This window comes from Vibrio sp. YT-16, assembly GCF_033337405.1.
Taxonomy (GTDB): Bacteria; Pseudomonadota; Gammaproteobacteria; order Enterobacterales; family Vibrionaceae; genus Vibrio; species Vibrio alginolyticus.
In genome coordinates this window covers 1-57,671 of sequence record NZ_JAWOQQ010000012.1, presented here as the reverse complement: position 1 = coordinate 57,671, position 57,671 = coordinate 1, and the positions used below count along the sequence as shown (strand labels likewise).

The 57,671-nt window shown below is 39.2% G+C and carries 52 protein-coding genes; 32 read left to right on the top strand and 20 right to left on the bottom strand.

Annotated features, from left to right (window positions below; translation table 11 throughout):
• Positions 1-61: 61 nt before the first annotated feature.
• Both R7F07_RS17945 and R7F07_RS17940 read right to left on the bottom strand, forming a co-directional pair.
• Positions 62-403, bottom strand: a complete 342-nt coding sequence (locus R7F07_RS17945; protein ID WP_042776211.1) for a hypothetical protein — start codon at positions 401-403, stop codon at positions 62-64.
• The gene (locus tag R7F07_RS17940; RefSeq protein WP_077202323.1) at positions 400-1,551 is read right to left on the bottom strand and encodes a DGQHR domain-containing protein; all 1,152 of its coding nucleotides are present in this window, start codon (positions 1,549-1,551) and stop codon (positions 400-402) included. Before R7F07_RS17940 ends, R7F07_RS17945 begins: the two co-directional genes overlap by 4 nt.
• A gap of 147 nt (positions 1,552-1,698) precedes the next feature.
• On the opposite strand from R7F07_RS17940, the gene R7F07_RS17935 reads away from it, so the two are divergent.
• The gene (locus R7F07_RS17935; protein WP_139351517.1) at positions 1,699-5,406 is read left to right on the top strand and encodes a hypothetical protein; all 3,708 of its coding nucleotides are present in this window, start codon (positions 1,699-1,701) and stop codon (positions 5,404-5,406) included.
• A gap of 7 nt (positions 5,407-5,413) precedes the next feature.
• A complete protein-coding gene (locus tag R7F07_RS17930) occupies positions 5,414-5,884 on the top strand; it encodes a hypothetical protein (protein WP_025633942.1) in 471 nt (156 codons plus the stop codon).
• A gap of 243 nt (positions 5,885-6,127) precedes the next feature.
• Here the strand turns inward: R7F07_RS17930 and R7F07_RS17925 are convergent, their stop codons facing one another.
• Entirely contained in the window at positions 6,128-6,823 is a 696-nt protein-coding gene (locus R7F07_RS17925; RefSeq protein ID WP_025633943.1) for a hypothetical protein, read from the bottom strand.
• A gap of 210 nt (positions 6,824-7,033) precedes the next feature.
• Between R7F07_RS17925 and R7F07_RS17920 the strand changes: the two genes are divergently transcribed.
• From R7F07_RS17920 to R7F07_RS17910, 3 genes are all read left to right on the top strand, one after another.
• Positions 7,034-7,669 (top strand): hypothetical protein, encoded by a 636-nt coding sequence (locus tag R7F07_RS17920; RefSeq protein WP_025633944.1) that lies wholly within the window; start codon positions 7,034-7,036, stop codon positions 7,667-7,669.
• A 155-nt stretch (positions 7,670-7,824) separates the two neighbouring features.
• A complete protein-coding gene (locus R7F07_RS17915; protein WP_025633946.1) occupies positions 7,825-8,943 on the top strand; it encodes an AAA family ATPase in 1,119 nt (372 codons plus the stop codon).
• 2 nt (positions 8,944-8,945) lie between these two features.
• Positions 8,946-9,839 (top strand): DUF4435 domain-containing protein, encoded by an 894-nt coding sequence (locus tag R7F07_RS17910; RefSeq protein WP_025633948.1) that lies wholly within the window; start codon positions 8,946-8,948, stop codon positions 9,837-9,839.
• A 62-nt stretch (positions 9,840-9,901) separates the two neighbouring features.
• Here R7F07_RS17910 and R7F07_RS17905 read toward each other — a convergent pair whose 3' ends face one another.
• From R7F07_RS17905 to R7F07_RS17895, 3 genes are all read right to left on the bottom strand, one after another.
• Entirely contained in the window at positions 9,902-11,173 is a 1,272-nt protein-coding gene (locus tag R7F07_RS17905; RefSeq protein WP_025633950.1) for a phospholipase D family protein, read from the bottom strand.
• A 352-nt stretch (positions 11,174-11,525) separates the two neighbouring features.
• Positions 11,526-12,572 carry a ParB N-terminal domain-containing protein gene (locus R7F07_RS17900; RefSeq protein ID WP_025633951.1) on the bottom strand — a complete coding sequence of 349 codons (1,047 nt, stop codon included), beginning with the start codon at positions 12,570-12,572 and terminating at the stop codon, positions 11,526-11,528.
• A 10-nt stretch (positions 12,573-12,582) separates the two neighbouring features.
• Positions 12,583-13,827: a ParA family protein gene (locus tag R7F07_RS17895; RefSeq protein ID WP_025633952.1), complete on the bottom strand. Its 1,245-nt coding sequence runs from the start codon at positions 13,825-13,827 to the stop codon at positions 12,583-12,585.
• A 254-nt stretch (positions 13,828-14,081) separates the two neighbouring features.
• Between R7F07_RS17895 and R7F07_RS17890 the strand changes: the two genes are divergently transcribed.
• Both R7F07_RS17890 and R7F07_RS17885 read left to right on the top strand, forming a co-directional pair.
• A complete protein-coding gene (locus tag R7F07_RS17890; protein ID WP_025633953.1) occupies positions 14,082-14,375 on the top strand; it encodes a hypothetical protein in 294 nt (97 codons plus the stop codon).
• Between the two features lie 296 nt (positions 14,376-14,671).
• Positions 14,672-14,923, top strand: coding sequence for a hypothetical protein (locus R7F07_RS17885; protein WP_025633956.1), 252 nt, complete (start codon positions 14,672-14,674; stop codon positions 14,921-14,923).
• A 281-nt stretch (positions 14,924-15,204) separates the two neighbouring features.
• On the opposite strand, the gene R7F07_RS17880 is transcribed toward R7F07_RS17885, so the two are convergent.
• A complete protein-coding gene (locus R7F07_RS17880) occupies positions 15,205-15,885 on the bottom strand; it encodes a hypothetical protein (protein WP_025633958.1) in 681 nt (226 codons plus the stop codon).
• Positions 15,886-16,074: 189 nt separating this feature from the next.
• Between R7F07_RS17880 and R7F07_RS17875 the strand changes: the two genes are divergently transcribed.
• The 10 genes from R7F07_RS17875 to R7F07_RS17830 all read left to right on the top strand — a co-directional run bounded on the left by R7F07_RS17875 (position 16,075) and on the right by R7F07_RS17830 (position 27,508).
• A complete protein-coding gene (locus R7F07_RS17875) occupies positions 16,075-18,936 on the top strand; it encodes a hypothetical protein (RefSeq protein ID WP_203347290.1) in 2,862 nt (953 codons plus the stop codon).
• A gap of 44 nt (positions 18,937-18,980) precedes the next feature.
• Positions 18,981-19,301: a hypothetical protein gene (locus R7F07_RS17870; protein WP_025633960.1), complete on the top strand. Its 321-nt coding sequence runs from the start codon at positions 18,981-18,983 to the stop codon at positions 19,299-19,301.
• A complete protein-coding gene (locus R7F07_RS17865) occupies positions 19,294-19,743 on the top strand; it encodes a hypothetical protein (RefSeq protein WP_025633962.1) in 450 nt (149 codons plus the stop codon). The genes R7F07_RS17870 and R7F07_RS17865 overlap by 8 nt, the downstream gene beginning before the upstream one ends.
• Positions 19,692-20,567, top strand: a complete 876-nt coding sequence (locus R7F07_RS17860; protein ID WP_138058891.1) for a hypothetical protein — start codon at positions 19,692-19,694, stop codon at positions 20,565-20,567. Before R7F07_RS17865 ends, R7F07_RS17860 begins: the two co-directional genes overlap by 52 nt.
• A 366-nt stretch (positions 20,568-20,933) precedes the next feature.
• Positions 20,934-21,932 (top strand): recombinase RecA, encoded by a 999-nt coding sequence (gene recA, locus R7F07_RS17855; RefSeq protein ID WP_044129452.1) that lies wholly within the window; start codon positions 20,934-20,936, stop codon positions 21,930-21,932.
• Between the two features lie 40 nt (positions 21,933-21,972).
• Positions 21,973-22,524 (top strand): hypothetical protein, encoded by a 552-nt coding sequence (locus R7F07_RS17850; protein ID WP_025633965.1) that lies wholly within the window; start codon positions 21,973-21,975, stop codon positions 22,522-22,524.
• Positions 22,525-22,660: 136 nt separating this feature from the next.
• On the top strand, positions 22,661-23,563 hold the full coding sequence (locus tag R7F07_RS17845; protein ID WP_025633967.1) for a hypothetical protein: 903 nt from the start codon (positions 22,661-22,663) through the stop codon (positions 23,561-23,563).
• A gap of 11 nt (positions 23,564-23,574) precedes the next feature.
• A complete protein-coding gene (locus R7F07_RS17840; protein WP_077202322.1) occupies positions 23,575-25,047 on the top strand; it encodes a S8 family peptidase in 1,473 nt (490 codons plus the stop codon).
• A gap of 121 nt (positions 25,048-25,168) precedes the next feature.
• Positions 25,169-26,674 carry a 3'-5' exonuclease gene (locus R7F07_RS17835; protein WP_025633969.1) on the top strand — a complete coding sequence of 502 codons (1,506 nt, stop codon included), beginning with the start codon at positions 25,169-25,171 and terminating at the stop codon, positions 26,672-26,674.
• A gap of 36 nt (positions 26,675-26,710) precedes the next feature.
• Positions 26,711-27,508 carry a hypothetical protein gene (locus R7F07_RS17830; RefSeq protein WP_025633971.1) on the top strand — a complete coding sequence of 266 codons (798 nt, stop codon included), beginning with the start codon at positions 26,711-26,713 and terminating at the stop codon, positions 27,506-27,508.
• 214 nt (positions 27,509-27,722) lie between these two features.
• Here the strand turns inward: R7F07_RS17830 and R7F07_RS17825 are convergent, their stop codons facing one another.
• On the bottom strand, positions 27,723-27,977 hold the full coding sequence (locus R7F07_RS17825; RefSeq protein WP_203347291.1) for a hypothetical protein: 255 nt from the start codon (positions 27,975-27,977) through the stop codon (positions 27,723-27,725).
• Between the two features lie 474 nt (positions 27,978-28,451).
• Here R7F07_RS17825 and R7F07_RS17820 point away from each other — a divergent pair, with 474 nt between their 5' ends.
• Positions 28,452-29,702, top strand: a complete 1,251-nt coding sequence (locus tag R7F07_RS17820; protein WP_025633975.1) for a hypothetical protein — start codon at positions 28,452-28,454, stop codon at positions 29,700-29,702.
• 107 nt (positions 29,703-29,809) lie between these two features.
• On the opposite strand, the gene R7F07_RS17815 is transcribed toward R7F07_RS17820, so the two are convergent.
• The gene (locus R7F07_RS17815) at positions 29,810-31,099 is read right to left on the bottom strand and encodes a hypothetical protein (protein WP_025633977.1); all 1,290 of its coding nucleotides are present in this window, start codon (positions 31,097-31,099) and stop codon (positions 29,810-29,812) included.
• A complete protein-coding gene (locus R7F07_RS17810) occupies positions 31,089-31,793 on the bottom strand; it encodes a S24 family peptidase (RefSeq protein WP_054574980.1) in 705 nt (234 codons plus the stop codon). Before R7F07_RS17810 ends, R7F07_RS17815 begins: the two co-directional genes overlap by 11 nt.
• 669 nt (positions 31,794-32,462) lie before the next feature.
• Here R7F07_RS17810 and R7F07_RS17805 point away from each other — a divergent pair.
• The 3 genes from R7F07_RS17805 (at position 32,463) to R7F07_RS17795 (ending at position 34,936) form a co-directional block, all read left to right on the top strand.
• Positions 32,463-33,395 (top strand): hypothetical protein, encoded by a 933-nt coding sequence (locus tag R7F07_RS17805; protein WP_025633980.1) that lies wholly within the window; start codon positions 32,463-32,465, stop codon positions 33,393-33,395.
• Positions 33,385-33,816, top strand: a complete 432-nt coding sequence (locus R7F07_RS17800; protein ID WP_025633982.1) for a hypothetical protein — start codon at positions 33,385-33,387, stop codon at positions 33,814-33,816. Before R7F07_RS17805 ends, R7F07_RS17800 begins: the two co-directional genes overlap by 11 nt.
• A 235-nt stretch (positions 33,817-34,051) precedes the next feature.
• Positions 34,052-34,936, top strand: a complete 885-nt coding sequence (locus R7F07_RS17795; protein ID WP_025633983.1) for a hypothetical protein — start codon at positions 34,052-34,054, stop codon at positions 34,934-34,936.
• A gap of 635 nt (positions 34,937-35,571) precedes the next feature.
• Here the strand turns inward: R7F07_RS17795 and R7F07_RS17790 are convergent.
• The 4 genes from R7F07_RS17790 to R7F07_RS17775 form a co-directional block, all read right to left on the bottom strand.
• On the bottom strand, positions 35,572-35,883 hold the full coding sequence (locus R7F07_RS17790) for a hypothetical protein (protein WP_025633984.1): 312 nt from the start codon (positions 35,881-35,883) through the stop codon (positions 35,572-35,574).
• 74 nt (positions 35,884-35,957) lie between these two features.
• Positions 35,958-36,479, bottom strand: coding sequence for a hypothetical protein (locus tag R7F07_RS17785; protein ID WP_025633985.1), 522 nt, complete (start codon positions 36,477-36,479; stop codon positions 35,958-35,960).
• Positions 36,480-36,494: 15 nt separating this feature from the next.
• A complete protein-coding gene (locus tag R7F07_RS17780; RefSeq protein ID WP_025633988.1) occupies positions 36,495-39,110 on the bottom strand; it encodes a DNA topoisomerase in 2,616 nt (871 codons plus the stop codon).
• 2 nt (positions 39,111-39,112) lie between these two features.
• Positions 39,113-39,718 carry a transglycosylase SLT domain-containing protein gene (locus R7F07_RS17775; protein WP_025633990.1) on the bottom strand — a complete coding sequence of 202 codons (606 nt, stop codon included), beginning with the start codon at positions 39,716-39,718 and terminating at the stop codon, positions 39,113-39,115.
• A 118-nt stretch (positions 39,719-39,836) separates the two neighbouring features.
• Here R7F07_RS17775 and R7F07_RS17770 point away from each other — a divergent pair, with 118 nt between their 5' ends.
• Entirely contained in the window at positions 39,837-42,080 is a 2,244-nt protein-coding gene (locus R7F07_RS17770; RefSeq protein WP_025633991.1) for an ATP-dependent helicase, read from the top strand.
• A 199-nt stretch (positions 42,081-42,279) separates the two neighbouring features.
• On the opposite strand, the gene R7F07_RS17765 is transcribed toward R7F07_RS17770, so the two are convergent.
• From R7F07_RS17765 to R7F07_RS17740, 6 genes are read right to left on the bottom strand one after another with little or no spacing between them, the layout of a single operon-like run.
• Positions 42,280-43,056 (bottom strand): TfoX/Sxy family DNA transformation protein, encoded by a 777-nt coding sequence (locus tag R7F07_RS17765; protein ID WP_025633992.1) that lies wholly within the window; start codon positions 43,054-43,056, stop codon positions 42,280-42,282.
• 6 nt (positions 43,057-43,062) lie between these two features.
• Complete coding sequence (locus R7F07_RS17760; protein WP_025633994.1) at positions 43,063-43,941, bottom strand: hypothetical protein; 879 nt, start codon at positions 43,939-43,941, stop codon at positions 43,063-43,065.
• A complete protein-coding gene (locus R7F07_RS17755) occupies positions 43,938-44,558 on the bottom strand; it encodes a DotI/IcmL/TraM family protein (RefSeq protein WP_025633995.1) in 621 nt (206 codons plus the stop codon). Before R7F07_RS17755 ends, R7F07_RS17760 begins: the two co-directional genes overlap by 4 nt.
• Positions 44,555-45,244, bottom strand: coding sequence for a DotI/IcmL family type IV secretion protein (locus R7F07_RS17750; protein ID WP_025633997.1), 690 nt, complete (start codon positions 45,242-45,244; stop codon positions 44,555-44,557). Before R7F07_RS17750 ends, R7F07_RS17755 begins: the two co-directional genes overlap by 4 nt.
• Before the next feature lie 9 nt (positions 45,245-45,253).
• The gene (locus tag R7F07_RS17745) at positions 45,254-45,631 is read right to left on the bottom strand and encodes a hypothetical protein (protein ID WP_025633999.1); all 378 of its coding nucleotides are present in this window, start codon (positions 45,629-45,631) and stop codon (positions 45,254-45,256) included.
• Positions 45,632-45,636: 5 nt separating this feature from the next.
• Positions 45,637-45,999, bottom strand: a complete 363-nt coding sequence (locus tag R7F07_RS17740; protein ID WP_025634000.1) for a hypothetical protein — start codon at positions 45,997-45,999, stop codon at positions 45,637-45,639.
• 708 nt (positions 46,000-46,707) lie between these two features.
• On the opposite strand from R7F07_RS17740, the gene R7F07_RS17735 reads away from it, so the two are divergent.
• From R7F07_RS17735 to R7F07_RS17690, 10 genes are all read left to right on the top strand, one after another.
• On the top strand, positions 46,708-48,330 hold the full coding sequence (locus tag R7F07_RS17735) for a hypothetical protein (RefSeq protein WP_025634005.1): 1,623 nt from the start codon (positions 46,708-46,710) through the stop codon (positions 48,328-48,330).
• Position 48,331: 1 nt separating this feature from the next.
• Positions 48,332-51,046: a type IV secretion system DNA-binding domain-containing protein gene (locus R7F07_RS17730; RefSeq protein WP_025634006.1), complete on the top strand. Its 2,715-nt coding sequence runs from the start codon at positions 48,332-48,334 to the stop codon at positions 51,044-51,046.
• A gap of 59 nt (positions 51,047-51,105) precedes the next feature.
• On the top strand, positions 51,106-52,182 hold the full coding sequence (locus R7F07_RS17725; RefSeq protein ID WP_025634007.1) for a DotH/IcmK family type IV secretion protein: 1,077 nt from the start codon (positions 51,106-51,108) through the stop codon (positions 52,180-52,182).
• 12 nt (positions 52,183-52,194) lie between these two features.
• Positions 52,195-53,835 carry a DotG/IcmE/VirB10 family protein gene (locus R7F07_RS17720; RefSeq protein ID WP_203347292.1) on the top strand — a complete coding sequence of 547 codons (1,641 nt, stop codon included), beginning with the start codon at positions 52,195-52,197 and terminating at the stop codon, positions 53,833-53,835.
• Positions 53,836-53,887: 52 nt separating this feature from the next.
• Positions 53,888-55,243, top strand: a complete 1,356-nt coding sequence (locus R7F07_RS17715) for a hypothetical protein (protein WP_025767068.1) — start codon at positions 53,888-53,890, stop codon at positions 55,241-55,243.
• Positions 55,240-55,647 carry a hypothetical protein gene (locus R7F07_RS17710; protein WP_025634011.1) on the top strand — a complete coding sequence of 136 codons (408 nt, stop codon included), beginning with the start codon at positions 55,240-55,242 and terminating at the stop codon, positions 55,645-55,647. The genes R7F07_RS17715 and R7F07_RS17710 overlap by 4 nt, the downstream gene beginning before the upstream one ends.
• 2 nt (positions 55,648-55,649) lie before the next feature.
• Complete coding sequence (locus tag R7F07_RS17705) at positions 55,650-56,036, top strand: hypothetical protein (protein WP_025634012.1); 387 nt, start codon at positions 55,650-55,652, stop codon at positions 56,034-56,036.
• Between the two features lie 75 nt (positions 56,037-56,111).
• Positions 56,112-56,519 carry a hypothetical protein gene (locus R7F07_RS17700; protein ID WP_025767067.1) on the top strand — a complete coding sequence of 136 codons (408 nt, stop codon included), beginning with the start codon at positions 56,112-56,114 and terminating at the stop codon, positions 56,517-56,519.
• Positions 56,520-56,870: 351 nt separating this feature from the next.
• Positions 56,871-57,386 (top strand): SMI1/KNR4 family protein, encoded by a 516-nt coding sequence (locus tag R7F07_RS17695; RefSeq protein ID WP_203347280.1) that lies wholly within the window; start codon positions 56,871-56,873, stop codon positions 57,384-57,386.
• A 34-nt stretch (positions 57,387-57,420) separates the two neighbouring features.
• Positions 57,421-57,671: transposase (locus R7F07_RS17690; RefSeq protein ID WP_206937370.1), on the top strand; the 251-nt coding region annotated here is incomplete at its 3' end.

Here is a 57,671-nt window from a genome sequence, read left to right as displayed (position 1 = left end):
ACAATCAACTTTAGTTTTCGAACTAAGGAAATTGGTTCACGGTTTCTTTTAAGGGTTGTACTCAACTTTCACCATAATTTGATTTGTTGGTGAAGGCGATACGGTACCGACAGTAGTGCTCTGCAAACTCGAAATCATCTTCATCAAAGATTGTGCTTTCGTTACACCATAACTTTTTATGTTCGTCACGTATCCTTACCGATTCAATGTGAATTTCAAATTTACATTGGACATCATTTAAGTAAGCAGATATGTGCTTTCCTAACAGTGGTTCTATGCTGTATATGTTGTACTCATTAACACCTTCCTTAATTGCTCGAGATAGACCCATTCTCGCCATTGTCATCGCATTAGGGCATCGATGTGCTTTCAGGTCTAAGTCATTACTCTCTGGTGACTTCATACTTCTTCTCCCACTGAGGGTAGTTCTAGTTCTTTACAAATAGCAGTAGCACAGCTTCTCTCTGAGCTGCGGATCATTCTGTATTTAATACTTCCATTTCTTGAAATAGATTTCTGTACTACATTATTCTCTAGCCAAAAGTCATGTGTAATATCTTTCACAGGCAATCGAACTATCCCATCTAGTACTGACCAATCAATGGGGGCTTTATGCATTCGAGACAAATGCTCTTCAAAGATAGATCGAATTACTATCGCAGTCCCTTTCCAAAATATACTTTTCGTGTACATAACATTTGGCCCTGAGTCTGAAAGAAACCTCATAGGTATAAGAGAAAAAAACTTGGTGAGGAATGGAGTTGTTAAGCGAATTATTTCAGCTTCGGTATCGCTTGAACCTTCAAGCAATTTGTTCATTTTTACAGGAGTTGTACCTAATGCGGTACAAATGAAATCGCCTAACTGCTTCAAGTCCATTAACTGGGATTTCTTGGGTTTTCCTGTGGTACTTATAAACCGCTTTAGTGAATGACCATCAACTAATACATTATCGAGTATCTGGTCCCTAATTAATCTGGAAAAGCTTTGCGAGCTGTCAAAGAATAAGTTTTGTGCTGATGTTGGTTTACGAAGGTGTAAGTGGTAGTCAGAAAATACCTGTCTAATCTTTTGAGTGACTGGCTCTAAGGTGTCCGTGTTTGTAACAATGAATTTAACTCCCAGCGTATGGTACTGAGTAGGACTAGCATTCGTAACTCTGTCCTTAAACAAATTCAAACGGTTCTGACCATCACATACAAGACGGTCAGATGAACTTTCTAATGTGGCTGTGACGACTTCTTTGTTACCAATAGATATTTCCTCATGGAGTTTTAATGAAGAAACAAAGACAGTAATGCTAGGGAGTACTGTATCCTCCCTATTGTCGAAATACTTAATCAAACCTTGTGCACGACCTTTCTCAAGGTCTCTCTGTCTTTTTTGATACTCATTTAAACTATCTGAGCTCTCTTCTTCAGTGAAGTTCTCAGCAAATTCTTTGCCTGTTATTACCCCCTCAAATACAGAAATGCCATTCGTGCAAATACCCTCGTTAGCTCTGAAGAGTACTAATTGAAGGTCTTGTTCAGAATAAATTGGTGTGTACATGTCTTGACCCGATGACTAAAAGAATAGAAGTAAAATACCATATAAATACACCTCCTTCAATATATGTGCACAAAAAAGTGCACTAAGTATATTTAAGTCTATAAAGTGTGTTTAAATATGGTATTATATAGTTGTCGGTCTTTAGTAATGGTTCAGCCAATGGTTAATATTTTTGAAACAACAAACCTAATAGAAAACGAATTGGTGGCTTTGCACGAGAGTGTTAGCTTCAAGTTCAATGCGGTTGTAGAAGAGTTTATAACGATTTTGCGATCTAGTGATTCGCTAGTGTTTGTTCCTTGCAGTATGGGTAAAGACTCCAGCACAGTTTTGAATGCTGCTTCTGAAGCTTATCGAGTTTGTATTCAAAATGGTTGGATCGAAAAAACTCGCCCCTTAATTGTTTCAACGGTTGACACTCTTTCGGAATCACTTCCAATGGTTATGTACACCAGGTGGGTTAAATCTAAGTTTATTGACTATGCAAAAGATAACGATATTAACGTTTACTACGATATTGTCACTCCGTCATTTCATGAAGAGTACGCGAACAAATACCTGACTAGTAATAAGCTAATACCAAATGCACAACGTAATAGTGACTGCAGCTCTATTCTCAAAATTGTTCCTAGCGAAAGATATTTAAAAAACCTATTGGACCGCTTTAAATCAGACGAAGAACTACAGCAATACACCCGTTTTGATGTGATTTGCGCTACAGGGCAAAGAAACAACGAGAGTACAAAGCGAAAAGGTAATATGGTTATTCAGGGAACCAGTGATAAGTCTATAAGTGATTTATTGAAAGAGATGAAAGAGTCTGACTTAAATACAGGCTACCCACTGTTTCTATACGCTCCAATACGTGACTGGTCTACCCAAGAGGTTTTCACTTCCTTAGAACTTTCTGGAGCTAAGCCTCTTACTCGTAGTTTAGCTGGGCTCCCTCCCCTTCCCGGCTTCCTTTCTGATTTCGCCCTGCTTTTGGCCATTTATGGGAATGCTTCTTCTGATGTCTGTGAGATTGCAGTAGGACAAAAGAATTCAAATGGTTGCAATGGATCTAGTCGATTTGGATGCACACTATGCACAATGGTTCAACACGATAAAACCCAAAACTCACTAGCTAAACATACTCGATGGAAAGTGTTTTTACAGGAAGAGGTTCTGCGCATTAGAGATTTCATGTTTCAGCTGAGTTGCAATATGGATGCGAGAATGATGCATGCCAAAGCTATCGATTTTGCAGCATATCAACGAGTAGCATTTCAGCCGAACGTTCTAAAAGTAAAGTATTTAGAAAAGTTGGTTAGGTATTTTGCTCAAATTTCAATTGAGTCATCTAAAAAAGCTGAAGAGTTCAAACGACTATATAAAAGTGGGTACGTCGACCAACATGAAGGCGTTATAGACATCAAAAATGATAGAAGCTTGAACGCTAAAGCCAGAAGAGCATTTCTTGATATGTACATTCAAGAGGCCCAGAAACCCTTAATAAACATTTTTTCTGAAAAGCATGCTGCTTATCTTTCGTTTAGATGGAGTCTAGATGGAGTAAATGCCCTTCCCTATAGACCTTTGGTTATCTGGAATGAACTTTTGAGAGGTAATGGCTGGATTCCTTATCCTAAAAGTAATGCAGAGTACGAATCTATTCATGGAAAAATCAGCATTAACTCATCGAAATTACCTGAAGCCGTATTAATGAAAACTCTTAATGTTGACAATGACCCAGTGCGGTTTATTGATAATCATAAGTCCTTTCTTAGCTACTGGGAGCGTCCAATAGATGCGAGCGATTTGAATGAAAGCGATTTTAACTGCACCACGAAGATCCTCCCTAAAACACAGTTACCTGTAAAAGTGAGTATTGCTCATAATTTAAAGCTGGAACCAATCAGCCAGGACACTTCTCGATCTAAACATTGTGATCTCTTAGGAAGGATTTCAGTGATGGTCAATGCTGAGAGAGTTGAACTCTTTGATTTGATTTCAAGTAACTCTGATAAGGTAATCAAGTTGGAGTGTAATGGACGTAAAGCTTCTAGTGCATTTTCAGAGTACTTTAAAACTAGTCTACTTAAGGGTTATGCAAACAAAAAAGCACTAAATTGGTATAACGAAATTGATGAGCAAATTAGTAGCATTGAATTTAGTTCTATCCAAGAAGCTACGAAAGTGATTTATGCATCCTTTAGTTCTATGTTTGGCGGTGGAAAGATAAACACCAAGCTTTCTATACCCTATCTATCGCATGTTACTGATATCCAATACCAGGAAAAGGCTCGAAAAGTTAAACCTTCATTAGATTTCACAAAACGTGTAGCAAAAATTAGATCAGGTAAACTTACTAAGGGAACAACAAGACTCTCTTTCTATAATCTTGAAACAAATCCAAGACTTCACTATGCGCATGCAGATAATCATAGAGTGCTTCACCCTGACATCGATCTCTTGGGCGAAGAAGTTAAAGATGTTTTTACACCAGCACATTATATTGACCCTAATGCCGCTCTAGGCGACAAGTTAAATATTGTAGTTAATGAAAGAACTCTCAGTCAGTGGCACTTAACCCAACCTTACGAAAGAATTAAAGCTGAACATGATCTTGCACTCATTCAGAACATAAGAAGACGTAGATTGTCTCTCTCTAATAGAAAACAATCAGTACGGTCCACGCAATTAGGAGCTGTGGCACGTTCTATGGTAGAGACAGGGGCCGTTAGGATATCGTTAAAGTACTACCCGACATTCCTCGACATAGCCAAGAGAACAGAGTTACTGTCAGAACTTGGTTGTTTCGACTACCAAGACATGAATGCATCAGAACTAAAACAATTGCCTTTTATGGTTTCTATGCAAAAGCATAGGATCGATAAAGCTAAGCTATTACTTCATGTTCGGGAGCGTAGAAACGCAATAAGACACAAAATAAAGCTGCAACTGTCTAGGCCGTTGGAAGGCTGTGAGAGTAGATTAAGGAATCACTGTGATAGATTGAAGAAATACCTGGCTCGATTTGGTGAATCAACTGTCAAGCTAAACAATCCCACACTATTCTTGACCGATAATCAGCCTCAGATTCATCGAACATTAAAGTGCTGGTCTTTATTAAGCTCAGACTCGTTCAAATCGATTGAAGAGTTCTACAAAAGTTCTCTCTCTACTAACCAACTAACAGAACTGAATGCTAAGCCATCTATTAAGAAGGAAATTACACACTTTACAATCGAACAGCTAAACTCAGTTGTTTCAGTACTAGAGCAATCTATTGCGATGAACTGGGCACTTAAAGGAGTGTATTCAAATGCCATTAATAGTATTGATAGTGAAACAGTTTCAAAAATCGCTAAGGTATCTAAAGACCTATCTAACTTGAAATTTGACGATGTTTTTAAGTATAAAAGTTCAGAGGAATATCTTTGTCTAAAAACTGAATTGAGAAATCTGAATGCAGCTCTATACACGCGACTAAGTAATATCGAAACACCAGCCTCAAATGTGATTAACTTAGACAAACAAGATTTTCTAGCTTCATTTAACCCAAGCGTAGAAAACTACTTAACTCGGTTGGGAGAATATGAGTCAAACCTATCTGAGGCTCTTATCACCCTCGAGTGGTTTAAAGCTCAAATTGAAGATATAAAGAGATTTTCTCTTCGTGAAACAATATCAAAGTTTTCACTCGAACAGCGTCTATCTCTATCAACGGATTTATGTACAATGCCAGTAAATACGAATGTTACAATTTCTCCTGATCGAGTCGATAGTAATATGCATACGACAAAAGTAACTAAACGTTCTACAAGAAATGTAACGCCAAAACCCTTACTCGAATCACTATTAAATCTATAAAACAATTATGTTTACTTATGACTATAAAAACGATTTATCTCTCTTAGCTGAAGCGTTTAAACAGAGTGAAAGCACAATAAAACTGTGGCAGAAATCAAAGCCGAAACAGGCTTTCATGTTGGATAATGCATTCAACTACTGTAATGATTACGATGAACTAAAGCTATTTGTCAACAGGCTGGTGGAATTGGAAACCATAAAAGAGGTTAACGCCGAACTAGGATTGCCTAGTGCTCCAGATCGACTTGTAGATGAAGGCTTCTCTAAGTCTGCCTATTGGAAGTGGTTTAAGGAAAACAGGCACTTGTATGTTGCGATGGTTATGGGGTATTCAGAGTTTAAGGTTCAGAACCTAGTAACCAATACTAACCAGGATTTGATAGCCAAGATACTAACTAACCTAAGTAAAAAGGAGCTGGTATCGCTCTACACCTCTGACCCAGATAGTTTAATTAAGTTAATCAATACGCTTAAGTGATGTGAATTTTTGGGGTGATATACAGTGTATATTCTAATGGGACCAGTATTGATGTCACATTGTAAATATACACTGTATATTTTAAAGGGAGCTATTTGTTAAAATAGTATACAGTGTATATTACTCAGATATCCATCTGGCATAGTGTTCCAGAACTCTTGATTAACTATTAATCAACATGGTTGTTCAAAAAAAAGTATTAGAATATACAATGTATATTCTTAATCTAAAGTGTTTTAAATACTACAATTTTTCAGAATCAAGCGCGTAAGTACCCATCATAGTTGCATCAGCCGAACTGTTTTTCATACTTATGAAAACCACGGACTTACTTTTATCGAATTGGTCATTCGTGCACCCAATTAGACAACGACCCACTTTATGTGGTTTTGTTAATTTGTATATTCCAATGCCGATAGCATTGATTGCTCTAGCGAAACTCTTAGATAGTCCTGCCATAATCAACTTGTTGGCCATTTCGGACAGCTCCTGAGCATATGAATCTGTCATGTTTTCTGCCTTTATCTTTATCATTGAGCTCGAACCAAGCCACCAGTTGTTGTAAGCACCAGACTTACCTTGTGCGAGGACAATGTCTTCGATTGTGTACTCAATACCGAAAATGGTGAGTATGATACAACCACGAATGGCAAAATTGAGTTTACGTGGAATGTCATCCATATAGGTATCTGCTATTGCACCTCCTAGGCCGTTTTCTTTGGGCCAATTTACATTTGACACTAGCCAGTTAGAAACTTCATGTGACCCCTTCCTGCCAGCAAGTACAACCAATTTTGCTGGCTCCTTGTGACAAGCGTTGTAGCAACGGACTCCATCATAAGGTTGACCATGGGTGATACAATGGGATTGTTCTATGAAATTGATATTAGTTAAGCCATCGAGATTAAATTCAAATGCGTTTGAATGAATGGTAGCCACAAAATACTCCTTAGAAAAAGCTCACTTGCCGATACGAATTAATGAATACAGATAAATACTTTCGGAATAACTAATAGTTCATAAGTAAACAGAATGTAAGGTGAGCCTAAGAAAAAAGAATCTAAGTTTGAGCTCTGTTGATACAAGAATGATCTAAGCTTGTTTAGATGAATTAACAAAATAATAGTAAAATTAAGATAAGGGAGATCCATGGAAGGATTGGGTATTATTGTCTTTAACGGTATAGGGATGCTTCTGTGTTTCTCTATTGGTTCTTTCGTTGCGTACTTTGGTTATAAAATTTTCAAAAGAGGCGCCTCGTTAAAGGAAGAGGAGCAACTAATCGAATGGAACAATCTCAAGGTTTCATCAAAAGGTGGAGGAGCAATAGTTACATCATGTTCAGCAATTTGGGCAATTGTGGGCTTATATGTTAGCCCTGGCATTTCAAATACTCCAAATGGGCCGGATTATACATCAATTCATAATAAACAGAATATAGAACTTAAGGTTGCAAGTGCGTACGTTGATGACCCTGAATCTATATTGGATAACCCTGAAGAGTTAAAAAAGTATTTTTCCGAGAGTTTGTCATCAAGAGACTATGACGTTGGAATTATTCACGTGAATGGCCGAATTGGAAGGTTGGATTCAGACTCAACAAACTACTTGGTTGATAGTTCAGGAAATACGACCTTAACAGCTGAGGCAGAAGGGGAGTTTGGTAAAGTACTAGTTTTATTCAGACCAAAAGTTAATGAAAAAAATCAATTGATATTTGATGCAGATGCTTTGGTTAAGAATGTGGATATAAATCGTCTAGATAAAGTAAAGAGTTCAGACTAATAAATCTTTACTATTCAAGCTACGTTGGTCTTTGGTCATTACCCATAAATCACTGAATAACCCACAGAAACAGAAATACCCAGAATCAATATGCACTTTACGACATTACCTCTAATGGTACAATGCGACATAATTTTCAATAAAAATACTACAAAATGTTCCTAAGAATAGAAAAAATTACAGTTAAGAATCTGTTTGGTTTTTTAAACTATGACATTGAACTTCCAGAGTCCGATCATGTGGTTATTACAGGCCCCAATGGCTATGGTAAGACTATGCTTCTCAAATTGATTCATAATGCTATCTCAAATAACTACAAAGAATTATCTAAAATAAGTTTTGATACATTCGAACTGAAAACCAATCTTGGTCTTGTCCGTTACTTCAACTCAGAATCTGGTATGCAGATCGAGTCATTTCTTAATGACGCAAAAAAGATCATCATTCCTTCAACCCAAAACTTGTCTGAAGAAAAGGTATTTGATTACAGAAAAGCTTTTTCTATTCTTATCCATTCTGTACATCTGAATGACGAAACTGAAGCATATAGCATCATTACAAAGCAAAGAGCGTTTCTAGAAGATAAAATGAAGTTTGCGCTAAGTAAATTGCACAAGCTTGACCAGTTGGTTTATGACTTATTTTCATGCATTTCAATAGAATCACACGAAGTTCAAAATAACGCATTACCGTACATGCAGAAAGAGAGGATAGTTGGCCTACAAGACCTGTTAGCACCTTACACTCGTTTCGGATTGCTACCAAAGTCGAGTAAGTATCTCGAATTGAATGACTTAAACCTTGTATCAGACTACACCATTAACTTGAGTGATAAATTGGATGAAATATTCTATGAAGAATCTTTGCATGAAGACTTTGTAGGACGTTTGAGCGAGTTCTCGAAGCTAATTGAGAAGAAAAAGTTTTCATTTAAAACTATAGCAGTTAACCCGGAATACGGCTTCGCATTCTTCAATCATGTTGGTGCTAATATACCTTTAGAAAAGTTGTCTTCAGGCGAGAAGAACCAAGTATCTATTTTCTTTGATCTAATTTTCAAAGCAGAAAATGGTGCAATCATTTTGATAGACGAACCTGAGGTATCTCTACACATTTCATGGCAGAAAGACCTCCTTAATGAGTTCTCTCAAATATCAAAGTTTAATCACTACTCACAGCTTATAGTAACAACGCATTCACCGGATGTGATTGGTGATGAATGGGAAAGTTCAATTGACCTCTTTGACAAGCATGTGATTGCAAAGAGTAACTAGTTATGTCGAGTTTAAGAGATGCTACCAGAGAACGTAGCGATGAAACTAAATTTAGCGCTCTGCTTTTACAGGTCCAAACTGACCACGTAGGCAATAGGATTATATTTGTTGTTGAAGGCGACTCCGATATTACTCTGTTTAACATGGTGTTGAGAAATACAGAGTTCTTTTACTGCACTCCAGCAAGTGGAAAGGCGGATGTCATAGAAGCTGTTGATAGGCTGAGGACTCGTATTTCTAATCAAGTTTACGGTATAGTCGATGCAGACTTCGACCACGTACTAGAAAAGACTTACAACGATACATTTATGACGGACGTGCATGATGCAGAAATTATGATGCTTCATGATGAATTTATCACAGATTTTATAACTGAACATACACAAAATCATATTCTGGGTCCGATGCAGATCGATGAAGTTGGTCAGAGATTAATGAGTAATCTGATGAGCGTCTGTAATGAAATCGGTCTTGTAAAACTCGCTTGTAGGTTGCTGAATTTGAATGTGAGATTCAAAGGTATGAACTACTTTACTAGCGAAGCTGTGACGGTTAACGATTTTAATGTGTCAATAAACATTCAAATCTTAATCGAAGCTGCAATCAGAAGAAGTCCGAGAGTAGAACAAACTCATTGTATCGACATATACAATAAATACGTAGAGTTAAATCAAGCTGGTTATTGTATATATCAGACCGCGAATGGGCATGACTTTTGCCAGTTGCTGGCTCAAGTGTTTAAGCAACCATTATCATCAGATAGAAATGTAACTGTCAAAGGGGTAGAGAAGTATCTTCGAAGCAAATATACAAAGGAGAACTTTGAGCGGACTAATTTATATGAGCAAATGATTAGACTTATTGAGACCGATGCAGAGGTAGAAGAAGTAGCGTAGTTTTTAGGATATCATATTGCCTCATTTCAACAGAAGTGAGGCGTCAATAACTATAACTTTCGTTACTCACTTACTTGAACAACTTTGTTGCCGAAGTATCTTAGTACTTTAGTTGTCCTACCGTTGATGACTGGCAAATCTTCTTTGTTAATCCATCCAATTAGCTCCTGAACATTAGATTTTCCGAATTGGTTCAACTTATACTCACTATCGTATATGCAGTTTGCCATACGTGTTACAGGGTCTCCAGTGCCGTATAGTAGGTATATCAGAGTCTTTTTTACCCTCTGTTCTTCATTACTTCCCATAAAGCTCTCCTTTAATGTATTGAGGCCACCTTTGTAGAAGCGAAACCGGTCATGGAAAGAGTGCAGAACGCAAAGTGCCTCAACTATATCAATCATTGAAGCTGATATGATTGCTTCCTTTGAACCGAGGACTTTTTTTATAAGGGGATAATTATGCGGAACAATGCGATCCTCAAAATGTTCCCATTTTGTATTCATCCATTCATTAATAAGTTTTGCCGTTTTAGACCGTTGTTGTTCATCCCATCCAAGAGGTTGGTGCTTCCAAGTGTCTTGAGTGGCATAGAAGTCGCGAACAAAGCTGAAGAATGAGTCAATTTCTAATCTTAATGGTATTAAGTCACCGTTAACTTTTCTATCGAAGGTTTTGTAGATTTCTACTATTCGATTAAAAGCACTAACTGATTCTTGATATGAACGCTGGTATGTATCTTGGAAAATAGACTTCTGTGATGCTTTCTTTTTACCGCGATTGATGTTCGAGAAGTTCACATCCCCCATGGTGTCGATGACATCGTGTTCCATGTCATTTAATAGTTTATTTGCATGATAGTACTTGTTATAGATACTCCGATAGCATTTGACTGCATCTCTATTGAGCACTTTTGCGTCACGCCAGTATTCACTGAATAACTCTTGCAGTTCTATAAATCTATGATCTTCCGGGTGGATGCCAATCATAACTTCTTGATTAGAATATATGGCGGATCGAGTTAGATTCGCTGAACCCAACAAGATGGACTTATCACCAAAAATGTAAAGCTTAGGATGGAATGAGTTGGTCGTGAAGAACCTAGCTTCAACCTTATTATTGTTTAGTAATCTATCTAGTGCAGATGGTGAGGTTGGAAAACCAAGTCGCACAATGATTTTTAAATTACATCCTTTTCCAAGGACCTCATCTATAACATCAAACTCTGTGAAAAAAGCTGAAGCAATGAATAAGTCCATTCCATCTTCTATATGATCTGTGATGCCATGTTTAATGAAATCATTTTTTGAAGTTCGATTAGTATACAAGTCCATTGGTTTGCTCTCATCACTCTCTTAAAATAGTACAAGCCATTGAGGTTGATAAAAGAGTAACTTATATCAGTAAAAGGATACACTGGCCTAAAGAATTCTGTGGCTACAAGCTTATTTTCGCAAGTTTGGAGTTGATCAAGTAAAGATATTAGGGGAGGGGGAGTTGTATATTTTCTGGTTTGAAAAAAAGAACCCCCTCCTACGCAAAAGCGTAAGAGGGGGACAGAGATAAACGCTTGGGGGCAATTTAACTCCGAAGCGAATTATATACAGGTTTACAGCTTAGTTCAAAGAAAATGACACTATAAACAGTTAAATGCCCAATTTTTCAGCATGATAGATAAACGCCACACTATATGGATAATCCCCAATCTCCTAAAAGCTGATCAAGCTGCTGCTTTTGCTCATCGCTTATATTTTTAACTGTGAAACTGAACTCACCTTTCAAGGAGTCATGTTTTACGTGAACTTCAGAGCCGTTATCAAGTTTCTTCTTAAGTTTCTTTGGCTTTGTCAATGCATCTTGCCCTTGATCCTCATCATGCTCGGCATAGCTGTATGACAGAATCTTTTTTACGATTTGAGCGTTGGCGTGTTTAGCACTTAATGCTGTAAGCCTTAGGTTTTCTGTCTCTTCTAATAAAGATGAGCAAAAATTTTCAAAGCCTGATTTTTCTTTATCAGAAAGGCTAGTTATTTTCTTGTCTAATTCAATTATTGAAGGTCTTCCTAGATCAGGAACACTAGGAATGACATCTATTAGCCATTTTGGTAGCTCTGCCGCTTTTATACCAGCTGAGACTAAGTTTTTGTCATAGCCTTTCTCGGTGGCAATCTGAATATTGTTCAAACCTTGTTCTTTCTTGAGGTTCAGCCATTGCTTACCTAACTCATAGAGAGACATGGGTCTATGTGTATTACTTACTTCAGATAAAGACTGCTTACTTTCGCGTGTAATATTTTGACTTGTAGCATAGATCTTAAAACCGCGCTTACTGTAGAAACAACCGCTTCTGCGTTGAGAGCCATCAATAACTTCATAAGTGACACCCCCTTGTGAATCAGTGTGTTTTATAGCAAGACCGGGATAGAGTTGACCCTTATCAGAGATCTTGTTGGTAATATCTATAACTGACAGCCGAGACATAATTGATTGATCTCGAACATTATCCTCTGATACGAATGTTTCGGCTTCAATTTTATCAAAAGGAATTTCGACCAGTTGAAACAAGACTTCTTGGCCATCAACCGCAATTTCTAGTTCGGATACTCCTGCTTGAGCTGCCTCGTTAAGGAGTTGCTCCTCTTTCGTTGTGATTGCAACACTATCTGATGATAACTTCGAGGTACGATTACCACCTGGTGTATAAGCTTGGACATTTCTTCTATGACTTGACATGGTGCCCTCTTTATAAATCGATATCTTTTAAGTGATCTTTAAGCTCATTTGCTAAATCAATTACTGAGTCCTTAGAGTCACGTAGCTGTCGAGGGATACAAATACCTTCGCTAGAAGCGACATCTAGTACTGTTCGATAATTTTTGGCTGCGGTATCAAAAGCATTTGAGCGAATGATGTAGTTATTGAATACCATGGAACGGTACTCATCTTTGATACGATTTGATAGCTCAGTATCTCGGTCTTTCTCTTCTTCGACGTTGGTACGGGCAATTTTAATCCAACGAATACCTTCTGAACCTTCTGGCAAAGCTCGAACCTGGTTAGGTAAATTATCCAAGAATTGAGTTGTGGAGCTCCAGTCGAGAGCCTTTGGAGATACTGGTACCAACAAACCATTACAAGCGTACAGTGCACTCCAAGTAAGCGGGTTGATTTGAGGTCCTGTATCAATAAAGATTAAGTCGTATTGGTTACGAATAGGGTCGATAACTCGTTCTTTTAATCTTGGAATTAGGTTTTCTTCTCCGAGCCAATGTAAAGACGAAAATCGCTCATCCTCAGGAAACGCTGGCATGATTCGAACATTAGGTAAGAAGGTATTAAGGATTGCTTCATCAATAATATCCTCATGACTTAAACCATAATTCACGAAATTTTGATATAGAGAATCTTTACCCTCAAGATCCGCTGTCATAATGTCAACGGCAGTGAGTTGGTCCAGATCATTTTGTTTGTATTCCTTAGATTGAGCGAACAATTTAAGTGAACCCTGTGGATCTAAATCAATGATTAGAATGCGGATACGTTCAAGGTGCTGTAAACCTAATGCCTGAGCCAGGTTAATAGTCGTCATGGACTTACCTGTACCACCTTTCTGGTTCTGTACATTGATAATATGAGTACCACGATTAAAATCAGACCATTTTGGCTTACCAGCTAAATCGAGAATTTCATGAATATAGTCTGGCGAATACGCATACTTACCACGGATCATTTCAGGTGGTTGATAGCCTTGCTCCACCCAATCTTCTTCCTTTTTCTTAAACGTGTTGACAGAGTCCCAGCCACACATTTTGCTCATTTTGGTTTGTGGAACTGAGTGATTAAGAATGACCTTGCTGACTTCAAACTGTTCATCGAGTACAACCTTCGATTGCTGAAGGATGTTTGCTCGACGTTCTGACTCGGTACGACTTACGCTCTCGTTTGCTTTTTCCAAATTCTGCAAAACGGATTCAGTGACTGATGACATTGTGACTCTCCATAAAATTGACAGTCACATTGTCAATTAACAGGTGATGACTGTCAATGATAATTAATGGGTATCAATGATATGTTGAGGCTATCATTTTTATTTGAGGCTTTCATCACAGAATCCTAATGAAAAAAGTCAAATACAGTGCGAACAGAATCTATAGGTTGATTTTGTCGCTGTATATGGTCAGATATCTGAGTGTACAGAAACACAATGTATAAGCTAAGCTATTAATAAATAGAGAAAAAATAATGAGCGACATTAAAGAGCAATTGCTAGTATTTTTGAGAGAACGGACCGCGGTAGAGGCTGTTGTGTCTCCGAGTGTTTATGTAAAAAGTACTGCAATCCCACGCGAAGATAAGTTAGAAATTGTATTACATCGGCAGTCTACTCCATATAACAGTAAACATTTCATTGATGTGATGATAGAAGTACCTTTAGAAATCAACAGAAAAAATTACGAAATTATTAAGAGCTGGCCTATGTGCAAACTAAACGAATACTCAGATTCTAGTATGTTATTAGTGAAACGCGAAGACTAAAAATCTTGAGTTGTTGAGTAAAGTATGCTTAACGTATATAGTTAAGCATACTTTACAAAGATAGGTTTCTTGTTACCGTGACTAAAGACGAATACATTGAGTGCTATAAACGAAAAGGTTGGACTACAGCACACCTAGCCAATCGGTGGGGGTTTAGCAAGGTAAGAGTCTACCAAATTGCAGAGGAAGTTGAGCTAGGGCATAGTAAGAAACAAGCTCATATAGATATGCTTAACGGGCTACCCAAAGCGCCAAAATCTATTCGAAAACCCTATAAAGAAAACTAGGAGAAGCTTGTGAAAAGGCTTGAGAATGTAATGGAGAATAACAACCTAGCTTTGAGCTTTGGTCCTGCAATAGACTTCTTTGTTGACTGGGGCTTCAAGATAGCGCTTTTAATTTTTGTAGTGGTGTTTATTTCATCTCTAATCACTACTTACTTCAATGGTGCACTACATACTAATGCTCTGTCTGTATTTGGATTGACAGGTTATTTAATCGCTAGTGCTATATATCAAGGCCTGAACGATCATCATCGGGGATACTAATATAAATTTTTCATTTGGCGCTATACAAGAATTGAATCGCGTTCCGTCGCCGGAACGCTGTGAGTCAAAACAAGGTCAAACGTGATATGACATTCAAAGCCGTGCTCCGTTCGGAGACCATTTACTAAGTTGGTGCTCCTCTTTGTTTGGTTCATTTGATAGTGTTTTTGCCTGAGGTTTTTGACCAAGCAAAGCACTTCTTGATCGCTGCTTCTACGATAGATATTTCTACAAAACTACCACTTGTTTAATCCTCTTCGGTATCAAGTGGCATTAGCCATTTATTGAAAGCACCCTAAATCTAACAGTTGCCTTTTTATTTCAGCGAACTGGTCAATGTCAATTATGCTTAGTTGCAGCATTCTATTTGTAATGAATTTTGGTGTTACGTTCATCTGTAAAGCTATCTGCCTCAAACCAATATCTTGACTCAAGTAATTCATCAATTGCTCGTCACTCGAACTGTTCCAGCTATTGGTGGAACGAGGAACACTTTGAGTGATAGTAGTGTTGGTCGAGGTTGCATTTTTCGGCAATTGTTTAGGTTTAATTGATATTTGGTTCTCTGTGTTGTGGCATAAAGAACTTATGCTTTCTACTAGCCCAATTAGACCGTACTCAAAATGAATGTATGGAGTGAAAGTGATAGAAACTATAGATGCATTAGATAGTATCGACTTCGCTAAATCCATTTCGTTGCATTTGTTTTTAGGGATCAACAAATTTATCTTGCCTTCACATTTAGTCTCGATACCAATTACAAGTCCGCCTCTTTTTTCGTGCATTGCATCACTAATAACACCAGCAAAAGTACATTTGGGGCTAAACTTTGATACTCGTTTTCGCCAAGCGTCTCGGTCACGACTTTGCAGTGAAGTAATATATTGCTGACTTGTAGAGGCTGATTTTGGTCCAACAGAGATAATCCATTTAATGAGTGATGGCCAATTTGAGATTTTCATGAGCTGTACCTGAAGGATAATTACACAGTATAAATACCACATTAACACACGCGCGAGTTGAAATAAATCGAATTTATAAAGATTATGGAATATAGTAAATATGTCATTTGAGGATAAATAACAAGGTCTAAAATTATGGTTTATAGCTATATCATTACCCGAGATAGAGAGCGTATTGTAGACAACCTAATGGAACACGGTGAGTTTTCTAATGGTTCAATTAAAGGTAAAGAGTTAAGCCTTGATCATCCATTAGCAAATGAGATGGTAGATACCTTAAAACTAGTGCCTCAAGGCATGGCCAATACCTATTACACCCTTCACCATTTGAAACAGCAAGATTGGGATGTGACTCATGAAAATGGTTATGAGAACTCTCTCATTGCGAGCTTTAGTTTAAATGGAAACCTAAGTTCACTTTTAGATAAAGTCAAAAGTGGAGAGGGGTTTAAGGTAGAAACGAATACCTTCCAGGAGTTCATTGAATCGAATCAAGGTATCGATTTAATCGTAGATTTTCAAAATACGATCACTCAGTCTGATTGTTGGACACCCCAAGGAAAATTAAACAACCCATTAATATCGAACTTCACTGTGGATATGGAGCGTCTTTCAGAGTGGCCCGGCATGCTCGAAGCACTAAATAATCTAGGTATTGATTCAACAAATTTAGAAAACGCTATTAGTGAAATTGGTTTAGAGTCTGCTCTGGAGCTTTGTAAAAGACCAGAAGTACTTTTAGCTTATCAATATAGCCAGGGAAGATTTGCAGACTTGCCAAAGAAGAATCTACCCGGTGCAAGATTTATTCAGAATTTAGATTTAGTAGAAATTGCTGAAGAGTACTTGAAGTTCACTACTGCTCAAAAGCTTGAGGGCGTTGAACCAGACTTTAAACAGTTTTTGTTAGAGCAAGGGGAATCATTAAATGACAAAATTGATAGCGCCGTTAAATCACAAGTTTTATCGTTTATGAATGAGATGCAGCTCGATGACTCCAAAGAAAGTATTGAGTTACTAGACGAAACTGCAACAACACTATACAAACAATTAGATCCGCGAAACGAATTAATGGGCTTAAGGTACCACCTTGAAAAATTACTAGACGTATATACAAAAGAATCAGAAGTAGACCATGAAGCTCTATCATTACAATTAAATTTGCAGTTGGATGAGTACAGTGAGAGGGATGCTTTCAATACTTGGTTATTAAACAACATCTTAGAATGCAAGTTAGAGCCGAGTGTAGAACTAAAAAGTAAACATGAAGCTATGGCCTTCCTTGAAAACTCCAATAATGTCACTATTCCGCAGATGATGGCAGCATTAGTACATTTATCTAACCAAGACCTTAGTAAAATACAAGCGACCCTGGATGGTGAGCTTGTTGGGCCAACTAACCATACATCTGAGTATTATGCGGACCTTATTAAAAAATTTGAAGGGATAGTATCCCAGTTATCGGTGGACCAAGGTATTGATGTATCAAAAGCAAAGGAAGATGTATTCAGTAGAATAGTGGAATCTTTATCGCTAAACAAACCTGTTTCGCAAGAAGCTTTGAGCGATAGTTTATCGAATGAATTATACCAGCTAGCTGAGGCTACAAGGTTTTCGCCAATAGGTTCTGAGAAAGCTGACCCCATTCAAAAACTGACCATAAAAGATGTTCGAGCAATCATTTTACCTGAAGCAGTAACTGAGCCTGAAATTATCGATCAAATGTTGGCAATAGAGAAGCTGAGGGAGGAAGGCTTTAAAGGTAAAACTATTCTTTACAGTGAGCTCGAGCGTGATGGTAAAGCTCAAGCTGTACATTCTTTTATAAAACATAATCCTGACACGTTAAGAACAATAGGTGCTGCTCCCACTTCCCAAGTAGATCCTGAGCTGGATATCCCCAAATCAATAAAGATTCTTGAAGAGATTCAGGCTAATCACCCTTACTTAAAGATTCGTGTACATGAAACGATAGATTCAATGAACTTTCTTAGTAATGATCTGAAAAGTTACAGCTCTACACTCGCTGGGGTTGCCCACAATGGTGAAATGCATGTGAATCTACAAAGTGAACATAACGCATATGAGTCAGGACTTCGAAAGACTATTGCACATGAAGCGGTACACTTGGGATTTAAGAAGATGTTCACAAACTCCGAGTATGTGGACCTTATGGAGACTGTTTGGCAAAACATTTCCACTGAAGACAAGGCTACAATAAAACAAAACTATGGGCACCTTGATGAAAACAAGCCTCTAGATAGACGTAGCCTTGCGGAAGAATGGTTAGCTATGAAGGCTGAAAGTATTGATCTAAGAGATATTGATCGTATACAGCCAGTTATTAAGGTTTCATTGGTTAACAAGCTCCAAGGGTTTAGGGATTCTGTTCTCAAGAAATTAGGCAAGGTTACCGAGACCTCTTTAAATGTGGATGAGCTCCTGGTAAACGCGATTAAAAAGGCTGGAGAGTTCAACCAGTTCATTGATGGTAAAGTAATTGATCAAGGTTTGGTCGTTAGAAAAACAGGTTATGTTGAACATGAGCATCAGTCGTTTGACCTGTATCGTGGTTATAAAGCGAATTTAGACGCTGGTAGAAATTTATCTACAGAGGTGCAGATTGCAGCTAAACAAGACTTTATCCATAAGTACTCGAACAATGGGCACATTAAACTCTTAAATATCACTTTCGATAATAATAATGAACCCAAACTTGAAGGTAGTCAGTTAAGCCTACCGTACTCTGCAAACCCCAAGGACCTTCTTGAGATATTAAGGCAGGTTGAGGTAAGTTCGTGGACAGGTAAACCATCTTTGCATTCTAACATAAGTACTGAAATAGAAGCTGTTGACAGGGCTGAAGCAACTCCACCAGCAGTTGTTAAAGCCAAGCTTGGTAATATAGTTAATGAGTTCACTATAGATACATCTGTGAATAATGAAATTCTCAATAAGCTTTCTGGACCAGTAAAAGACAAGTGCAAACAAGTAGACGAAAAAGTTAAACAAGAGGTTGACACTGATATGAATTTAGGAATTGGATTTTAAATTGTATATGCTGTAACCTATTATAAAACAACAGGAGGCTTCCTATGGTTGCTGCAATTGCTCTTCTTCCATTACTTGGTGTTATAGCGGCTATTTTTTGGGGGTTGAATATGTACTACACACTCGTTCCTAACTGGTTAATTCCAGTAGTGTGCGTCGTGGTAGTCGCCTCAATATTCCAAATTAAGGTGACATACAAAGAACTAAATGAATCGGAAATAGATAGTTTTATTGGGCGGTTCTTGTTCTCAATACATCGAACAGTTCGACAGTATATGAGAGCGGCATTTATGCCAGTTGTACCTGATTTTAGTTTTGTAAAACAAACCCTCAATATCATGACGAAACGAAAAGATGATGAATAAGAAATTAATGTTAGCTGTAATGTTGAGCGCCTCCCTTTTCGGTTGTGCTCAAAATGATAGTCTTGATCCAGTATTTGGTTTTACTGGTGAATATGGTGCTGGTGGTACAAGAATCCCTAATAATCCAGCATACTTAGTTGATCCTGGGTTAACTACTGAAACTGAACTATTTAAGATATTCGGTGAGCCCCAACTAACCCAAAGTTTCCCATGGGGTAGAGTAGTTACTTATAGATATTGGGAAAATAAAATTGGGTTGCCGATGTATGAAGAGTATGTTGACTTTGTTTTTAACGATAGAGGTTTCCTTGATAAGGTGGCAACCTATTCTCAAAGGGGCTCTAAGCGGGTTGAAACAAATCAATCCAAAATGATAGAGAGAGAAGAAGAGTGTCCAAGTCACTACACAGTGTGCCAGTCATACGAAAACTTCAGTCATTAGAATCCTCACTTCATGCGTTTGCTCACTCCTTAGAGCAAACGTACTTTAACGTTCAGTTAAACAATCCCTCTGACATCAAACCAATTAAAGCGGTCATTAGAGCTATAACGGCGATCACTTACGATGAATACCAATCAGGACGAGAGTTAAACCAGTTACCTGGAGTGGTCTTCATTCCTGAAGATGTAGTTCCCAAATTACTAGAAGTAAATCATGCCAAAAAGGCATTTTCAGACGCTGTAAAAGAAGCTAAGGCCTCGAGTAAATGCAAAAGCAATACTGCCGCATTGAATTATGTAAGAAAATTATTAACAGAGATAGGCATGCAAAGGGTTCACTTTAAACAATGTGAACGCTTGCTGGTGGTAGAAGAGGCGCTACCTAAAAAAATAGTTTTTTATAACGAATCAAAAGGGTGGGGTAACCAAAAGAAATACTCAAAAGAAGAAGCGCTTGAGTTAGCTAAAGAAATCATTGATAACGGTTCTGATAGCTTTGACATCGTTTCTAAGAAAATTGCAGAGATTTCTGATTCGGAGTTTCTTGTGCACCGGACGCCAAGTCCAACAAGTATTAAAGCGAACATCACTAGATATGTACCAGGAGTGGGAGAGAAAAGTCATTCAAGAGTTGCTTCGTTACCAATATTTGTTGTAACTACCGATATGGATTCAGCGAGAACGGTACTCATTGGTTCTATGGTTTCGATTGAGTCTACCCCAAAGTCTAAAAGACTGGGGTCTAGTAAAGCTCGTAGTAAGTTTGAAGAGCAACCCTATATCTCAACTTTGCGTCTATATCGATATAAGCCCGAATATAGATAGAAAAATTTACAAACCAATCTATAATATATGATATTAAATTGGAGGGTTAGAGATGCACAAGCGTAGAGATAATTTGCAAAAGACGATACTCATTGTTTGGTTTCTGTGTTCTAGCATTGTACTTGGGATTCAGCTATTACCTAGCCCAATTGATAATGCAAGTGCAAGTCAGATAGAGTCAAAAGCCGGAAATCTGGAGCCAGATGACAGCCTGATCAATCTGGATACAATTCTTACCTATATGCCTACCGAAGTACCTCATTCCAGAAATAAACAGTAGCTATAAAATGATTTAATATGGTATTAAATACCATTGACAAACACTTTGCTCAACTATAATATATAACAAAACAGAGCGAGGTAGTTATGGTTACAATAGCTAGCAATAACAGCAATCCTTCACCTAAAAGCGTGGCTCTTGCTGCTGCTTTAGGGCAAATTGAAAAACAATTTGGCAAGGGTGCTGTGCAAAGCCTTGGGGGCGAAGCAACAACTAACAATCTTGACATCGTATCTACAGGCTCACCTAAGCTTGATAAAGCTTTAGGAGTGGGCGGGTTAGCGCGAGGTCGTATTCATGAAATTTTTGGCCCGGAGAGCTCCGGAAAGTCGACATTGGCATTGGAAGTCATTGCTGAAGCACAAAAGAAAGAAAGTATTTGTGCCTTCATTGATGTTGAGCATGCGCTTGATCCTGGATATGCCAAATTAATTGGCGTTAATAGCGAAGAATTGTATGTTTCGCAGCCCAATAGTGCGGAGGAAGCTCTGTCTATTGCAGAAACTCTTGCTCTATCGGGAGCAGTAGACATTATTGTTATCGATAGTGTCGCAGCAATGTGTCCTAAAATGGAGTTAGAAGGAGAGATGGGGGCAGCTAGTATGGGCCTTCATTCGAGGTTAATGTCGCAAGCATGCCGGAAGCTAACAGGTATTCTAAAGAAAACGAATACCATGGCTATTTTCATAAACCAAATTCGTTTTAAAATTGGTGGTTTTGGAAACCCTGAGACAACAACAGGTGGAAATGCTTTAAAGTTCTACGCTACAACGCGAATTGATATTCGCAGAACGGGGAGCTATAAAGTCACCGATTGTACAATGGGTAATGAAACCAGGATTAAGGTTGTCAAAAACAAACTTGCCCCTCCATTTAAACAAGCTGAAACCAAAATATTGTTTGGTAAGGGTTTCGATTACTACGGTGAAGTTCTTGATTTAGGCTTAGATGCTCGAATTATAGACAAACGTGGTACTTGGTACCTTTACAAAAACCTTAAGCTTGGGCAGGGCAGATTGTCAGCGACAGAGGCCTTAGAAAACGACAAAGTCCTTCTTGAAGAGATATTATCTCGGATTAATTAGATTAAGGTATGTTGCGGGAAAACCGCAACATAAAGGCATAATGTTATTTAGTGACTTTCAGAAAAATCTAGACAAATTACCTTTTGATGAATTGCAATCACGGAGAAAGGGGCAGTCTGTACGCTCATTAGCTTATTTTCTTGGCTCAAATGAAGTCGCGATTCAAAAGTACAAAAATAATCCCGACGAACCTGTAAAGGAATCGCATATTCGATGCGTTGATTTTCTTTTGAAAATGCCAAAAGAGCAACAGATCCACATTCTATCTCAGAGTGTAAACAATCCTATCTTAAGCGTTACAGAGTCACAGCGCTGTAAAGTGAAGCATTATGATGCTCTGGAGAGTCGTCTCCTGAAGCTGGGTATGTCGAAGTTAGGGGTGTATTCATTATTGGGTACTCGTAATAGCGTTGTGGATAACGCACGAAAAAAAGGCGCCATGTCAAAAGGCTTGGCAGCGATCGTTGGGTTAACGAGTCGATTTAGTAATGATGAGCTCTTGGAACTAGCTGTCGAATACGAGACATCTGAGCGAAAATTGCCCGCTTTGAAAGAAAAGCTTATGAAAAAGCATTCTAAGTCCTCAACTTAACGACAAAAGTTGAACTGCAAGCTCAAAACGTGAATCTGGATAAGGATAATCTGAGAGCAATCAATAAACTAGCGAAATCGCTGGTTTATTTAGAAAACTAATCTATGTCATTTACGTATAAAAAAAAGGATTTGAAGTGAAAAACTACTTAGCACTCTCGATTTTAGTAGTCCTATCTGGCTGTGGTGGTGGCGGAGAAGGTGGTGGCACCAATAGCAGTAGTGGCGATAAGTCACTTGTACTTACTGTAACAGATCCAACTCAATCACTAGTGGAGAATGGGGAGTCAATAACCGTCCAATTAGAAACAAACTCAAAATCAGATAACTACACTCTTACTGTAAGAGATCCACAGTCGGTTCTCAATCAAATTCCTCTAAGTGAATATGAAAAAAATATTCATTGGTCTGTAAATAAATCGAATTTAATTCTTTCAGCAGATGAATTACTTAAGTCTTCAGGTGATTTGAGCCTCACACTGACACTTGAAGATGGCAGCGAGCAAATATCTACGAACTTTAGCCTTGATATTGTTAACACAAGTCTTAATGAGCGTCTTGAAGTCGCTTCAACGTACATCGATAACAGTGAAGAGATTAAGCAGTTTTCGGAGCTACAATCACTCCAACATGCTTATGAAAAGGTTTTTTTATTGATGGGTCATGGTCAGCTCCCATTTACACCCGAATTTGATGAGCAGGTATACCTGGACAAACTAAACGACATCAAGTTGGCAGTAAGCAAGGTGCATAATGGTGGTATAGAGACTCTACTTGTTAATCCATTATCAAGTTTTGAATCTGAACTAAACGCAAGCGCTAAACAATACATAGATCATCTGAACAAGATTGCCGCAAAAGAGAATAGCCTGAGTGTACTCCCAGCAGTGGATTTCAATGCCTCTTCGACAGGCTATTCATTCTTTAAAGGTAATGTGAACTACGGTCAGTTTACTGAACTGTCAGTTTTCAAGTTCAACCCTGAATTTCAGTTTGTTGAAAATTTAACTGACCCTACTTACGGCAATTGCAGCATTTAAGGACAAATAGAATGAACAAAATCACCCTATCTCTACTAATTAGCGCTGCAGTTTTTAACGGTTATGCTCATGCGAACATTGCAGAACCTATCTTATTTAAAGGAGTCGATCCTTTAGCGATGTCAGACTCAACTGGTTACCACCAGTCACAGTTAAATACCTATTGGGCAGACCAAGACTTACTTAAAGGGGCGAATAGTATTTCTAAGGCCAGAGATACTGCAAAAACCAATAACGTGACACGTGTGGGTGTTATAGATGGAGGCTTTTTAAATACTCCAGAGCTTCCTTTTGTTGATGGATATAGTTTTATCGGAACTGAAGGTTACACAGCAAATTTTGACACACCGATATCTGACCGTGGTGAACACTGCGATATAGGTCATGGCAATATGGTTGCATCACTAATTGGTGCCAACCCTCAAGGGGATGGCGTAAAAGGTGTAGCTGATGTTGAATTGGTTGCAGCTCGAGCACTGAAATGTAGTGAAGCAAAAGTTGAAGACTTAACTGCTGCAATCAAGTGGCTGAGTGGACAAGAGGTTCCTGGTGTACCGCTAATTTCAGAGCCAGTTGATGTTATAAATATGTCGTTAACGTTGCGGAACACAATGTGTGGTGGTGACGTTCAAGACGCGATTCGAGTAGCGCAAGATAAGGGGATTACTTTTGTGGCAGCGCAAGGGAATCGAGGCGTTAATTATGAAACAGGGTTACCAAAAGATTGTCCCGGTGTGATCGGAGTAGGCTCAAACCAATTAGATGGATATAAGTCTGGGTTTTCTAACTTTGATGTTAACGTAGACATTGTTGCTTATGGTGACCGCCTCTCATTGCCGACAATCGTTGATTCGAATAATGATGGAGCTTTGGACTACACCGAAACGGCTGGAACGAGTCTTTCGACACCTCTAGTAACGGGCACAATTGCACTAATGCTCAACGAAAGTCCCGATTTAACTCCTACAGAAATCATTACCATTCTTAAACAATCGACAGGCAAACCAATGGTCGGTGAAGCGGGAAGTGGTTTTCTTAATTATTCTTGTGACAATGGATATTGCGGCTATGGTGTTTTGAATGCATATGAGGCAATGCTTCAAATGAGAAAGTTGTCAGAGGAAGGGGTAGCGTTAAAAAGTCCACTAGCTGGTGAGTGTGATGTAGAGTTTTACTTAGATACTCTCGGTGGTTCTATTGATGTTTGTTCAATGGGGGAGTTTAAGTTAAATGATCATGTCACTAGCGATAACACCAAAATAGAAGTTTATAAAGTTTCAAGCCTTGATTCATTAGATGTGGCAGGTGCTGAATTAGTTACAGACACTACAAATGGAAAACTTATGCTTCCAAATGTGGGTAATGAGCTCTTTGCCTACCGTATGTGTGAAAAGAACTTCGTTGATGAGTACCATTGCTTTAGCGATGAATTAACGCCACTAACGGTTTCTAATCTCGAAAAACCTCACCAATGTAATCTCTAGAAACTGAAATCTAACTAATTGATAAACCCTGGATATTTTCCGGGGTTTATTATATATGATAGTTGACTGCTTTTTGTTTTGCTGTCACAATATACCATATTAAAACGGCTTTGGGGGCAGAATGAAACCAACGTTAGAACAACAAAACGTCATATACAAACCTGTTAGGCTTGCTGTGATCAAAGCGCTTGCAGGAACTGGTAAAACTACATTATTTAGATTGTTCGCGAATGCATATCCAGAGCTAAGAATGCTCTATATTACTTATAATCGTCCGATCGCAGATGCCGCTAATTTACCTCCCAATTGTCTATCACTCACTGGCCATCAGTTAGCATATCAATTCGTAGGAAAATACTACCGCCACAAGTTTGCAGAAAACCTCAGCATGGGGCTGATTAGAAAGCACCTCAGGTGCGACTGGTCCATCGCAAACGGGACTATGGTTACTTTAGAAAACTATTTTTGTAGTGAAGACCAAGAAATAGAAAAAAAACACGCTCCATACAACCCCAAAAATAAAAAATCATTGGATATTCAAGAGCAGCTAGTTTCTAGTGCCAAGCAAATCTGGAATGAAATGCAGTTATTGGAAAGTCCGGTTCCCATGACGCACGATGGTTACCTAAAAGGTTTCTCTATTGCCCAAGTAGATTTGAGCGAGCATTTTGATGTGCTACTTGTAGATGAGGGGCAAGACCTTAACCCTGCAGTGAGAGCTTTTATGAAAGCTCAAACTAATATGAGAGTCTATGTATGTGGCGATGAGTCGCAACAAATTTATCGTTATCGCGGTGCCGAAGATGCACTGAAAGTTCAAGAAAATAGTGGAGCCGAAGTTTTCTCATTAACCCAGTCATTTCGCTTCAATGAACAGGTTGCTACATATGCCAATGCCTTTCTGAACCAACTTGGTGTTCATGAACGGCTTAAGGGGACCGATAATGGCATTATCGAGTCTGTTTTAACTTCAGAAAACGATTTAGATGAAAATCTCCAGATAGCCTATATCAACCGTACGATCGTATTAACGATTGAAGTCGCGATAGAAGCTGACGAACGTGGCAAGAGCATTTACTGGACTGGAGGTTTTAATAACTATCCATTTAACGAGCTCTTTGATTTACTCTACTTGAAGCTAGAGCAGTACGATAAAATACGCTCACGTGACTTTAAGCGTGATTTTACTACATTCGAAGATTTCGTAGAAGTTGCAAAAAAAACGAAAAACATCGATATGGCTAGAATCCTCAGACTTGTCTCTAAATATGATACTGGTTTGTTTGATATTTATGAGAACTTGAAGCGTTCTAAAGTGGATAATATTGAGGCTGCTGAAGTTGTCGTAGGAACTTGCCACAGAACGAAAGGCCTAGAGTTTGACCAGGTGGTGCTAGGGGATGATTTTTGTGACCAATTGAAATTAATCGAGCGTACAGAAGACGAAATTCGAGATGAGTTGAATCTAATGTATGTCGCCATCACAAGAGCCAAGTTACGATTCGTAGAATCCCATCCGTTTCATTCTGTACAACGTTGCTCACAAAACATTTTTGAACTGGCAAGAGAGTTTCAAAAGAACAAAAGAAGTAGCTCAGGCCGTTTTAAAAAGAGACGCCAATCATAATTCTATCGAGATGAGTAAATTAGGAGAAGTAAGTAAATGGCACTATTTGACAGAGAAACGAGAGAGTTGATAGAAAAGTTGATCAATCAGGTTGATGTTGATCTTCGAACCGATTTTAGTATAGGTATCATTTCTAGTGAAAATGAATATACATCTGTCCTAACTGCAGAAATTCGTAATAGGATTAATGCTAGGCTACCGTTAAAATCAGCTGCATTTTCACAGAAGTTGAAATCAAATGAAGAGCAAGCATGGGGCGTTGATGCTTGTGTTTTATTGATTGATTATGACAAGGGAGTCGGGAAACTATGTTTGTTTGAAGCAAAAAGTGATCGGCCAAATTGGGACTATCTGAAACCTAATTATCAACCACCTATCTCTCACTTTTCATCTCAGATAGCCCGTCAGGTAGCACCTAACAAACAAGGATTTGTTGTATGGGAGCAGTTTTATTCCAGCAAACCAAATGGTACACCTATAGGTGACCGAAATCCTAAGGGGTCTACCTGTATTCTCCATCATCTTGCATTCTACCATAATGGTACACCTCCTAATCCGAAAGTTTGGACTGATAATGATATTGATACCCTTGCTCGTGAGTGGCAAAAGGTATCCACAATGGGGGGCCTAGTAAATACGGTTTGCAAATGCAAATTGGGCAAAAGTTTCGATGTTAGTAAACTAGAAGAATTACTCAGTGAACGTATACCTGTGAGGCATATTTTGTTTTTAGAAGGGGGCCGGGCTGTCACAGAAAAAGATAGCTATCATTCTATTGCAAAACAATATCAGGAAAGGTTCCCAGACTATAAAGAGAGCACTGGTAGGCAGTAAGTGCTGATTTATTACTTGGTTTTTTTATCTTAGGTGATTGCTATAACAAGAGCATAATGATTGAAATTCCCTCAATTAGTTAAGTAGACTCGCAAAGTGTAATTCGAACTTTTCCAAATTAGTCAGTTGGTCTTCTCACTTAATGACCAACTGACTAAAAAATAATATGGACTGGATGGCATAGCTTTTGGGGTGCGTTCAGCGTTAGACCTGATTACCTAAGCTTACTGAGCCCGGCACCTAAATGAGAGCCTACTTGTCTTAACTTTTCCTCTTGTTCATGTACCGTGATTTCCAACAACTCACGTTCATTTTCAAGCATGTTGATTCTGTCTTGGCAGTCTTCTACAGCATCGTCATACCCATAGCCGTACATCCTTGCCCCAGTCACTCTGATTAAACCGACTAGCTTTTCTTGTTCGTCGATGTACTTCTCATACTCAGTACTTTGATTATTTACTAAACCCATATTCCCTCCGCTTCATTTCTCTTAGCCTTGTTCGCCCTTGCTCATCGCCAAAAGCCATATCAAACAACTCTCTGGGCGCGAGCTCTTGTACAGTAACTTGTGGTTCTTGACCTGTCTCAAGTTTAGACGTTCGCTTTCCCTTAAAGGGGAGCACATTTGATTTCATTAGTTCTCCTTAAATTGCAATGATTTACCTTGAATGAATGAAACCAATTTATCTTATGGAAAAGCCGTGGACAGTAGCACAAACGCATTAATTCTTGACCTTGACAATTCGTTGAGATTATGGGTGTGAAATGTGTCTGTGATATACATAGATTCCATTAAACAGAACATATTGAATATAAAGAATTAATTTCCAGTTTGGTGTTAGAAAAGTCATAACCTAACGGATCAGTAACTCGATAGGAGTCATTGAAAAAAAAGGTAAATTAGATTAGGTTTGAACTTGTTTTTTTGTTGGAAGTGTAGGTTGTGTCTAGAGAGCTAATTGCCGGATTTAAAAGAAGTTCAGAAAGCAGTTGTTGTGACTTTATTTGCCAAGAGGCTTACAGAGAAGCAATATGCGAGCTTTATCCTGAAGATGTAGCAATTTATAAACAAGCATACGGTCTTCTTCTGGATGCATCTAAAACATGTTTAGAAAGGGTTGAGCTTGAAACTGCATTCTCAGTAAGTGACATAGAACCAGACAAGATCATCGATGGTCCTTTTCATGCATTTGTGTTTAGCGACTATTATTTTGATCTAAACCATTCCGATCGATTTTGGGTTAAAGATATCACTCTGTGTTTACAGCATGAAGTAGAAAGGGCATTAGAGGCTGAGAATTGGGAGGGTGAGAATTTAGAGCAAGAGCTGCAAACAATATCACCTGATTTGGTTAGCATTGCTCAGATGATTGATGAGCAATTTGTCACCGCATTGTCTCCTATTCGAGAATATAAAAACACCTTTTATCACAGGTATTCGCCAACACTTTTCTTTAGTATTTATGATTATAGAGAAGCCTTGCACTACTTCCACCTCCCTTTTGAGAAAAAGAGTGAAGGGCTTTGTTTTTACAGTGCGCCATATACGCTTCATCAGTTCTATCGTGAGTCTTTTGGTTTGGATAACTCTACCAGAAAAAAACTGGTTCCAAAGGAAGCTTTATCTCGGACGTTAGCAAATGAGGAAAGACAATTTACAGTTGAAGAAGAGCACCTCTCTGCTTGGATGGCTCTTGAGTTTTGCGGTTCATCAGACAAAGTGGAACTTATTGATTGGGTCAATATGAGTGTTGATGTTTCTAGGCCTCTTTCCGACAATGAGATAAAGTGGGTAACGGCATGGTTTAAACAATCCCTATATGCCTCTCAAGCAAATAATATCCGAGCTGAAATACAATGCGCTACTTCAATAGAAGAGATTATTAATCTAAACAAGCTGCTAGAATCTATCGGGGGCAGGAAAATAGATGAAACAATAAGTTTGTATCAGTCCAACAACCTTAATTCTCCTCCACGCAGTAAGATTAAAAACTACCTTTGTGGAATGATTTTACACCAAGACCGTTCAATCAACCCTAAAAAACTAACCTACACGGAGTTGGAACAAAACCTCGCTGCTGAACTTTCTGACCTAGGGTATGGCATTGGCTTTTCCGATGAGAGCATTCGTCGCGGATTTAAACTGTATAAAGAAATGATTGAAAAGCAGAAAAAGCGTTACCTTAATGCTTAAACTCGTAATAGGGCAGAAGCAATATAGAACAACCTGTCAGATTTTATCACCCTCAGGAGACCAAACTGACAGATTGCATTCTCACTAATTCACACAACCCAATACATTCAGATACACTTAACCTCAAGTAGCTCATTAAAATCGCTGAAATAATTCTCCAGCTCTAGCAACTTTACATTCCCTGGTCGCTCTGAGTACCGCTTTGTACGTGCTCCAAATTCTATTGTTCCTTTCCCAAAGCGCGTATTAATGCAGTCGATTGCTTTGCTTAATTTATGGTTATTAACATCATGTTCAAATAGATCTGCTTGCTTGTGCTCTGCGTCGATTAAACTAGTAAGGCCAACTCCAACTTTATAAATGCGCGTTTTTGTCGGTTGAGTAGGAATAAGGTCACCCTGAATAGCTCTCAACGTCTTTAGACCTACAGAGGTATCGCATACACCGTAACTTAAGTGTATGCTCCGGCTAGCCTTAAACTGCTCCTGAGGATCGTCATGTATGGATGTGGACACAAATGCTGTTATAGCCAGGGCTTCTGATTTTTGCGCTCGTAACTTAAAAAATGCTTCTGCAAGGTGAAGAGATAATTCCGACATTATGGACTCCCTTGATTGTAAGCGGTCCCGGTATGAGCTGGTGGACCAAATTTGTTGCTTCTTAGGTCGTGTGTCGTTCCAATTGTAGACAGGTGTGCCATTTAACTCATGGACCGTGTTGGCGACGGAAATCGAAAAGGCTTTTTGCATTTTTTTAGGATCTTGGCGAGCTAAATCTAACGCGCTATAAATGCCCATATGAGAAAAGTGTTTAGATAGCTTCCTGCCTACGTTCCAAACCTCTGAAACAGGTACCTTTTCTAATGTCTGAATCAAATTGTCTTTACTAATGACAAATACACCGTTACTACCCTGAAGTTTTTTGGCTGCAAACGAAGCCAGTTTTGAAAGAGTTAAACTAGGACCAATCCCGACTCCTGTAGGAACCCCCGTTGTTTTCCAAATGTGTTCACGCCAACGCCAAGCTTCGCTTTCCAGGTCAATGCCATTCTTCAGTAGCTCCGTAGTCTCCACCCAAGATTCATCGACGCTGTAATGAAAAATGGGTAGCCCCTCGGAAACATCTATAAGTGATTGCTTAAAGTTCCTAGATATCTGCCCTAAGGTATTAAAATTACACTTAAATATTGCGCCATGATGCATGGCAACTTTAGAGTCGATTTCCCAAATAGGAGAGAACTTGGGTATCCCAAATTCCTTTATATTTGCTCCGGCAATACTAATACCTTGGCCTGCTGACACGAGTACTGGTTTCCCTTTTAAACCAGGATGAAATTGAGCACTACTGTGCGCATAAAATCCCGTTCCGTCTATTAGTGCGAATGATTTAACGGCCACGAAGTTCTCTCCGGTAAATTCGGATAGCCATAGAGACACAGCCGTAAATGCGAATTTCGTCACTTGATGATAGATAAACAGATCTGAACTTTGGGTTGTCGCTGTATGCTTTTTTCAGTCTTTTGTTCAACCTCTTACATACCAATTCACCATTTAAAGCCATGATAACGGGATGATCTTCTTTAAATGAGAGGCTGCGGTTAAGGAGTAGCAAATCTCCGTTATCAATGATTGGTAACATAGACTTACCGTTTGCACGCATCAATACACATGTATGTTGTTGCTCAGGAGGTATTAATAACTCATGAAGGTCGAACTCTTTCAATGAGTTATGTATAGGTATCGAATGGCCTTTTCTGTACCAATGAAAACGAGCAGATACAACGCCTTGAACTACAATATCTTCTTGCTTTTGTATCTCTTGAAATGACACAAGAGCGTTTTCGCCAAGGTATTCAACCAAAATACAGTCGTTTGCTTCAGGTTGTAGGCTTGAGTCAACAAGCAGGTAATCGCCATCTGAAATACCGAAGTAAGGTACATCTTGATGAGCAACAGTTAATTTGGTTGCGCTAGGATGATGAACTAGCTGTTTTGACAATGACAGGGATTTACGGACACTCCCGCTTGTTGGGTCTTCAAAGCCTGTTATGCCGCAATTTATTGACTGATCAAATATTTGTAAAACACCCATTTTAAAAACACGTCTGACTGCTGTATGTATATACAGTAATTATATATCCAGCTATGTACTGGTGCAATGTAAGGAAGAGCATGAGCTATTGGGATGGTTAGATGGCCTGGTGCACATCTGTGAACCATAGGTTTTTGAGTATACGATTCATGAGCAAGGAGAGACACTGTAATTGCACTATAGATTCGAGTAGTAAGGTATAAGCCCGGTGGTATGGTAAGGTTTTGTAGCACCATAATGCAGCGTTAAAAGAGAAAATGGAGGCTTCATTGAGCGTAAAAAAAGACAATCACTTTTTACCTGAGATGTATCTAAAAAATTGGTGCAACGAGCAGGGTAAGGTATTCCACTATAGGAAAGTTGTTCAACACGAGAATGTGCCATTATGGAAGGACTACTATCCATCAGCGATCGGTTACCATACACATTAAAGCAACTCAGTGGTCTGAGATGAATAGTATCGATATCATAAATTACATACCAATTTGGGAACTATTCTTTAAAAGCTTTCTACTTGAGTTCAAGTTGATGTGATTTAGGTTTCAATGTGAACATTTAACTAGCCATAATGGCTTTTCTGGCAGTTAAAGCGTAAATCGGCATTGTTGATAATGATAACGTATTGAAAATATTGATATAATCATATTTTTATAGTGTAAGTATGATCCTATGAGATATGAATCTGCCCCTGTTACCCCAGAAGAAAGACGAGAAACCACAAAAGAGCTCTTCGCTCGTCAGCAACGAGAGCGTAGAGCTGAATTAACTCCTTCAGCAAGCGATGAAAAAAGATGGGCAGAAAATCGTGAGAGGGTTCTTAGAGATAGAGAAAAAGCAGGGTTAGGACCTACTTCTCTAGGATTGAATGCTCCTCAGCTTCTCAGTGACTCAATAGGATTACAGTGTTCACTTGGGGATGAAATGGCTAAAAACCACCAGCATGTGTTAATTACAGATTTAGAGGATGCACATAAAATATTACATAACGTTTGGCTGGAGTCTGGTAAGGATGTCGCTGCTATCGCCTTGAGCATTAACACCGCTAAGTCTTGGTTCAATCACACAGAGCCTATGTTTAATGCGATATCAATTGCTAAACAGTTTGGCGATCTAGGCGTTAAAGCTGATTTGGTAGAAAGTCGAGGTAAATTATTTGTCGCATTTTCAGGGACAAACGAGAATGGCAAAGTGCTACGGCATGCGTTTGTCAATGGTACTCGGCTTAATATGAATGGTAAGAAGTACCCTCTAAATTCATTTAAGTCGGTGCAAGCAGGCTTTAGTCCTCAATCTAGAACTGCAAACTTCAAGGGTGCGGGTGCCTTAACCTTTGTGGTGTCCGCTAGTCTAGCCACCAGCGACTTAGTTTTTAAAGACGACTATCACTTAGTGGATTGGTTTGGCAATGTAGGTGCCGATATGTTCAAATTCATGTTGCAAACAGCAGCTGGTGAAGTTCTGTTATTTGCTACGGCAGCTCTGGGAGCTCCCGTAATGGTTGGTGCGCTATTTGTTACAGCAACATATGTCTTAATTGAGGTTGTTTGGGGTGAATACAAAGTTTCTAATCAAGTCGTAAGGATGCTTGAGAATGTCACATAAAACAAGATTACGTTTGGCTGGTATCTTTGTTCTTTTGTTTGGGATAATTTGTTGGGGCTATCCATCTTATGTAGTCTATAGAGACTATCTTGAACTATTGAATAAAGCTGACACTGTTCAGCTATCCGTTCTAACTCTGTGGGTGCCGATTGGATTATTAGGGGCGTTAGGTTGTATTTTTTTTATGGCCCCAAAAGCTATGTTGTGCGGAAAAAAAATTAATGAAGTTTACTCTCAAAGCGCAATGCAGCTAGCTAATAAAATCTGTGTTTATTTTGCCTTGGCTGGTGTAGCCTTTGCCGCTGGCTGGACGTATCACTCAATTGACCTCTTACAAAAGTATGGGTATGTATACAGTCGAGATTTAACCAATATCACTCCTACGGGAATACATTTGAAATACGTTAGAGCAACTCATTGACCAAGAACGTCTCTAATCCTCACTAAGAACTCTTCTAACAAGCGTAAGCTTACTACTTACGCTTGGTCTAATTCCTTCCGAGAGCTCCTCAACCTAATCGGCTATCTAGAGCATAGACACGAAACTATGAACCTCTTAGTTGACTGTGGTTGAGTATCGCGCTCATTATGCATAGAAACGAGTACAATTTGGTAACCTTAAGCTTTAAAAAATTGTTTACTAGGAGTGGTACAACATGGATAAAGAACTATCTGGGGTAGAGAAGCTTCGTGATGGGGCCAATTATCTTCGCAAAGTTATCGGTATCAGTACTGAATTTCTTAGCTCAATACAGAAAAGAATGGGGTCTCCCAAAACTCTCTTGGATACTTTTGTAAGAGTATACTTTTCTACCTTTGGTTGTATTTTGATCGGGGTGTATTTCGTGATGATGATATTAAAGCCATGGTTTGATGGTGGTGGAAATTGGTCATATGTCCAAGAAGTTTGGTCTCATTGGCAAACTCTGAATGCAGCAATGATTGCTTTTACAGCAAGCTTATTGGCGGTTTATGCAGCTAAATATCACGAAGAACAGAATCGAGAGAGCCAACTTTTAGCAGCAAGAGCATTGTTACCTCAAACTCTGTCTGACTTAACTAAATACACAACTGAGATGGCTAGCTTCTACACCGAATCAATTGAATTTTGGAAAGGTATGCCGAAAAGAACAGGTAAGAAGCCTGTACCACCGAAACTAGATTTGGCCAATACAACAGCCATATTCACAAAATGCATGGAAAACGCAGACATAGATGTTGTTCTGGTAATGGCAAAAATACTAAGTAAGACTCAGTACTTATCCGCTAGAGTAGAAAATGAATATGAGAATAAGCAGTCGAGCCGTAGGCCTAGTTGGAGAGAAGATGCGGAATATCAACTAGTTGAGCTGGGAGTATTACAAGCTAAGGTAAATAGAATGTTTGATTATGGTAGATATTTGCAAAGTAAACTTGACCTCTCCGAATTTAAAAGTGATGAAATAGCCCAAGGTCTTTTAAACTTAAAGATTTCTCGAGCCCAATACCCAAATGTGTATAAGAAGTTAGAGCACACGGACTTAACATTTTTGTCTAAATAATGTACACACCTTAAGAAGTGTGTACATACAAATGGATTAGTCTCTAAAAAACTCGACTAGATACATTAACCCTTTGATACATATGTGTGGATTGAGTTTGAATACCGAGACCATTGCTTTCCATACTCTCATAATCAGATAGATAAACCTTTGTGGGTACATATTAATCACCATTAACTATTGAACAAGAAAATTGCCAAATAGGCTACTGGTGATCTATAGTCTCGTGTGTCAGGTGTCGAGAATGATACCCAGCAGCCATAATGAGTAGTTGCAGCTACTCGATTTGGCTTCTCTCTTAAACCCTGCCTATGGTGGGGTTTAAGTGATTTTGAGCTCCAGTTTAATATCACGAAAGAAACTAAGCACAGCTACTATTTGCTTCCATGCACTGAACTACTTGAGCTCACGGGTATCAAGATAGTGCGATAAAAAAAGTTTATCAAGGTGCAGTTCGAGGATCATTTGTGGATAAATAGCAAAATTCAAAATATCAGTCAGTGAACACTAACTAACTGAATAAGACCCTGTCTATAAGTCCAAATTACGGTTTGTTAATTCGATTTAGAAATAACCGCACCTAAAAATATTTATCTTGACAATTAAGAAACCACCCAAAATATAGTTGTGCCGTATTAACTACCTTCAGATGGGGGGCTTACTCTCTTAAACATAAAAGGATAAGGTGTGAACGCATCCCCTTTTCCTACATTTGGTCCACTCACTTCCCAAACCCCTTCGAACTCACTCGGTTCCTCGACCTTTAGGTAGTTATTCGGGTTTTGTTCCACATCATCTTTTGAACGTTGTGAAGGTGTTGGGAGGAAGTGAGCAAGCTTGCGATTTTCAATCTTAGGCGGGTTCAGAATAAACAGGCTACCGCTCTCATCTAAGTAACCTTCCACGTTCCCAATGTTTGTTTTTAATATCGTAGTCACCTTGTGCATAGATCTTCCTAGTTAGTTGATTTGCCAATACTGATAATGTCCTCCAGCATTTAACACCATTAACTCTAAATCTTCTATCCTTGGATATCTTCTTTAAATTCCCATCTCGGTGAGAATCGGAACTCTACCGACCAGCAATCTGAGGAGATAATGAAAGCTTTCCATACAGCTAAAGGGTATTGGCCTGATGCTCGGAAATTATTCGTGAGGTTATTTCTGACGAAACGGATCAATCTATCAATCTGGTCTTCGCTTGCTGTGTCGAAGCTAAGCGTAATAGAGAGATTGTCATAGTTAGGTATGTCGGCAGAACCTCTAAAGTCTAAATTAAGCTCGTCTACAAGTAACTTTAGTTCGGTTAAGAAGCTTTCGAACTTTTCCTGGTTGGTCTCCGCAAAGACTGACTTGGCGAACGCAGAGATATTAGTGTGATTGTCCACTAATAAATCTTCCCCATTAGCATGGAGAAACCCTCTTATCATCGGGACTAAATCATCCGGTGCTAAAACTTTTTGGTCATTATAAAAGTCAGAAGTTAGGAACGCCTGTTTATACTTTTCGAGAATATTATACCTTTTGAGAATATCATTCATCATATCTACTTGAACCCCTTATTTTGATGCTGTAGCAATCATTGCTTTCATACGGCTAAGTATGTTTTTTGCTCTTTCGTCATTTTCTAATTCACTAGCAGGAACCCTAACGTTTAGCTTTTTAGCCAGCTCGTTAATAGCAGCAATAGTCTTTTTACTTGGTTTCTTAATACGTTTTGCCTCTTCTACATATTTAGATAGTAATTTGGCGTTACTAATCGCTTGAGAAGGAATTTTCAGGCCAGTCTTCGATTCCAACTGTTTTGCGTAATCAAGAAACTTTTTAGATGGAGTACTTGGGACATCATCTTCGTGAACTTTTATAAATTCTAGAGCTTTACCAAAGTCAGTCATTTTAAGCGCTGGCGGCTGGATCTTTTTGAAAGAGCATATTTGTGAAATCTTTCTTCGCATAGCGTCAGTTACCAACCAAGGGTGCTCTCGTAGCCATTGCCTCGCTTTAGCCTCACTTGCTAAGGCCTGTCTGGGCATTGGTAGTCCGAGCCCTTTACAACGCTTCTGAAGTTTATCTTTGGTTTGGTTTGAAAGTGGCATGTTAGGATTCACACCGTCTCTTGGTGTTTTATCAAACAGGTTTTTATTCAGGAAACCTATTAGCTTTTCAGTATTTTCAATTTGAGTGTTTATAAATTCCAGAGACGCTGCTTCTGCTTCTCGTTGAGGGAGTTTACTCATGTCAGAAAGTTTGAGTTCCCATTTGGCAGTAGTACCAGGGCTTTTATATGAATCAGGTAGTGCCTTATACAATTCAATCCCTTTTGGGGTGATATCAATCGAAGGGTTTTTACCCTTGCTAGTATACGCTACGAACTCACGCATTAAGATAGTTGCGATTTGAGTTGGCCTAGTAGCTGGTGTCCCAATGCCTTTTGATTCTTTGAGTGAATTCCTAAGAATAGGATTAGGCTCGAATTTTGCCGCATGGTACATCGCAAAAAGTAGTGAGGCCTCAGTGAAGAGAGGGGGCTTAGTTGTAGTAGACTCCTTTAGCTCAACATCTGGAATTGAAACATTGCTTTTGTCTAAATCGTTTAAGCTGATAGTTTGGACGGTCTCTTTACCTTTAAAGTAATGTTCCCACCCAGTTTCTATACAAGATCGCTTTGTGATCTTGAAACTAGATACCGGTTCTCCAAAAAGCCCATGGGTATCGAATTTTAAAACCCCTTCTTGAACTAAATATTTTGATGGAGGTAAATGTGCTTGCAAGTAATGCGACGTAATTTCTTCAAAGACCTGAAGATCTAGCCCCTGTAGCTCTCCTGGTTTAGGTATAACAACAGGAGCTAGAGCATCGTGTATTTTATCTCCTGGCGTATAGCAGCTTGGTTTGAAACTTGCGCAGGTATCGTCTTGTCCCGTTTGAATGGCAGCGATTTTAAGGGCGGCTTGGCCAAATTGGTCCCATTTTGCTAGTTGAGTACATTTGTCCGCAATATCCCTAGGGTTGTAATCTTTGTCAGAAATCTCTTGTTCTTCACCTCTTGGGTAAGTGATAAAACCAGAATCGTATAGGCGTTGTGCTGCATTGAGGACATCAGTGGCACTAGCGTTGCTAATCAGACTCTGTAGTTTGGTCAGTGATAAAGGCTTTGGTGGGGCAGAAGTCGCCATACTTTCATTTATATCTAAATCCAATATGCACGCTTGCTTAAGCCTTTCCGTAAAATCCATCATAATAGATTTGTCGATATAAAGAGGTTTAGGTCTATTGTTTATGGTTAACTCCTCGACTTCTTCCTCAGACATATCAGGCGATATTTTGGATGCTAGATTTTTTTCATCCCACTTTACGCCAGGGATAGGGGAGTCATAGTCGGAGTCTTTTATCTCTGGAAGGTATCGGCCTTCAAAACTTACAGCGCCGTTACACCTGATCAGCGGTACCGGACGAAAGTGAGTTACAGATTTAAAGTTTGCTCTTTCTTGATGACGATGGTAAGTAAAACCTACAACAGTCGACTGAACTCGACCAACAGATGTCGTTGAGCTTTTCTTATCCCCTGAGCCTAGGTACTTTCCAAGCATTCCCCTTCTTGAGTAATAAGTGTAGGTGGCAGTTAGAACCATGGCTGCGTAATCTGCCATACGACGACTAGACCCAGCTAAATATTCGCCGTAGTATTGAGATGCATCGACCATTTCATCGAAAGAGGTTTGTATTGCATCCTTGGATAACCCCTTTGTTAACCAAACTCGTTTTAATGGGCCATCGTATTTAAGGAAATCTAAAATGCTACGGTATATGACTTCACCTTCTCGGTCTGGGTCTGTAGCACCAATGACTAAAGTCGCTTTGTCGACATACTGTTTAAGTAATTGGATTCGCTCTCCTGGTTTTCTTGCCGGGTATCCGTCACGAGCTGGTATGTCCGGACAAACTTTATAAGGAACCTTGCGAGGGATGCGTTCGTGAGTACGTGGATCGTTCCAACTGAAGTTCTGTATTTGCTCTGTAGGGGGAGACAGTTCGAGGAAGTGACCTGCGGCATACCAAAGGATCAGTTCTTGCCCTTTGTAGAAGCCTGAATATAATCCACCTTGCTTTCTAAGATTCAAAGCTGATGCGATCTTTTCAGCTTGAGAAGACTTCTCTGCAATAGCGACCCACATGGCTATTCTCCTAGTTTATTGACTGCGTGTATTCGGTGAGAAATCCAACGACCATACTCAGATTCAATATCAGCAAAGTGCTTCATTGCTTTCAGGCGGTACGAGTAATGAAAATATTTATTGTCTGAAGTTGCATATCGATGGTAGTTAGCGAGGCCTTTAAAAATGTCATTCGTTGCGTTTAATCTTCTGGCCAGAATGACACCACCAATAAATAGATTTGCACATACATCATCTCTGACGTCTTCCCAGTTTATAGTCACACCAAGCTTACGAAACTCTTGATCCCAAACCTTAGGGTTAACTTGTATTATTCCTAAATCACCAGAACCGTTCTTGGCTTTCTGGTCAGCTCCTGGCCAACCATTCTCGCTTCTCATGATTGTACGTATGTATTTAGGATGTATATTGTTTAGCTTGCTAGAGATTAAAGTACACTCTTCAATCTCACCTTTGTAAGTAAGAAGTAAATCTCGTTTACTTTTCCACGGCATGGCTTTGTACAGCCCCGTGTCGCCATGCTCTATTACATATTCGTAATAAGACCTTTCCGGTTCTTTAAGTTGCTCAAGACCGTCAGCTGCTGTTACACCCAAAAATTCAAACATAGACGCAATCCTCCGTTAAATGAAATATATCATTTAGCAACAAAAAACAATAGACTAAAGTTGACTTTGAGGTTGAATTAAAATACCATATATAAACACTTAAATGGGAGGGATGAGAATGAAATTAACCGCGAGTCAGTATGAAGGAGTCAACACGACTGGAGTACCTTGCATGATTAATGCGGGGGCAGGTAGTGGTAAGACTCGCGTTATTGTGGAGAAGGCCGCGACATTCATTGAGTCAGGCTTGGAACCCTGTCGACTTTGTGCCATAACCTTTACCAAGAAAGCTGCTGCGGAAATGTTAGAGCGTCTTTACTTACGTATAGGTATCAAAGCTTATCAAGCTGTTATCTGTAACTGGCACTCCTTTGCACTAAACCAAGTCATAAAACCTGCCATCAAAAAGCAACACCCATATTTTGTAAAGTGCGGTTATACATCGAGTGACTTAGTTATCTTGGATGAAACTGAGTCCCTTACACTAATAAATGAGTCAGCTAAGAAAACATTATCGAACTCAGACTATGAGTTCTTAAAAGAGCACGGTGGTGCAAAGTATGTTCAAAACTTCATGGGGCTATCCTTGTCCTATGGTCGTGGTCCTAAGTCTGAGTTCGAGCACCAGTCCAAAACCAACCCAAATCTGACTTTTGATGAGAAAGCCTTGTTAAGCCATTGCGTTTGTATCTGGAAGGTCTACTACAGACGAATGATTGAGCTGAATGCTATTGATTACGACCACATTCTCGTCCATGCGGTAAAAATTCTCACACATGATGTAGGTTTTAGAACCTGGTTGCAAAACCAGTTTAAAGCAGTACTTGCCGATGAGCATCAGGATGCTAACCCAGTCCAAGGCTTATTGTTAAAACTTATTGTTGGTCAAGGCAATAACCTAACTATGGTTGGTGATGAAAAACAAAGTATTTATGCTTTCAGGGCTGCAGATGTCGGTCAGTTACTAAATGCTCAAAAAGAATTCGGAGACATGAAGATTGTTCAGATGGGAGAGAACTTTCGATCAACTGAACAAGTTGTAAATGTGGCCAATGCTATTGCTGACTTAATGCATGAAGACCAAAAGGTTACAGACGGACATATGATAGCAATGGCAAATATTCAGGGTGATAAGCCAATTGCCCGACAATTTGCCAATGACAAGGATGAGGCAATTACGACAGCCAATGAGATTAAACAGGCTATCGAATCTGGTGAATTAAAACCAGAAGAAATTGCCATTCTGTATCGTTCAAAAGTAATCAAAGACCCAATTGAAGCTCAACTTATTGAGCATGGGGTAGAATACCGAGTTGTTGGCGACAAGGATTTCTTTGATAGTAAAGAAGTAAAGGACTGGAGTGCATTCCTACGTTTCTGTGCTAATGAGAAGGATGTTATGGCTGCTTCACGTGTCATTGATGCAGCAAGCCTTAAAACTAAGGGCGTAACTATGCGCCAAAAGCTCATTGATAAAAACCTAACAGTTATTGAATACTGTAAGTACATGACCACGTATGGAACTGTAAAATCTCAAGATAGAAAGCTTGGATTTGCCTCTTTGTTGGAGTGCCACTCAATTATCAAAGAAGCATTGTTCGAATGCGGTTCAATCACTGACTTAGCAAAAATAAATAACTATGAACTTAGTGATTCTGAACTGAGAAATAAGTGGGGAGAAGTACTTTCTGGCTTAGAGGAAGGTTTGCATCAAATCTGGGTCGAGCTGTTCAAACCCAAAATTATAGATAACGCTAAGAAGAAGTATAAAACTCAAGAGATGACAGCAGAAGTAATCTCAGAAGTTAATAAAAGAGAGCAAAACGTCATTACCTTAACAAAGCGCCTTTTTGCTTTCACTGAGGTTCATGGACACTTACATGATTGTATCAAAGAACTTAACATGCTGGTGGATTCTGGTGAGCAAGGGGCTAGTGCGGTTCAGTTAATGACAGAACACGCTAGTAAGGGCTTAGAGTTTAAGCGTGTATATGTCATTGGCTGCGAAGAAGAAGCACACTTCAAAGGTAATGAGAAAGACAATGTTCATGAAGAGCTTAGGCTATTCTATGTGGCCACCACTCGTGCAGAAAAGGATCTAATTTACTCATATGCACAAAGGCGCTTAGTTCACGGTGAGTTCAAGACACGGAAACCTCTACAATTTCTATGCGCTCTTCCAGTAGACCTTCTTTACTGGGAGTCTTCAATATCACCCAAAGTAGCGTATGAAAAAAGTAATAAAGAAACCACTACAAAACGAACAGGAAATCCTATTCAAATGCTGGCTAGAGGACAGTTACCACACCCCAAGCTAACAGTAGAGGTAAAGGAAACTAGAATCGAAGGATTTAAAATATAGGGTTAATGAGGGAATCAGCACTTGTAGTATGGTGAACGATACCTAGCTAACGTCACCATATGTTTTGTGGAGAATTACATACATTCAACATCTATTGCTGTTTGAAACTAACTAATAAATAGAGGCCTAATGAGCGACTGGTTACCTTGTAACTGATGGTTTAATTGCATGTCGAAAGAAACTAATGCAAGGTTATTTTCTAGCTGTAAAACATATAAGTCAGAGGGGCGTATCCTCTAATTTTGGCGAAAAAATTATAAGAATCAACTAAGCGTTGTTTGGTATCGTTAGATAAGTAAGGAACTTGAGTATCCTCTCTTAAGCAATGTAGCTGAAATAACAAGCGTACCCCTTTATAGCTCTTCGAGTTTCCACTTTTGATCTTATGGAACAAAACATTTAAGTCTGCCTTCCTTAACTCTGATTGCTTATTTATACCGATATCTTTTAGTGACTTAAATATTGTAGGACTGAGGCTAGGCATTGCCGATATATCTAAATCCTCACTTTGTTGTTGTTTTTTTATTGCTGCATTTAGCATGATCTTTAACTGCATTATTGTCTCCACAGCTTGCTGATCTGATACTTTTTCTGAAAGATAGCGCTTCATAAGAAGTCTTGAGGATCTAGAGCTATTGGGTACAGAAATAGGGTACTTTTTACATAGATAAAACCCGTATGATTCGAGTGACTCTAGTAATGGGGAGTCTGTTTCTTGTGGTACATAGATATTGAGAACACCCTCACGCTGGTTAGCTATCATGTATCCACAGTAAGTGAATTGAAACTCGCCAAATGAAGGTCGGCTAAAGACCCCTTCAATTGGCTGAAAAAGGTCTCTATAGTAGTTTGGAGCTTTTGCCAACGCTTTTTTAGTTTTTGACTTTCCTTTGCGTGATTTATGTAAATTTTTTTGCAACAAAGACGGTTGAAAGTTTCTCGGGTTAACTTGAAGCTCTTTATTTTGACTTTTCATGTTCACTCACTCGATATCGCGTATTTTGAAGATAGAAACAGGGAACTCTTTGTTGAAAGCAGATTCTCTGATCATCTCAACTTGCCACAAGGTGGGAGAAGAGACAGAAACTTTCTCCATCGTATAATGCATCTTAAGTTGGTAAATCCAGACAGCGCGGCTACGCATAACGCCGCTGCCAGGTACGGCTTCACGCTGAGCTATTGCTTTGTTCAAAAGTTTAATAGAGCTTGTGTCTACGTGGAGTAATGCAGAAGTCTGGTATTTCTTCATTATATTTATATAGTTACTTGCTCTTAGAAGCTCAATAAATATGTCTTGGGTGTCTGTTTCAGAGTCCAAATGGTTGGACTTGCACCTAGACAGTACTGTTGCTGCATTTAAGTAGTTCATTGAAAAACAGTCTTTAAGGCTATCAACTAGATATTCACGAACTAATACTTCTGACTCTTCTTCAGAGTAAGTTTCGCCAGGGTTTCTTTCTTGGTCCTTAGTCGGCAAGATATGCTTATCTGTGGGTATTGGGTATACAGCAGTATCACTTGTCGTTGATGCAATAAAGTAGTTTGTTGAAGTAATCTTTGTGGTATCTATGAACAGGTTCAAGGCGTATAAAAATGCAACAATAGCTAAGAAAAATAAAACCAGAGCGTAGTATGGAGATCGCTGGACAGACTTAAAATTGTCATAGATTAAATTATGACGTTTATCTGTTTCAAACACGGCATCGTGGTTACGGTTAACCTCGCTGGAGGGTATTGATTGGCAACTAAAGGTATCCCCTTTAACAAAGCTATCCTCAGTAGACTTCGAACTTTGTCTTCCTGTTAACGGAGTCTTCCCCAAAGCTGTACTAATAAAATTGAATAGGTCTTTAACGTTCATCTAAAAACCACCCTGTCGATGAGTAATGAACTTGCGTTATCCGCTCTAGGTTCAGGTAGAACTGTGTAGTGAGCAATGAATGAGGTTGTTTGGTCTCCTGATACCGATTGGACTGTTACCATTATCGGAACCTCAACTACCCAAACTAAAGGCTTACCAGGTTTGTTCTTTAAGGTAACGATAGGATCGTAAGGAACAACAACGTTAGCCTTACCTTCTGACATAAGAATCGCCTCAATCATAGGGTCAGTAGGATAAACATTGAACAGTGATGTGGCGGCTATTGGCGCAAAGTGCTTTTCAATACAGTTGGCATAATCGTTATCGCGTTCACCGTTCATTAGGTGTTGAGCGGTTTTATAATCGACGGTATAGCATGAGCTCACCATACGACGAAGAAACCTGACAACCTTCTCGTCTGTATAGCGTGGGTCACGTGATACAAAGGCCCTTGTGTAACCACCATTACCATCAGAATAAAGAAAAACTCTATCCGGGTTCCCTAATAGTTCTTCATTGAATTCGGAAAGTTTAAAAATAGCTAAAACAGATAAAACGATAGCAAGCACAAATGGCCAGTCGAATTTAAGTATGCGAATAAGTCGTGGAATATTCATAACCAATCAACATCCCAATTAGAAGAACTTATGATCTTAACTGCACTTGCCCCCTTACCCTTTGGCACACGTTGTAAATCAAGCCAGAAAGTTACATTAGCGGCCTGGTGCCTTTGATTCTGAATAGCCTCGAGCTCAGTTTCAGTTGCGTCTTTAACCTTCAAAGATTTTTTCATAATCTTGCCCTGAACTTTAACTCGCCATACCCAGTAGGCATCTTTTGTGAATCTTCCATCAATTTTCCCGTCAACTGTGCCACTGTATTCCATAAAAGGCGCTCGGGTAGGGTAAAACTCAATAATTTCTTTATTAGAGAAAATGGTTGATAAAATTTCTGCTTCTTGAACTGCGCTTGAGAATGACTTCCAGCCAGAAGTAGTAAAGAATAGTAATGCTGATTCTGTCATAGACAATTCATAACTATCGAAAGATAGAGAGAGTGTGTTGTACATAGCTTCAGTTACAAAATCCATAACTTCAGAGTCAGAAAAAAGACGGTCACTTAATGGGACCTGAGGAACTATTCGGGTAATGCCCTTATCGTTGTAAGTGGGGATCTTGTAGTAACCAGATTTATTTGTTGTAAGAGTGTTTAGTGCAAACTCTAAGAAATAGATAATGACCACCAGCACTACGAAACCAGATAGGAGCCCTCGATGATTCTTAATTACGGATGAGCGAAACATATCCTTCCTCTAATCCAAGTTACCGATGCGTACAGGCTTGCCAGTAGGCTCAATCCTTGCGTCATGGGAGGTAGCGCTGATATTTATTCTTTCAAGCAGGTAAAAATTAACCAGCGAACCAGTCAATAAAAGCAGGGTGAGGCCCCACGTAATTGAAGTCAGTGCAAGTAAAGCCTTAGTTGCTCTATTTGCAACATAAGGGTTTCTATTGACACCCAATTCAGCCAATTTCACACCCATTATTCTGCGCGCTGGTCTTGGCTTTATACTTGGTATCTTTTCTAGGCGGCTTCTGACTTCTCCTGGGATGGGAGAAGACCCTGCATGGATAATTAACTCGGCAGATTGGGTAACTGATTTAAAGCCAACAGACTCTTCGTTTTCCATTACATTTATCCTATTAGTTGTAACCTTTCTATTTCCTTGCGCAGATAGGAAAATTCAACACCATCAATCTCTATCGTTTGTTGGTATGACTGGGTTGAGCTTTTAAACTTTTCTAAAAGCTCTGTTAATTCAATGGAATCTGTAGAGATTGATGAGTTAACAAGGAAGCAGCGATCGAGGGTGTCCAACTCTGGATGGTTACTATCGACAATAGAGACAAGAATACTCAAAACAGGTTTGTAGCTATCAGCCGAAGATAGTTGTAACTCAGCAACACGGCGTCCATATTCGACATTCGAGATAATGCATAAAGTTTCTTTTTCTTTTTGAGAAAACAAAATGACGTTGCTTCCTAACAGTGACTCCAAACTACTACTACCTATGACATATTTTATAATCACAAAAATATATGTCTTTTACGGATGAAAAGCAATGCCATATTTTTGGTTGTTTGGTTGTTTGGTTGATTTGATTTTGAGGGTTGACCGAGATGTTAGATTTGGTTGTTTTCGTTTAGCTAAAACCATTCCATCCGTTGATAAATTTGCTATGATGTGAAAAATATATGCCTTAAATGGATTAAAAGCAACGGTGCAAAAATGTTAACTTTAATATTTCTACAGTATCTTTCATTACTCTTAATGCCTGTTTCAGGTGGAGTTTCTCTTCTTGCTCCGGTACTTAGTTTATTCGTCACATATATCGGAATGTGGAAACAGTTCAGAACGATACATCCAGTACTTAAGTCACATTTAGTAGGGCAAGCGATTGTCGGAGCTTCGGTCATATTTTGTGTGATCAGTATCGTCTTAACCTTCGAAATAACTCAAGCTATGCAATCGTTAACAGCTTCCGACAAGAACTTTTCGGCAAAAGTTTTAACGACTTTCGGATGTGTTGTCTTCCTCTATTACTACTTCGTCATAACCGTAAACTTTATACTTCATCGAAAAGGTCTAAGGGCACGGCTTGTGTTACCCATTCCATTGACCAAAGGAAAGTATGATTCTCTAAAAATGATTCTTAAAGAGCGACGTATTGATGACACAAACATAATTTTTAAGGATTCCTAAGTTATGAGTCAGCGTACGCCAGAAAAAGAATCAGAGTTGAATGCTTCAGTCGCCCTAGCTCTAGCATTAGCAATAGGTATGGGTTACGGGGTTTACGCGCACTTTTTCCACATACTTGCTTTTGTGTGGAGAATGCTAAAGATAGCTCAGATGTTTACATTTTTTGCTTTTGAGAACCTCGTGGTTGTAACTACCTCTTGGCTAACAGGATTTCAAGGATGGGGGTTTAAGGAGGGGCTATATCAAATATTAGAATTGCATTATACGATGATTACACCCGAGTATATTGGAGCTTACGACTCTATTTTCGGAAATATACTTAAATGGCCCTTCGCTTTAGCTCTGATCTACTTAGGTTGTAAAGAATATTCAATACGCTCTAAAACCAGAAAAGAACACAACGTTGAATCAATGATACGGGCTGCTTCCAAGGTTCATCCTCATTTAAAACGTATAGTACCGCCCAACTTCTACGATAAATTGATGGGATATTCCATTGGCTGGATGTTTCCTAAATATAAAGAACGTTTAGAGGGTGAAAACCCTTGTGACTATTCACATGATTACAATTTCGAAAATCGCTCTGACTATGAAAACCGATACGCTATGGGTGTATCTCCTTACGAAATGCTCACAGCAAATCCTCCTTTGGGTGTCACATTAGATGAAATAGAACGTGACAAAGAAATGCAAAAAGAAACGGGGTTTGTTAGCAATTTTAGGCCTATTTGTTACTTCTATTACTGCGAGAACCCGAAAGACTCAACAATAGAGTTTTGCTCTCGAACAGCGACTATCAGCTTAGAGAGGCTTCTCCTCTGTCCTTTACCGCAACAACTACATTCGGAAGATAAACTAGCACGGTTGTTTGATGATAATGGGAAAACCATTCCAATTGAATATGTAGATAAACAGGGTAATGAAGCGGATAAGTTTAAGAGAGGAGGAGCGATAATAGGTGGCTTTCGTCCAACAACTTTATTGAATGATGGCGTCCCTTACGCTGGCAGTATCGAAGACACAATACTTTTATTTAACGGTATTGAAAGAAAGGTTCTTACACAGCTTAAGGAAAAAATGGATGGAAAGACAACCCGTACATTCGAAGAAATCCTCTATGCAATGGTAACAAAGAAGCATGCTTATTCTACTACTGTAATCTGGGCGTTGATGCTTCTCTTTAAAGATGTAAACCGTATTGCAGGAAACGAGTTTACTTGGGTAACTAAGCATGACCGAAATTTAGGAATGGTATTGCAGTCTATCGGCAGAGAAACACCTTTCTTAGAAGCAAGTGGTACTCGCTCGCATTTTCTTATGGAAAGAAAAGCCGGATTTCGAATGACAATTCCAAGTGTCCTAGGAGCAGTGCAAGACCTTCACATTAATGCAGAGAGAATATTAACAGCAGGTAAGAAAGGAGAAGACCTCCTGAACATGGATGAGGATGAATTTAGTAGATTATTTGATCTCAGCGAGATAGAGAAAAAGGCTGATGGCCGAGAGAATGAGGCAAAACAGATTCTAAAGTCACTAGGTGTCGATATAGAAAAGGATGAGAAAGTCTTCAATGACCCTTATGAGGATATTCCTGAGTTAATGAAGCAGTACAAGGAAGTTGATTAGTATGGCCAGTTTTAAGAAGCAGTCGGTTCTAAACACAAACCCTGAACTGAATAACCCAGAGCTCTTTCATCGTGATTCTCGCACTATGTGGATGCGAATACAGTCAGCAGTAAATGTGTCATTTCCTTTATTAATTGCTGCATGCGGGATTGCTTTGTTTATGTTCCCTCAAAATGGGGACTTTATTTTTGCATTTGCAATTTGTCTGAAGCTTACAAACTCAAGAGAGAAGCATGAATATCCTTTTGACGCGCCGGAGTGGGAGCAGTTTATTTCAAAAAAGGAGTCGTTAAAAGACGCAGTTAAAGCTGGCCATCTTATTCCCCAGCGTAAAAGAGGAAACGGTACATTAATATTCGGGTTTGAATTTTTTCTACGTAGGTTACTCGTATCCAACCCGGATATGGAAACAAGACATACACTCGTCATGGGCAGTACGGGCTCGGGTAAAACTGTACTTATACTGACATTGCTATTTCAAGCACTTCTCCAGCCAGGAGGAACATCAGCAGTCATAGTTGATGGTAAGGCGGATATAAAATTGTTTTGGACAATTTTCGCTATCTTGAAACGATTAGATAGACTCCACGATTTGTTGGTTCTCAATTTTCTGACTCCCATGGACTCCTTAGATACTACTAACATGCACGACGACGATCGCATTTCGAATAACATGAATATTCTAAATGCGGGAACCCCTGACCAGATGAAGACTATAACCATGGGGTTAGGGCGTGAAACGGATGGAGGGGATAGCTCTTTTTGGGAAGGTCGTAGTTCTACTATGATTGGGGGAGCATATCAGTATCTTGCTTACGAAAGGGATGTGGAAGGCTTAGATTTAAACATCGAAGTGGTTCGAAACTTTCTTGTCATTAAAACTATGCTCAAAAAGGCAGCGCGAAAAGATGTGCCTTTAAAGTACCGACAACCACTCCAGCAGTATTTAAAAACCTTGCCTTCTATTAGTGATGCCATATTTGATATGACTGAGGAACAGATAGACAACCTTGATCTTAATAGTAAAGCAGATGAACAGCACACATATTGTGTGATGATGATTAGTGAAACCATGGCTGACTTGAGTGAAACCATGGGGCATATATTCGTGACAAAACTTTCGGAAGTAAATATGACGGATGTATGCTTAGGGGGGCGAGTATTATTAGTTCTGCTTCCTTCCATTGCCAAAAACCCAGATTCCGTTGCAGCATTGGGTAGGCTTCTATTGCAGGGATTACGGCCTATTTTAATGAGAGCTGCTGGCTATAAGCTACAAGGTTCTCGAATTACTACAGTAGACAATAGACCTTCCAGTGCTAGATATCCTGTACGACTTTTCTTTGATGAGTACGGAATGTATGCGGTTAAAGGTTTTTACATGATTGTTGCCTTGGTTCGTTCATATGGTTTTCACGTTCTTTTTGGAGCTCAGACAGCCGGAATGTTCCAGAAGGTTTGCGGCCGGGATGAATATGAAGCACTAATGGGCAACTTAAACAATAAATTCATTCTTAAAAATGAAGACCATGGTGAATCGTTACAGTTGGCGCTTGGTCGAACTGGCAAGGTATTTGGTTCCCGTCAGGATAGAATAGAGAATAATTTGGCTGGGGCGGTCCATGATAACGATGATGTCCGAGTAGAAGAAAAAGATACTGTAAACGCTAAGATGCTTGCTAGTGCTGAACCTGGAGAAGGCTTATACATTTTTGGTGGTGATGTATACCCATTCCGAGCATTAAAACTCGACTTCCCAGATGTAGAAACTTCTCGTTTGAACTATTTTGCTCAGGTGCTTGAGCCTTCTGACGATGAGGTAGAAACGGCTAAGAGGCAGCAGTTAGTAAAATCCAATGAATATGTTCAACAGGCCAACGATTATATCGATAGCAATGTCGAAATGTTGGAGTTCTTAGAGCTAAAAAATAATCTAACTGAAGTAAGAGCATTAAACCTCACTGAAAACATCTCTAAACAAATGATGATGGCTATTGGTTTAGGGATAATTAAAGAAGACGCAACGTTGATAACGGAGAGCGCCATTGAAGAAGTCGAAGAAATACGACCTGAAGAATCATCAGTAGATGTATTCGATGAAGAGCTTGTTGGTCTTGCACAAACAGATGCTGAAGTACAGATTATGGGCTCTATGGAGGCTTATAATGAAGAAGTTTCAGCCTTTAATGATGAGCTCGATTTTAATGACTTTGAAAACACCTATAGTGATGAGGATTGGCCAGAAGAAGAACACGATTTTGATTCAATTATGCAGTACAACAACTTCTATGCCGAAGGTCCCTTTGAGCACAGTACTAGCGAAGAAGTTGTTTCGCCACCAGCATATTTATCCACTCAAGATTTAGGTACGAACGAAGAGACCTCCGAAGTAGACCTTGCTAATTTTGACAATGATGCATACGGCGAGTTGGATATCGCTTATAACAGTAGATATGTTTCATCTAACCTATCAGATCCATTTCTTGAAAGCGCTCAGGAGAACAATAAAGGCACTATCTCTGGTACTACTATAGATATAAATTTGTTAGCTGGTTTAGATGAGCCTAATGCTGAAAGAGCCACAGAGGCGGCGATCAATCAAGTCAAGGACATATTGGAATATCCTAAAGAAGAACTCCAATCAGAGCCTCTCGGCGACGAAGAAGTCAGTGATATTGTAGAGAAAACACTACAATCGTTAGGTTTGTCTGAGTAGGGTTGTTTTTAATACACAAATGAAATATATTTACGCTTGTTAAACTTCAAGGATTACCAATGCACTCAAGAAACATCTCCTCTCTGAAAGCCTATTTCCGCTTAACAGTAAGTGCGGTGGTGTTGTCATTGTCGGCGTTTTCTCAAGCTAATCAAACTAACCAAGTTAGTCATGCTGCAATTGCGGATGCATTGTTAAAGAAATATGGAAGTATAGAAAATATATTGATTAACATGCGTGAACTTGAGGTGTATGAACAAAATGCAATTCAGACGTACATAACAGATCTAGAATACTCGAAACTCCAGAGTAATTACCAAAATAGAGACAGACTTGAGATACTGAGGGCTGAGAATAAAAAGAATGACATCATTAAAAGTGAGAAAATGAACTCCGACCCTGCTTTTATTGAAAGGATGCGTAAAATAGAAAGGCAGAGGCTAATTGCAGAAAATAAACTTTTAGTAAGGCCCCCGGAAAGTCTAATTGATACGATTAAATTCGATCCTTCACTACCTCAGGAGTTAATTTTGCAGGTGTACCCTGGCTTCCCTGGGTCTATTTCATTTTTCGACCAGACAGGAGCTCCTTGGCCTATTGTATATGTTAAGCTAGGAGCTCAGGGAGCCTTCGAGGCTGGAAAAACACCCGGTAACGCATATAGCTTGGAAGCTCGTTTACCTGGAGTAACTCATTCGGGCTGGTTTCAGCTGAAGGGTTTAGATACAACTATTCCTTTCATGATTAGTTCTGAAAAAACAGATTACTACAATTCTCGAAGACAAGTGATCATTCCACTAATTGGCCCGAACGCCAAGCCAATACAATACCGTTCTACTTCAAGTGTAGATCTTGATAAAGCTGGTCCAGAATTCTTTTCTTTTCTTTCAGGTACGACAACAGGTGTGCCTGGTGCCAAAGAAACTAAATTGCAAGGAATCAATGGCCAAGCCTATTTATATAATGAATTTGTTTATATCAGAACAACAGCCATTTTAAGAAGCAAAGGTAGCTCTTTGGTAAGAGAGGGAAGTGTCGGTGATTACAACCTTTACAAGCTTTACCCCCGTTCATTCTATTGGTTTAGCGATGGTCGACAGAAAGTAAAAGCGTTTGTGGATACAAGTGAACTATAAGGCTTCTCACCGATGAAATTAAAAAAAATAGCAATCGTTGTAGGTTTGTTTGTAGTAGCCGCCGGAGGGATTGGATACGCAATCTATATGGCTTCCAATCAAGTTACAGAAGACCTTTCGGGCAAAGGTGATAAAACAGCGGGTAGACCTGTCGTTAAAACTGACGATGTGATTAAGAACTCAACTGATGGGACAATCAGTGTTCCTGAAAATTCACCTATCGCTAAAGAAACCGAAGAAAGGGAGAAGAACGCGCGTAAACAGGCTGCTACTAATGGCGAGAGCCATATCAGTAAAACTCGCGTACAAGAATCAGCAACGGGACCAGATACAAAAACCGAAGTTGACAAGCCTAAGTCGCAGGAGGTTGATCCCCTGGGGCAAGAAGTTAAGTCTGGCAAAGATGCTGAGTCTAAAAAGACAAATTCAGATACAGAAGAGAATAGTGCAGGTAGAGACGTAAAATTACCGTTGCCTAAACAAGATATAGAAACTTCAAGCCAGCTAGAAGATCTCCGAAACGAACTAGCAACGACTAAAATGAGTTTAAAGGCTCAAGAAATAAAGAATCGAAACGACAAAGCCGATGCTGAGCGACAGCGGTTGATACAATTAGAAGCTGAGCGACAAAAAAAGATATCAGAAGGTGCACAAGCATTATTTTCAGGTCTCCCTTACGCACCAGATACAGGCGAAAAGTACAAAATCACTTATAGTAAGAAGGCTGACATTTATAGTAAAACATCACAGTTCGTTTTTGACCCGAGTGATGCAGAACAAGAAGTGGCCTCAGCATTGTATCGTTCTGATGGAGGTCAGACTCAAATGGGGATTCATCCTAATTATTATAAGAAAGAAAACACAGTTGGGTATACGGACAATGAAAAAGAAACCTCTAATGAAAAATATAGACAGCCACCAGTTGAAGTAGACCAAGAGTCTATAGTATTTGATGCAGGTGAGTTGGTTTATGCCCGTACCACCTTGCCTATCGACTCAGACATTCCTGGCCCAATCAGAATTCGTTTATTAACCGGAAAAGCAGAAGGTAGTATTGCGTTCGGTGAAATGGAGCTTATAGAACAAGCTCCAGGTGTTGCCTTAACTGTAACGTCTGTTATTAGAGATGGGAAACAAATCCCTGTAAAAGCTTGGGTATTATCTGCTGAAACTGAAAAGGCGCTTATAGAAGGTGAAGTAGACCACCATTACATCCAGAGGTTTGGTGGCATGTTTGCTGGTTTGTTTATGACAGGTTTTTTGGATTCACTCATTGATACGACAGTGACAACATCAAATGGGGAAACAACAACTTCGACAGGTGCGATTGATAATACGAGAGACAGAATTGTTTATAGTATCGCCAAAGCTGCACAAGGCTTTTTACCTATCCTATACGATAATGCGAGAAGACCTGTTCAGGTAGAGATACCGAAAGGTCAAACTATGTACTTATTGTTTGAGAATCAAGTACAAGAAACGGATGAAATTCAAACTCCGAATCAGAGCGATCTTCTCAAGATGATGGCGGAGCAAAATAGACTAACAGAAGTTAATTCCGAAGAAACTGACCTAAGCTCTGAAATTCGCAAATCGAATATTGGGCAAAATGTATCAATCCCGAGTGACAACAAAACTCGTTTATGGAATTAATTTAGATCTTTTATATAATACATTATTCAATTAAAAACAAGGAGCGATCATCATGAGCGATAACGAAGCTCAAGACGCAAATGCTGGCAAAGCGAATAAAAGCCAAAGCAGCTCAGCAAAGCCAAAAGTAAAGTTACTCGTTTATGTCGTAGGAGCTACTTTGCTTGTTGGTGGTGCTAGTTTAGCTGCACATAAAATGGGTTTGATACCAGATTTTGGAGGCCCTTCCAAAGTAGAAGAAATACAAAAGCTAGAGAGAAATCTTGAGCGTGAGATCACCGCTCTCAGGCAATCATTGCCTGAACTCATTAAGACTGAAATAGATGTGATTACTAAGTCTGAAGAGTTTGGTGCTATCACTGAATTACAAAGACAAGAAATCGCTCAATCAATCATTACTAAAATAGACATTCCTAGCAAAGTAAAGGATGAATTTGGTAAGCAAAAAAGTGAGATTGTGAAGTCAACCTCGAAAGCTGCGTCACAGAATATTACACAGACGATCAGTTCGACCTTACAGCAACAAATTGATGACTCAATTACAATGAGATTGAAGCCATATCATCAATTTAATTCTGCTCAAGAAACTTTTAACGTTAGTTTAACCAATAGATTGGATAAATTGGAAAGCGATGTAAATTCATTTGAAGGCGAGTTTGCTAAATTAAACAATAGCCTTTCAAACGGACATACGAAAGCAGCGCGAAGTAGTGAGCGTAAACGCTTAAAAGAATTCAACGTTGTGGATGAGATTGCTGAGGGGGTTTTTGCTGTACGTGCACCAGATAGATCCGATAACTCTCCACATTACATCACTCTTTACAAAAGTGAGCCGTTCAAATCAAAAATTGGCAACCATAAAGTCACCAACATTAAAGGTGAGGGAGAAGACGGAGTTTTACTTATTGGCAGCAAATACTTTATTGATAAAGAACGCCAGGAGTACACGCCGACTGAACTAGCCAACCTTCGACGCTCTCAGCAGTCTAAAAAGAAAGTTGTAAAACCTGCTAAAGAATCGATTACAAAGCCAACGGCAGTACAGGTTGCTAAGACTACCACCCAACATATTGGTAAAAATACAGAAGTAAATAGCAAAGTAGTACAGCCAACGATGGCAATAGCATCTAGCTCGACTGTAGTACAGCCAATAGAAGCGCCAAAAATGGTAGTTCCAAGTACGGGAGTAACATACAAGGATGGGCGAATTCTTCTTCCTGACTACGCAATGATCACTAAGTCGCAGGACCTAAACAGTGCGCTAGTCGTAAATCTTACCAAGACCTCTGGCGAAAGAACTATTTCCGTAGAAAAAGGAAAATACTACGACTTCATTGGAACTGTTAGAGAAATCTCGGCTGACGGAACAATCTGTTCAGATACTTACTGTATTGGAGCGCTTCGATGAAAAAGTGGTATTGGATGTTTGTTTACACATTATCCAGTAGTTCATTCGCTTCAGAAACGCATAACTCCACCATTGCAGATGGCGGAATAAATGTAATTAAACATGTTCGACTTTGGATTGCAGTTCTCTGGAATTTGAGAGCAGTACTTGGCCTCGGTCTTGTCGTGTTTGGTTTCATCGGTTGGTACAAAGCAAACAAAGCGGATAATGATGTTTCTGTTCTATGGCCAATATCCTTCTCAATAGCTGGCGCATTATTAACTTTCCACGGTGGTTTAGATCTAGTGGGTGAGGTATTTACCTTTAGTGACACAGTGGACCCAATAACACTCGACTCATCTGGTCGGGCAAACCTCTCTTCTAACACAACTTATATCTTCGATGAAGGAGATAGCACGGAGTAACTATGAATAAACTAACGAAATGGTCCGGTGCCCTGGGTATCGCTCTAGCACTAACCTCTGTAACTACGATGGCAGCCAATGAAACAAAGCTAGAGCAAGCTGCAAAAAACGTGGATGCAATTTCAGCTGCAGGTGGTAGTGCTACATATACCATAGGCTTATGGATTGGTATTGCAATGATTGTCATTAGCCTTGCAACCTGGGCATGGAATAGCCGAGAAAGCTCACCACAAAGTAAGGGCGTAGGAAAATTCGTTCTAATCTGTGGTATAGCAGGGGCCGCTTTGACTTTCCCAAGTGCTTACATAGCAATGTTCGGTGAGGCAGCAAGCATCTCAAGTGCTGATGAGTCTGTTGATTATCGTGACCTTCAAAACGTAAACAATTAGATAAACATACACAACCCCACTATCGAAAGCGTTAATAGATCGTGGGGCTAATTTTATCATCTACAAGGAACAAAAATGAAGAAAATACTACTTATGGCATCGACATTATCAGTTATTGCTGGCTGTGCTAATCAAACCGAACTAAGTGAACCAACAGTAGAGAACCCATCTTACCAATATCCTGGCATATCCAAGATATTATCAATTGATTATTTCGAAGTGGATAAAGGGACATCAGTTGCTCTTACGGAATATTTAGATAATCAAGATAGGTTTTGCTTCCAATGGGTTTCGTCAGCAAAGAAAGTAAATGGTGAAACAAAAAATGAGCATTCAATAGAAGCGAATATTTCTGTTCATTGCGGAGGATACGAGATTAGACAAGTTGATAATAAAGGTGGTGATTACGTTTCTACTGATATAAGAGCCGTTAACAAGTATAAGAATCGTGAAGGGTTATTCGTTCAAAATCTAGAGATGTAACATTTATTTTATTAAAATTCTAATCTACCAGTTTTACACTAATGCGCGCAACACGGTGATGAGCAGTCAAAACTCTCCGACCCAAATATGCCCATGAAACAGAGAAATTTAGAAGTTAGGAAACGGCTCTTTCTTTGCTCATACTCGCTCAAGTTAACCGCATTTCGCATTACCTCTAATTAATAGGGGTAATACGAGTTTCCTATGTTCCGCATAACTAGTACTCATTCTAACTAAGACTTCTGGTATTTGAGTTGGAGCAGTGCAGAAGAAATAGATTAATACCATCGCTTCGATTTTGAAGCTTATTCTTTCAAACCCGAAGATTACAATGAAAACGAGGGAAAATTAATGTTCGAGCAAGTAAGAAAAGAAATACTTAATAAAGCACCACTAGTTGCTGATGCGTTCTTAGAGCCAGCGTCGGAAGAAGAAATAAATTTGCTTCGCTGTAATGTGGGTAGAGAGCTACCACAAGATTTAGTTGAACTGTACAAAACATCTAAAGGGCAGGACCCCGAGAAGCAAGCAAATTTTGCTTATGGCGTCGCTTTACTCTCTATCGGACAGACCTCAAGCCTTGTAGAAAACTATAGCCATGATGGTGATGGAAACGTACTCAGTTATACCGATAAAGGTATAGATAAAGAGTATACCTTCGGCAAAAGTAGAATCCCAATTGCGGATGACTGTTCATCTTGTTTAATTTGCGTTGATTTAAGTCCAACAGAGGAAGGTAGTTTCGGACAGGTAATTCTCATAGATTATGACTACAAGGTCGCTTTAAAGCTTGCCGATTCTCTAGCTGAATTAATTTCTAACTTCAAGAAGGATTTAGAGCCTATCCCAAAAGGAATTATCGTATAATATAATGAATAACGATAATTTCTGAGGGCAACGTATGGCAGGCAACAAGTGGCAAATCAGTGATGAACTCTGGGAGAAAATGGCTCCTCTCATCCCGGAGCATAAAACTCACCATCCTCTGGGTACGCACCGCAAGCGGGTTGATAATCGCGCTGCAATGAACGCCATCTTCTTCGTACTCAGGACGGGTTGCCAGTGGAATGCGCTGAATGCCACCGGTATATGCTCGTCAAGCTCTGCTCATCGCCGATTTCAGGAGTGGCGGGATGCTGGCGTATTTGAACG

Coding starts and splice junctions, on each gene's coding strand:
- R7F07_RS17835 (WP_025633969.1), top strand. CDS start 25,169: ATGAAACCAACGTTAGAACAACAAAACGTCATATACAAACCTGTTAGG.
- R7F07_RS17800 (WP_025633982.1), top strand. CDS start 33,385: ATGTCACATAAAACAAGATTACGTTTGGCTGGTATCTTTGTTCTTTTG.
- R7F07_RS17760 (WP_025633994.1), bottom strand. CDS start 43,941: ATGAACGTTAAAGACCTATTCAATTTTATTAGTACAGCTTTGGGGAAG.
- R7F07_RS17870 (WP_025633960.1), top strand. CDS start 18,981: ATGGTTGCTGCAATTGCTCTTCTTCCATTACTTGGTGTTATAGCGGCT.
- R7F07_RS17930 (WP_025633942.1), top strand. CDS start 5,414: ATGTTTACTTATGACTATAAAAACGATTTATCTCTCTTAGCTGAAGCG.
- R7F07_RS17775 (WP_025633990.1), bottom strand. CDS start 39,718: ATGTTTGAATTTTTGGGTGTAACAGCAGCTGACGGTCTTGAGCAACTT.
- R7F07_RS17695 (WP_203347280.1), top strand. CDS start 56,871: ATGTTCGAGCAAGTAAGAAAAGAAATACTTAATAAAGCACCACTAGTT.
- R7F07_RS17790 (WP_025633984.1), bottom strand. CDS start 35,883: ATGCACAAGGTGACTACGATATTAAAAACAAACATTGGGAACGTGGAA.
- R7F07_RS17715 (WP_025767068.1), top strand. CDS start 53,888: ATGAGCGATAACGAAGCTCAAGACGCAAATGCTGGCAAAGCGAATAAA.
- R7F07_RS17780 (WP_025633988.1), bottom strand. CDS start 39,110: ATGTGGGTCGCTATTGCAGAGAAGTCTTCTCAAGCTGAAAAGATCGCA.
- R7F07_RS17915 (WP_025633946.1), top strand. CDS start 7,825: ATGTTCCTAAGAATAGAAAAAATTACAGTTAAGAATCTGTTTGGTTTT.
- R7F07_RS17850 (WP_025633965.1), top strand. CDS start 21,973: ATGTTATTTAGTGACTTTCAGAAAAATCTAGACAAATTACCTTTTGAT.
- R7F07_RS17710 (WP_025634011.1), top strand. CDS start 55,240: ATGAAAAAGTGGTATTGGATGTTTGTTTACACATTATCCAGTAGTTCA.
- R7F07_RS17935 (WP_139351517.1), top strand. CDS start 1,699: ATGGTTCAGCCAATGGTTAATATTTTTGAAACAACAAACCTAATAGAA.
- R7F07_RS17865 (WP_025633962.1), top strand. CDS start 19,294: ATGAATAAGAAATTAATGTTAGCTGTAATGTTGAGCGCCTCCCTTTTC.
- R7F07_RS17830 (WP_025633971.1), top strand. CDS start 26,711: ATGGCACTATTTGACAGAGAAACGAGAGAGTTGATAGAAAAGTTGATC.
- R7F07_RS17700 (WP_025767067.1), top strand. CDS start 56,112: ATGAAGAAAATACTACTTATGGCATCGACATTATCAGTTATTGCTGGC.
- R7F07_RS17825 (WP_203347291.1), bottom strand. CDS start 27,977: ATGGGTTTAGTAAATAATCAAAGTACTGAGTATGAGAAGTACATCGAC.
- R7F07_RS17725 (WP_025634007.1), top strand. CDS start 51,106: ATGCACTCAAGAAACATCTCCTCTCTGAAAGCCTATTTCCGCTTAACA.
- recA (WP_044129452.1), top strand. CDS start 20,934: ATGGTTACAATAGCTAGCAATAACAGCAATCCTTCACCTAAAAGCGTG.
- R7F07_RS17840 (WP_077202322.1), top strand. CDS start 23,575: ATGAACAAAATCACCCTATCTCTACTAATTAGCGCTGCAGTTTTTAAC.
- R7F07_RS17805 (WP_025633980.1), top strand. CDS start 32,463: ATGAGATATGAATCTGCCCCTGTTACCCCAGAAGAAAGACGAGAAACC.
- R7F07_RS17890 (WP_025633953.1), top strand. CDS start 14,082: ATGAGCGACATTAAAGAGCAATTGCTAGTATTTTTGAGAGAACGGACC.
- R7F07_RS17875 (WP_203347290.1), top strand. CDS start 16,075: ATGGAACACGGTGAGTTTTCTAATGGTTCAATTAAAGGTAAAGAGTTA.
- R7F07_RS17735 (WP_025634005.1), top strand. CDS start 46,708: ATGAGTCAGCGTACGCCAGAAAAAGAATCAGAGTTGAATGCTTCAGTC.
- R7F07_RS17900 (WP_025633951.1), bottom strand. CDS start 12,572: ATGTCAAGTCATAGAAGAAATGTCCAAGCTTATACACCAGGTGGTAAT.
- R7F07_RS17810 (WP_054574980.1), bottom strand. CDS start 31,793: ATGGGTGTTTTACAAATATTTGATCAGTCAATAAATTGCGGCATAACA.
- R7F07_RS17785 (WP_025633985.1), bottom strand. CDS start 36,479: ATGATGAATGATATTCTCAAAAGGTATAATATTCTCGAAAAGTATAAA.
- R7F07_RS17795 (WP_025633983.1), top strand. CDS start 34,052: ATGGATAAAGAACTATCTGGGGTAGAGAAGCTTCGTGATGGGGCCAAT.
- R7F07_RS17910 (WP_025633948.1), top strand. CDS start 8,946: ATGTCGAGTTTAAGAGATGCTACCAGAGAACGTAGCGATGAAACTAAA.
- R7F07_RS17940 (WP_077202323.1), bottom strand. CDS start 1,551: ATGTACACACCAATTTATTCTGAACAAGACCTTCAATTAGTACTCTTC.
- R7F07_RS17920 (WP_025633944.1), top strand. CDS start 7,034: ATGGAAGGATTGGGTATTATTGTCTTTAACGGTATAGGGATGCTTCTG.
- R7F07_RS17905 (WP_025633950.1), bottom strand. CDS start 11,173: ATGGACTTGTATACTAATCGAACTTCAAAAAATGATTTCATTAAACAT.
- R7F07_RS17755 (WP_025633995.1), bottom strand. CDS start 44,558: ATGAATATTCCACGACTTATTCGCATACTTAAATTCGACTGGCCATTT.
- R7F07_RS17945 (WP_042776211.1), bottom strand. CDS start 403: ATGAAGTCACCAGAGAGTAATGACTTAGACCTGAAAGCACATCGATGC.
- R7F07_RS17765 (WP_025633992.1), bottom strand. CDS start 43,056: ATGAAAAGTCAAAATAAAGAGCTTCAAGTTAACCCGAGAAACTTTCAA.
- R7F07_RS17705 (WP_025634012.1), top strand. CDS start 55,650: ATGAATAAACTAACGAAATGGTCCGGTGCCCTGGGTATCGCTCTAGCA.
- R7F07_RS17730 (WP_025634006.1), top strand. CDS start 48,332: ATGGCCAGTTTTAAGAAGCAGTCGGTTCTAAACACAAACCCTGAACTG.
- R7F07_RS17770 (WP_025633991.1), top strand. CDS start 39,837: ATGAAATTAACCGCGAGTCAGTATGAAGGAGTCAACACGACTGGAGTA.
- R7F07_RS17750 (WP_025633997.1), bottom strand. CDS start 45,244: ATGTTTCGCTCATCCGTAATTAAGAATCATCGAGGGCTCCTATCTGGT.
- R7F07_RS17745 (WP_025633999.1), bottom strand. CDS start 45,631: ATGGAAAACGAAGAGTCTGTTGGCTTTAAATCAGTTACCCAATCTGCC.
- R7F07_RS17880 (WP_025633958.1), bottom strand. CDS start 15,885: ATGAAAATCTCAAATTGGCCATCACTCATTAAATGGATTATCTCTGTT.
- R7F07_RS17895 (WP_025633952.1), bottom strand. CDS start 13,827: ATGTCATCAGTCACTGAATCCGTTTTGCAGAATTTGGAAAAAGCAAAC.
- R7F07_RS17720 (WP_203347292.1), top strand. CDS start 52,195: ATGAAATTAAAAAAAATAGCAATCGTTGTAGGTTTGTTTGTAGTAGCC.